Below are 55,029 nucleotides of genomic sequence, written 5' to 3'. Positions count from 1 at the left end.
GGCTCTTCGAACACCGGGTCGCTGAGCAGGTAGTCGTCGCCGTCACGCCCGTAGGCCAGCAGGTTGTGCGCGTTGAAGTGAAAGCGCATTTCCGGCGGGAAGTAGGGCAGCCAGAACACCGAACTCTGCAAGCCTGTCAGGCGACCAGCGCTCAGCGCCTGGTCCAACGCCTCGCGGCCCTGTTCCGGCTGACGGAAAGTGGCCGTCTGCAGGCGTGCGCCGAGGCGCTTGCTCAGCGTCTTGATGATGTGCTTTGGCGGCATCCGATAGGCAATCAGCGGCATGCCACCGAGCTTGACGATGGGCAGGTAGGCGAACGCCAGCCCCGAAGCCAGGCCGAAGGCCATCGGCTCGCTCATGGGCAGGCCGGCGTGGGTCAGCAGGTTGGCCATCACTCCGGTTTCGCAGTGGGCGCTCTGTCGATGCTGAAAGGCGCTCATTGCGGCAGCTCCTGCTGGTATTTGATCAGTTCGGCGACATCCAGACCGAAGGCTTCTGCGTAGCGGGCCAGTTGCCGTGGGGAAAGACGGCGATAGACGGCCGGGCGGAAATGCCGGCGAATGCGCCACTGCCAGAAGCCGGTCACCTGTGCCAGTGCCGGCTCGTCGAGGCGGTAGCGGTACATCAGGCACTTCAGTGGTGAGGCCTGCCCGCTTTGCCAGTCGGCCAGGGCCTGGGCTTCCTGTTCTTCCAGCTCGGCCACGGCGAGCTGGGTGGCATAGGATTCCGGCTCCCAGCCGGCGCTCTGGGCGCCCTGGTAGCGGCCCTTGTCATCGACGGCATAGAGCAATTTGCTGTGGCCGCCATAGCTGCTGTTGGGGTCCTGCGGGACTTCATCAAGCTTCATCCGGCGCCACCACGGTCATATGCAGGAAGGCGCTGGAGAAACGGCCGCTTTCCGGCACATAGCCCAGCAGGCGCTGGCCGGCCTTGAGCTGACCGCTGTGGAAAAGCTCGTCGAGCATGATGAAGAACGAGGCTGCGCCAGTGTTGCCCTTGCGCGTCAGGTTGGTGAACCAGCGCTCCTGGGGGATGTTGAAATCGACCCGCGCCAGGCCTTCGGCCAGACGGTCGCGGAAGAACTCCGAGGAATAGTGCGGCAGGAACCAGTCGATATCCTCGGCGCGCATTTCGCGACGGTGGCGAATGCGTTGCAGCGTCTCTTCGACGGTGATCTTGACGATGTTCTCGTTGAGCAGTTTGACGTTCTGCTTGATAGCCATGACCGAGCGGCGATTACGTTCTTCTGCGCTTATGCGGCTCCAGCCCACCAGCTGTTCGCCCTGCATCTCGGCGCCGCCATACATGCAGGCCGGGAAGCGGTCGGCGAAGGAGAGGATATCGATCCAGTCGATGCGCAGGCTCAGACCCTCAGGATTGGGGCGGTCTTCCAGCCAGACCGCGCCGGCGCCATCGGAGAGCATCCAGCGCAGGAAGTCCTTCTCGAAGGCGAGTTCCGGGCGGCGCTCCAGCTCCTCGTCGATGCCTTCGACCTCGGCGCTGAAATTGCGCGCCTGCATCAGCACCGAGGCGACCTCCGAGCCACAGGCCACGGCGTTGCGGCTTTCACCGCTGGCCACGTTGAGCCAGGCATATTTCAGCGCACTGACGCCGCACAGGCAGATCCCCGCAGTGGTCACTACCTCACAGGGCGGGTTGCCCAGCTCGCCATGCACCATCACCGCGTGGCCCGGTTGGGTCTGATCCGGCGAGGAGGTGGCGGCCACCAGGCATTCGATGCCCTGCAGCTCGACCGGGCTGGCCAGGCCGCGGACGGCCTCGGCGGTCAGCTGTGCATTGGTCATGCTCGGCTCGCCGGTAGCCGGATCGATCACGTAATGGCGCTGGCGGATGCCGTTGCTGCGCAGCACGATCGAGCGCGCCCGCGAGGGCCGCTCGCCGACCTGGCCGAGGCGCGCTTCCATTTCCTCGTTGCTCACCGGCTCGTGAGGCAGGCAAGCGCTGATGCGGTTGATATAGACGGGCTGGGCCACGGATCGGTCCTCGAAAGGTTACTCGCCGGACGGCGCGGCAAAATAGGCTTTTTCCCGCAGAATGCGGTTACGGGTCAGCGGGGCGAGCAGCTTCTTCAGCAACGCGGTGATCGGAACTACGGTAAGGATCAGGCTAAGCAGAAAGGCGATGTAGACGACCAGTCCCACGCGCCGGCGCACGCTGTGCTGCGGTCCCAGGGCTGCCAGTAGCGTGCCCCAGGCCTTGAAACTGCGGGTGCCGACGCGCTCGCTGGCGATCAGCTTTTCATCCACGCGCACCGCGCCCAGGCCGCGCAGCATCGGCTGTTCTATGGGGCCGGCCTGCGCCAGGCGTGCGCCGATGGCTACGCCGAAACGCTGCGCAGCGGCAATCTCGGCTTCGCTGATGCCGGCCTTGGGAATGCAGGTGAACGGCTGCTGGCGCCCGGTGAACATCCACAGCGGGGTCGCCAGGAAGCTTGCCGCCGTGCCGCATTCGTCGGTCAGCACAATGTTGTCCACCAGTCGCGCGCCCAGCGCATCGAGGCGAGCCTTGAGCTTCTCCTGGGCCATCAGCCACATGTTGCGACAGCCGATCAGCGTCACCACGGGCGTGTTGTTCAGGAGCTGCGCCGCTTCTGGCGTGGCAAGAAAGCTGGTGATGGGCCGGGACGGCGAGAGGAACCAAACCTGATAGGCGAGAATCACCAGGTCATAGCGCTTGCCCGGATCCACCTGAAGCGGTTGCAGTGGCTCCGGGCGCATCAGCACGGTTTCGGGGAAAATGCTGAAAAAGGTGAGGAATGGCCAGGGAAAGGGATAGGGTTTGGCAGGCTGCACGGAGAGGAAGTCCACCTGCACGTCGTCACGCGCCAACAGCGGCGTGCAGACAGACTGCACCAGACGGCCGAGCTGCCCTGTTTGCGAATAGTGAACGACCAATACCTGGCGCATGGAAACTTCAGTCACTGAAAATGGTCGCGATTATGCCACAGCAAATAAACCTGAATGTAACGCGTGCCTGGTTGGCTGCCGGGCTTGTGACACTCGGCATGGGGGCCGCTCAGGCGGCGGAGATCCGCTTGCAGGTTGCAGGCCTGTCGGAGGGGATGCTGCATGCGCAGCTGCATGCGGTGGAGGCCGGGGATTGGGACGCGCCTGTGCGCCAGGCCAGCGGCAAGCCGGGGTTGCTCGTCTTCGACGATGTTCCACCAGGGCGCTATGCCATCGAGCTATTCGTCGACCTCAATGGCAATGGCGAGCTGGATGTCAGCCCCAGGGGCATCCCGCGCGAGCCGTTCGGCTTCTCGAACAATCCACGTTTGAAGCGCAGCAAGCCGGCGCTGCAGGACTGCGCCTTTGAGCACGGTGAGGAACCCAGCGAAGTAATCGTCGAGCTGCAAGGGCCGGCGCTGGCGCGTGACGCAGCCCGGACCGTTGACTAGATTTCAGCGCCTTCGCCGCGCCAGATCAGCTCGCTGGTGTCGTAGCCGCGCTTTTCCGCCTCGTCCAGCAGGCGCTGGCGGGTGCTGGCATCAAGCTGAATGTCGCGCGACAACAGCCAGAGAAACTCCCGATCCGGGCTGCCGACCAGGGCGACACTGTATTCCTGGTCAAGATATAGCACCCAGTAATGGCCTTTGGTCATCTCGGGAAAGAGCCTGCTGAACCAGTTGTCGAAGCGTACCCAGAGCCGGTCGGTGCTGCCCGGCTGTTGCGGCTCGGCTTCACCTCTGGCTTCCTTCCACTCGCCATTCTTGGTTTCGCAACGGTTGAGCACCCCGATACTTCCGTTGTCCAGCAAGCTGTAGCGGGCTTCGGAGCGCACGCAGTCGCGCTGAAAAAACATCGGCAGTCTTGCCTGTTCGTACCAGACCCCCTGATAGCGTTGCAGGTCGACATGACCGACGGTGGACGGTGCGTCGTCGACGTTTTTGGATCCGGTACAACCGGCCAGCAGGACGGCGCTCAAAAGAACACTGGCGAAACGCATGTTTCTTCCCTCATCGAAAGGTTCGAACTATTTCAGGCCCTGGCCGGAGAACATCAGTACCTTGTCACCGGCGTACTGGATGCTGATAAAGCGATGCTTGGAGCCCCAGGTACAGCTGGACATGCCCAGCGCCCCGGCGCATTCACCCGGCTTGCCGAGGAGCTCCTCGACCTGCTGGCGTGACATGCCAGCCTCGAGCTTGGCAAAGTTTTCCTGGGTGATCGGATTGCAGCCGGTAAGGATCAGCAGCGCTGCCAATAGTCCGAAATGACGCAACGACATCGTATTTCCCCAAAAGCAGCTGCCGCAGTGCGGGCGGGCCAGTACGTTACCCATGATCAGACCGCGGTCGTTTGGATTTGTCACAGCGGCATCAGCGCCCCGGCTGCGGACGGAAGCCCGGTATGGCGCTGGGGCGCTCCGTACGCGAGGCCGGCATGGTGCAGTTGAGGTCGCGAAAAGGCTGGCCGCTGAGGCGTTCCCAGCCATGCCCTGGGGAGCTCTGGCGGCAAATGATCGTGCCGTCGATCTTGCTTTGCCATTGGTAATAGGGCGCTGGGGCGGCGGCCGCCAACAATGGCAGCGTCAGCCCGAGCGCGAGAAGCAGTACACGCATGGTCGGATTCGCAGGTAATAAGCACTCTACTGTAACGCCATCGGCGGGTTGTACAAGCGCCGCCCGTACCGCCCTCAGTATCGCGAAACGCATGGGCGCATTATTGCCGATGCGTTCTGGCGGATAAGCGGAATCTTGCCGATTGACCTTGCTGTTTATCTCCTGAGTCGCTCTGCAAGGCGGCGTGGGGACCTGGCACGGCTTCTGCTATGGTCTGAGCACTCGATGCGATACAACGACAAGAAGACTGCAGCGATTCAACTGCCCCCACGGGGCCTGCCCGCGTCGTCGCTCTCCTTCCTGTCGCCCCGACCGCTCTTTGCGAGCCAGGGTAATCGTCTATCTTGAGTGCTGCTTCATCCAATAAAAACGAAACGGAGATCCAACATGAGACTGACCAAAAGCTTGGGCCTGCTTGCTGCAGCAGTAGCGTTCACCGCCAGTACGGCGGCTCTCGCCGCGCCGACTTTCATCAACATCCTTACCGGCGGTACCAGCGGCGTGTACTACCCGATCGGCGTGGCCCTGTCGCAGCAGTACAACAAGATTGACGGCGCCCGGACTTCCGTACAGGCCACCAAGGCTTCGGTGGAAAACCTCAACCTGCTGCAGGCCGGCCGCGGCGAACTGGCTTTCTCCCTGGGTGACTCGGTTGCCGACGCCTGGAACGGTGTCGAGGACGCCGGCTTCAAGGCGCCGCTCAAGCGGCTGCGCGCCATCGCCGGCACTTACAACAACTACATCCAGGTCGTGGCCAGTGCCGAGTCGGGCATCAAGACCCTGGAGGACCTCAAGGGCAAGCGCATCTCCGTCGGCGCACCTAAATCCGGCACCGAGCTGAACGCCCGCGCGATCTTCAAGGCCGCCGGCCTGGATTACAAGGACATGGGACGCGTCGAGTTCCTGCCTTACGCCGAGTCGGTCGAGCTGATCAAGAACCGCCAGCTGGACGCCACCCTGCAGTCCTCTGGCTTGGGCATGGCCGCCATCCGCGACCTGGCCAGCACCATGCCGGTGACCTTCGTGGAGATTCCGGCCGCCGTGGTCGAGAAGATCGAGAGCGACGCCTACCAGGCGGGTGTGATTCCGGCTGGCACTTACGATGGTCAGGACGCCGACGTGCCCACCGTGGCCATCACCAACATCCTGGTGACCCACGAGAAGGTCTCTGATGAGGTGGCCTACCAGATGACCAAACTGATGTTCGACAACCTATCCGCGCTGGGTAACGCCCACTCCGCCGCCAAGGACATCAAGTTGGAAAACGCCACCAAGAACCTGCCGATTCCGCTGCATCCGGGCGCTGAGCGCTTCTACAAGGAAGCCGGCGTTCTGCAGTAAACCAGGCGCTGGTTTGGCGGGCTGGAGCAGGCCAGGATGCCTGCTCCAGCCCGCTCCTTGTAGAAGCAGGCTTGCCTGCGTTGCCTCGTCGGCAAGCCTGCTTCTGCAGGCCCCATCTTGCAGTGAGAGAGTGATTCCATGAGCGAAAGCCAAGGGCTGCATGCCAGTCCCAGCGAATGGCCGAAGGCGCTGTTCTACGTCGCCCTGCTGTTCTCCATCTACCAGATCGTTACGGCGGCATTTCACCCGGTCTCCAGCCAGGTGCTGCGCGCCGGTCACGTCGGTTTCCTGTTGCTGTTGGTATTTCTCTGTTATCCGGCACGGGGTAACGGCAAGCCGTTCCAGCCCCTGGCCTGGCTGCTGGGCCTGGCGGGCTTCGCCACCTTCTTCTACCAGTGGTATTTCGAGGCTGACCTGATCCAGCGTTCCGGCGACATGACCACCACCGACATGGTGGTTGGCCTGACGCTTATCGTGTTGGTATTCGAAGCCGCGCGACGCGTCATGGGCATTGCCCTGCCGATCATCTGCGGGCTGTTCCTGGCCTACGGCCTGCTCGGTGAATACCTGCCTGGTGATCTCGCGCACCGCGGTTATTACCTGGACCAGGTCGTCAACCAACTGTCGTTCGGTACCGAAGGCCTGTATGGCACGCCGACCTACGTCTCGGCGACCTACATTTTTCTCTTCATCCTGTTCGGCTCTTTCCTCGAGCAGGCCGGGATGATCAAGCTGTTCACCGACTTCGCCATGGGCCTGTTCGGGCACAAACTCGGCGGCCCGGCCAAGGTATCGGTGGTGTCCTCGGCATTGATGGGCACCATCACCGGTTCTGGCGTGGCCAATGTGGTCACCACCGGCCAGTTCACCATTCCGCTGATGAAACGCTTCGGCTATCGTCCGGCGTTCGCTGGCGGCGTTGAGGCCACCTCCTCCATGGGCAGCCAGATCATGCCGCCGGTGATGGGCGCGGTCGCATTCATCATGGCCGAGACCATCAACGTGCCCTTCGTCGAGATCGCCAAGGCCGCGTTGATCCCGGCACTGCTGTATTTCGGCTCGGTGTTCTGGATGGTTCATCTGGAAGCCAAGCGCGCCGGTCTCAAGGGCTTGCCAAAAGAGGAATGCCCGAGCGCTTGGGCGGCGGTCAGGGACCGCTGGTATCTGCTGATCCCACTGGTAGTGCTGGTCTGGCTGCTGTTCTCCGGGCGCACGCCGATGTTCGCCGGCACCATTGGCCTATCGCTCACGGCCATCGTCATCCTCGGCTCGGCGATCATCCTCAAGGTGTCGTCGTTCGGCCTGCGTATTGCGTTCTGGATCGCGCTGGGCCTGCTCTGTGCGGGGTTCTTCCAGCTCGGTATCGGAGTGATCTTCGGCGTCATTGCCGCGCTGGTGGCCGTGTGCTGGTTCATCAACGGAGGTCGCGACACCCTGGTCATCTGCCTGCACGCGCTGGTGGAAGGCGCCAGGCACGCCATTCCGGTAGGGATCGCCTGTGCCCTGGTGGGGGTGATCATCGGCATCGTCTCGCTGACCGGGGTGGCCTCGACGTTTGCCGGTTACATCTTGGCCATCGGCGAGAACAACCTGTTCCTTTCGCTGGTCCTGACCATGCTGACCTGCCTGGTGCTGGGCATGGGCATCCCGACCATCCCGAATTACATCATCACCAGCTCCATCGCCGCACCGGCGTTGCTGGATCTGGGCGTGCCGCTGATCGTCTCGCACATGTTCGTCTTCTACTTCGGCATCATGGCCGACCTCACCCCGCCGGTGGCGCTGGCCTGTTTCGCTGCTGCACCCATCGCCAAGGAACGTGGACTGAAGATCAGTCTATGGGCGATCCGTATCGCCATAGCAGGCTTCGTGGTGCCCTTCATGGCGGTGTACAACCCGGCACTTATGATGCAGGGCGGTGACTGGGGCGCCACACTTTACATGCTGCTCAAGGCCGCGTTTGCGATCGGTCTCTGGGGTGCAGTGTTCACCGGCTACCTGGAGCGTCCGCTGGGCTGGTGGGAGCGTTTGCTGGCCTTCGCTGCCGGCGCTGCGATGATTCTGGCGATGCCCATCAGCGATGAAATCGGCTTCGCTCTGGGCGTGCTGTTCCTGGCTCAGCATTTCTGGCGTGCTCGTCGCGCTGCACCGGCAGCGGCGTGATCGGCCTCTGCCTGGGGCTGGCAGGCCTGGTGTGGGCGCAGGTGCCCACGCCGGCCTTCACCCTGGCGTGGGACCACACCATCGAGAAGATCCGCTGGGAAGAGGATTACCGCGTTACCCCGCAGGGGCTGCTGCTGGGTGAGGCGCGCGTCCGTGGCTCCGGCGCCGGTATGGAGATTCCCGAAGGTGCCGAGTTGAAGGATGGCAGCTGGCGCTATCACCGCACGCTGCCGCCGCTGCAACCGCTGCGGGTCGGACGAACCCCGGAAGCCGGCGACTACCAGCTGTGCTTCGATGAGCAGTGTCATGTATTGAGCGAATGGCTCGGCCCGCCAACAGCGGAGCAGCCCGCACTGGAGCTGTGGAGCTGCGCCCAGGTGGAATAGGCAACTCGTGCGTAACGGTTGTATTTCCGTAGGAGCGATATGCACGTGGCCATTGTAGGAGCTTGCTCGCGAACGAAGCCCTATCGATGCTCAGGAAGCACTTCGTGGAAGTTCGCTACCCACACCGTAGTCTGGATCAGCCGAAGGCGTAATCCGTGTTTCCGAAGGCGTGACCCGACACGCGCAACTTAATCAAACCGCCAGCTCCATCTCCCGCCTCAGTGCCGCCGCTCTCCTGGCGCGCAGCTTGCGCCACCAGATCACCACGCCGGTCACCGACAGCACCGCAATCGCCACGCCCAGCACCGCGATCAGGATGCGCCCCGGCATGCCGAGGATGCGTCCGCCATGGATCGCCGGCTGCAGCATGTGGAATTGCTGGCCCAGCGTGCCTTGCCCCGGTATTTCCTGGCCCAGCAACCGGGTTCCATCGGTGCCATGGAAGAACAGCCAGGCATTGCCCTGGTTGCTGTCGTGGTCGCCGAAGCCGGCGCCATAGAAGTTGTATTCGAAGCTGTAGTACAGCTCGCCGATGGGCTCGCTCAGACCGAGATCGGCCGCATGCTGCATGGCGTAGTCGTAGGCCTGGTGGAAATCGTAGGCGGTGGTGCCCAACTGCTCGGCCGGCAGCCGGCCACGGGCTTCGTAGACGCTCGGCTCAACCTTGGATACCAGCGACACCACCGGCTTGAACACCTGTTCAGGCAGGTTCATGGCCACGCTGCTCACGGCCACCGGTAGCAGCAGCAGCCAAAGCCACAGGCCGCCCGCGCGGTGCACGTCATGATTCATGCGCTGGCGCTTGATCTTCCACGACGTCCACCACTTGCCGAAGAACGGCCGCCCCCGCGGGAACGTCAGCAGCAGCGAGACGAAGCAGTCGATCACCCAGGCGATCGCCACGATGCCCATCAGCCACAGCCCCCAGTTGCCCGGCAGCGACAGGTTGTAGTGGAACTCGAGCATGAAGGGCACGAAGTTCTTGCGCGAGAAACAGCATTCGCCCCAGTAGCGCGTGCCGACTGGCTCGCCGGTCACCGCGTCGAGGTAATGCACCACGGGCCTGATATCGAAAGGCTTGCCGGTCGCGGGGTCCTTGCGTGGCACCAGCGCCATCAACGCGGCATGGCCCGGCTCGTCGGGGAACTCCATGTACCAGACCTGCATGCGCGGATTGGCCGCCTCGATCCGCTCGACCAGATCGCCCGGCGCCAGCACCGGCCCCTCGCTGGTGGTGTGGTAGAACTCTGGATTCAGCCACTCGTCCAGCTCGTGATGGAAGGCCAGGATGCTGCCGGTGATGCCCGCCAGGAACAGGAACAACGCCGTGGCCAGGCCGATGTAGCGGTGCAGGAGCACGAGGATAGAGCGCATCGTCGGTTATCCGTATTGCAGAAAGTACGAAGCCGCCGGCCCGTGAAGGCCGGCGGCTGGTTTGCCGATCAGAAGTCGTAGCTGATCGTCGCGGTGACGTTTCGCTCGGCGCCGTAGTAGCAGAAGTTCAGGCTCCCACAGGAGGCGACGTAGTTCTCGTCAGTCAAGTTATTGACATTCAGCCGCACACGGGTGCCCTCCAGGCCAACCTGCGTCAGGTCGTAACTGAGCGAGGCGTCGTACAGCGTATACGACGGTACATGCGCGGTGTTTTCCGCATCGGCCCAGCTCTCGCCCATATAGCGAACGCCCAGCCCTGCACTCAGCCCGGTGAGCATGCCGTGGTTGAACCGATAATCAGCCCAGAGGCTGGCCATATGCTCTGGCGTCTGTGCCGGCATGTTGCCTTCGACGTTGCGGGTCAGCCCATCCGCCGCCCGGTTGAAATAAGGTTTGGTGTATTCGACTTCAGTGAATGTATAGCTGCCCAGCAAGCGCAGGCTGTCGGTCAGTTGAAACCGCGCCTCCAGTTCCAGGCCGTGGGATTCGACTTCGCCGGCATTGCGGTAGAAGTCCTCGCTGGCCTGCTTGGTTGCGACGTTTTCCTGAGTGATGTGGAACAGCGAGGCGGTGTAAAGATCGTCCGTGCCGGTCGGCTGGTATTTCACGCCCAACTCCCACTGGGTGCCTTCCGAGGGTTCGATCAAGCTGCCGGCTGCATCGCTGTAGGTCGACGGGTTGAACGACTCCGAATAGCTGACGAAGGGTGCAATACCGTTATCGAACTGGTAGAGCACGCCGGCACGCCCGGTCAGCTTGCTGTCATTCAGCTTGTTTTCAGTCCCTGCCGGTCGAGTGACGGCAACGGTCACGGGGTCGTGTTCGTCCAGCCGGTTGGTTTCCGACACCTCGAACCAGTCCTTGCGCAGGCCAAGCGACAGGTTCCAGCGGCCGACTTCGATCAGGTCCTGGATGTACGCGCCGGTCTGCTCCTTTCGCCGCAGGTAGCTGTAACGATCAAACGGGGAGACATAGGTGATCTCGTCGTTGCCGTAGACCGGGTTGAAAGGGTCGATATTGCTTGGGTACCCGTATGTCCAATCCACCACGTTCTTGATTCGCTGGTAATCGATACCCATCACCAGCGTGTGCATGGCTGAGCCAGTCATGAACTCGGCTTGCACCATGTTATCGATGATCCAGGAGTGCAGAGCCTCTTCGGCTCCTGTGTACTGGCGATAGAGTTCATTGGGCCGCGGCACATAGCCGGGGCTCGGAGCGAAATTGTCGTACCCCCAGGCGTACACCTGTTCCTGCGTATGCTCGGAGTCTAGATAGCGAAAATTCTGCCGCACGCTCCAGATATCGTTCAGCCGATGCTGAAATTCATAGCCGAACATCTGCTGCTCGCGCTTGGCGGTATCCAGGCCCGGCTCACCTTCGAAGAAGTTTTCCGATATTCGCTGGCCGTTGGTATGCGGATACAGTGTGCCGGACGCCGGTAAGCCGCCGTGATAGCCGCTTTGCGGATCGCTCTGCAGATAGGCGTACAGGTTCAGCGAGGTATTTTCACTGAAGTTGATCGCCAGACTCGGCATCAGGGTGTAACGCGTTTCTTCGACGTGGTCGAACTGCGTATCGCCATCCCTCGCGAGTCCGACGAGACGGTAAGCAATATTGTGGGTCAACGGCCCGGTGAAATCGAAGCCTATGCTCTTGTAGTCGTTGCTGCCCGCAGCAAGCTCAACCGAGCGCCGTGCTTCGAACTGAGGACGTTTGGTGGTCAAGGCAACCAAACCACCAGGGTTGCTACGACCATAAAGAACCGAGGATGGCCCTTTCAGAACGTCGATACGCTCGATGAAATACGGATCGACCTGCAGGCTGCTGAAGGTACCTGCGTCGCTCATCGACTTGAGCCCGTCGACAATGATGTTATCCACCGAGCCGTCGTTGAAGCCTCGCATGGCGACGTAGTCGTAACGTCTTGTCGCGCCGTAGGGATTGGTTACCACGCCGGGAGCATAACGAATCGCCTCGGAGACGGTTTGCGAACCTTGATCGTCAATCTGCTGCCGCGTCACCACAGACACACTCTGCGATGTTCGCACCAACGGCATGCTGGTCTTGGTCGCCACGCTGCTGTGGGTGGCGTTGTAGCCTTCCATCTCGCCCAGCGCGTTACCCAGGGCGAAGCCTTCGACCACCATCGGCTTGAGCTCGACCTTGCTGGCCTGTTCGGCACGCGGCGCCAGCGAATAGGTGCCCTGCGCGTTGCGTACCGCCTGCAGGCCGCTGCTCTGCAGCAGCGCATCGAAACCTTCGTCCACACCGTACTGCCCGCTGAGGCCGCCCGACTGGCGACCCTCGAGCAGGCTGCCATCCACTGAGAGCATGACGCCCGCCTTACCGGCGAAGCGGCTGAGGGCGCTGGATAGCGGGCCTGCGGGAATTTCATAACTGCGAACCGATTGCTCGCTGGCGGCGGACTGCGCCAACGCGGCAGGTGCAGCGACGAGGGTCGCCAGTGGCAGGCAGAAAAGCGCGGCGCGAATGGCCTGCACCAGGGGACGCGAACGGTGATACGGACGATCTTGGAAGGGCATGAGTGATCCTTTTTGCGGAGGGCAAATTCACGGTCAGTGACCCTATGCCCGCCCAGCTCGCAAAAAGGGAACTCGAATAGGAATCTTTGTTATTCGCGTTAATGGTGAGCTCAGGCGTCGCCTGTTTCCCCCGAGGGTTCGAGGCTGATCCACCAGGGCAGGCGCCGGTTGATGCGCAGCGGCAAGGTGCTTGCCAGCGCATCCAGCACCCGTTCGGTATCCGCCAGCGGAAAGGCGCCCACCACCCGCAAGTCGGCGATGTGCGGATCGCAGCCGATGTAGCCGCGACGATAACGGGCCAGTTCGGCCACGAAGTCTTCGAGGCGCTGGTTGTCGGCCAGCAGCACGCCGTCGGCCCAGGCCTGGCTGGCCGCCTGAGCGGGTTGTGCCGTTTGGATAAAGTCGCGGCCAAAGATGGCCCGCTGCCCCGTGGCGAGGGTTTGCGGCGCCCCGATGTGCGCCGGCTGGATTCGCAGCGTCCCGGCGAAGACATCGATCCGGGTCGTCTCGGAGTGTTGTCGCACCGCAAAGCGTGCCCGCTGATGCGCCTGCAACTGGCCCTGCGCCGTGCGCAGCAGCAAGGGGCGCGGTTCATCGGGCGTATCCAGCAATAGCTCGCCCCGGTACAGGGCGAGTTGCCGCACCGGACCGTCGAAGGCCACATCCACCGCGCTGTCGGTGTTCAGCCACAGCTGCGAGCCGTCCGCCAGGCGCAGGTCGCGGACCTCGCCGACGGCGGTGCGCTGGTCGGCCGACCAGTCCTGCCAGCCGCCCACGCCCTTGGCCAGCAGCAGCGCGCCGCCGCCAGCCAGCGAGAGCACCTTCAGCGCATGCCGCCGACTGGGTTGGCGCTGCTGCAACAGGCGGCTGGCCGAGCGTGCGATCCGGTCATCCGCCAGCGGCTGGAACTGCCCGCTGATCCGCTCGACCCGCTGCCAGGCGGCCGCGTGCTCCGGCTCCCGCAACCAGCTGCGCCAGGCCAGGCGGTCCGCCTCGCTGGCAGAACCCGACTGCAACACGGCAAACCATTGCGCCGCGTCCTGCAGCACCCGGTAATCGGCGTTCATGGCTCTTCAACCAGCAACAGGCAATGCAGCATCGCCTGCGCCATGTATTTCTTGATCATGCGTTCGGAAACGCCCAGCTCCGCCGCAATTGCCGCATAGGTCATCCCGTGCAGCTGGGACATGAGAAATGCCGCGCTCACCTTCGCGGGCAGCCGGGCCAGCATCGAGTCGATGCGCAGCAAGGTTTCAACGATCAGCGCCTGGGATTCGGGCGAAGAGGCTACTGCTTCCGGCTGCAACGCCAGGGCATCAAGATAGGCCTGCTCCACCTGACGGCGACGCCAGTGATTGATCAGCAGCCCTTTGGCAATGGTGTGCAAATAGGCCCGCGGCTCGCGGATGGCGGCCATGTCCTGATCCTTGCCCAGCAGCCGGACGAAGGTGTCCTGCGCCAGGTCGGCAGCGTTCTGGCTGCAGCCCAGCTGGCGCCGTAACCAGCCATTCAGCCAGCCCTGATGCTCGACGTAGAGCCGCTGTATGTATTGTTGTCGGATAAGTCCGTCGGCTGCCATGGAGCCTCCCGCAGATAAGCGAGATGAATGATAACGCTTCTCAATAGCGTATTTCTACCGGGATCCGAGTCGGTTTCCAGAAATGGTCCATGGCCTGGTCGGATGGTTTTCTCTGGGCGAAAAAAAACCTCGAACCTCATTGGGGGAGGGGGAAGTTCGAGGTTGAATTCGGACCGCTAGGGCGGGGTCCGAAGATCTGCCAACACTTAACACAACAAGGAGCATCGAAGAGCTTTCACGCCCTTCGCAAGCTAGGACTCGGTTCTTTGTGCTGAAGTTCAATGCACTCTGCAAAATATTCTGGGTTTCGCCGGCAGCGTCAACCGCGAAAGCCCGCCAGCCCGGGGTCGGCCTGATGCATCGCGGATGCACCCGCAACCGATGCCGCCGGCCAAAAGCTCCGCGCGGAGGGCGGCGCTCCTACAAGTCGCGGCAGCGTTGCACCGCTCCTGTAGGAGATTCTATGGTGCAGCGCAACACTTAACCGGCATTTTTGGTCGATACATTGATTGGTTTTTCATCAAGGCGAAGGCGATACGGGCCAGCTTTCGGCCGAGCTTTACTAGAGCCTGAGTCGTCTTCAGTCCCTGGCTAAGATAGGTTTCATATAGGCCGGACCAGGCTTTTGTCCGGCGGGCAGACATGGCCGCGTTATACAAAAGGCGTCGCAGCTCCGGATCACCTTTCTTGGTCAGTTTACGGCGACCCACCTGCTTGCCTGAGTCCCGAACTCTGACGTCCATGCCCAGGTAGGCAACGAAGGCATCGCTGTTCTTGAATTCGCCTCGGTGGAAAGTATTGGCCAGCGCTACCGAGGTGAGATCGCCGATGCCCTCTATAGCCTTACAGCGCTGGGCATCCGACTGCCAGCCCACCTCAGCCATGGCCTCTTTGAGGCGGCGTTCGATCAATCTTTCGATGTCCTTGATGTTGTTGCTCAGGCGTTTGGATGCGCTCTTGAGGTCGGGCATATCGTCCAGGCTCTGGGTCAGGGCGATGCGGGTATGCACAAGCGAAGCCCGGCGTCGCAGCAGGCTCTGGATGCGGTAAAACGCATCGTGAGGCGGCACCCAGGGTTTGAGGTCGCTCAGTTCCTTGCTCAGGTAGCGCAGAATCAACCGAGCATCAGCCGGGTCGGTCTTGGCGCGACTGCCAACGCCATCGCGATACCGGTTGAGTCGATAACCATCGAGCAAATAAAGCTCAACGCCCGCCTGATGCGCCAGCGTTGCCAAGGTGCGGTGATAGGTACCAGTAGCCTCGAGTGCGATTTTGGTTCGGCCCGCAAGCGTCTTCAGCCAGCCGCCGATGGCTTGGGCTGTGTTGGCAATCCTCTTAAGATCCTTCGAATCACTGCGGGCAATGACCAGCTCGGCCTTGCTGACATCGACACCCACCATGACTGGCGTAATGGGCTTTGCCATGCTTTACCCTCCAAGCTAAGGTGATTTTACTTGTCAGGGCTCATCGAACGCTGGCTTGCAACATTTCGTCGGTCATGAGCGGCAAGGCTCCGCCGATGGATTCTCTATCGGCGTTTTGATGAGAAGGGCGGGGGCTAAATCTCCCACAGTCCGTGCCGAAAGGCCGGAAGGCGCGCTTGCCCCCTCCACCCTGACAAGTCCAGTTTGGACCTGCAGGAAAACCATACAAGGCGCGCCCCCGTGCCGAATGTGGCCCAGCGATGCAGTAATGGCTGGAATACGCTTCACCGACCATCATGCGCAGGGTTGCCTGGTTTCCCGACGTCAGTGCGCCTCGTCCCAATTATTGCCTACACCGGCTTCCACCAGCAGTGGCACATCCAGTTCAGCGGCCTGGCTCATCAGCGGACACAGCACTTCGCGCACCTGTTCGACCAGCTCTTCACGCACCTCCAGTACCAGTTCGTCGTGCACCTGCAGGATGATCCGCGCATCCAGGCCGCTTTCCTGTAACCAGGTATCCACGGCAATCATGGCGCGCTTGATGATATCGGCTGCGGTACCTTGCATTGGCGCGTTGATCGCGGTGCGTTCGGCGCCCTTGCGCATGGCGCCATTCTTTGAATTGATCTCCGGCAGGTACAGGCGTCGACCAAACAGCGTTTCCACGTAGCCCTGCTCGGCTGCCTGGGTGCGGGTGCGTTCCATGTAGGCCAGCACGCCGGGGTAGCGGGCGAAGTAGCGGTCGATGTATTCCTGCGCTTCCTTGCGGCCGACGTCGATCTGCTTGGCCAGGCCAAAGGCGCTCATGCCGTAGATCAGACCGAAGTTGATCGCTTTGGCGCTGCGTCGCATGTCACTGGTGACTTCATCCAGCGGCACGCCAAAAACTTCGGCGGCAGTGGCGCGGTGCACGTCCACGTTGTTCTGGAAGGCGTGCAGCAGCCCTTCGTCCTGAGCTAGATGGGCCATGATGCGCAACTCGATCTGCGAGTAGTCGGCGGCCAGCAGCTTGTAACCCGGTGCGGCGACGAACGCCTGGCGGATGCGACGGCCCTCGGCGGTGCGGATCGGGATGTTCTGCAGGTTCGGGTCGCTGGAGGAAAGGCGTCCGGTGGCGGTGACCGCTTGGTGATAGCTGGTGTGGATGCGCCCGGTGCGCGGGTTGATCTGCTGTGGCAGTTTGTCGGTGTAGGTGCCCTTGAGCTTGCTCAGGGAGCGGTGCTGCATGATCACCTTGGGCAGCGGGTAGTCGCGCTCGGCCAGCTCGGCCAGCACGCTTTCGGCGGTTGAGGGCTGGCCACCGGCGGTTTTCGACAGCACCGGGCAACCGAGCTTGTCGTAGAGAATGGCGCAGAGTTGCTTGGGCGAGCCGAGGTTGAATTCCTCGCCGGCGATTTCATAGGCTTCGCGCTCCAGGGCGACCAGTTTCTCGCCCAGCTCGACGCTCTGCTGGCCAAGCAACTTGGCATCCACCAGCGCGCCATTGCGTTCGATACGCGCCAATACCGGCACCAGCGGCATCTCGATCTCGTCCAGCACCTTGCGCAGCGACGGCGTGGCAGAGAGCTTGTCCAGCAATGTCTGGTGCAGGCGCAGGGTGATGTCGGCGTCCTCGGCGGCATATGGCCCGGCCTGCTCGATGGCGATCTGGTCGAAGCTCAGCTGTTTGGCACCCTTGCCGGCAATATCCTCGAAGCGGATGGTGCCGCGGCCGAGGTATTTCAGCGCCAGGCTGTCCATGTCGTGACGGGTGGCGGTGGCATCCAGCACGTAGGATTCGAGCATGGTGTCGTACTGCATGCCGCGCATTTCGATGCCGTAGTGCATCAGCACGTTCATGTCGTACTTGCCGTGTTGGCAGATCTTTGCGCGTTTTTCGTCCTCCAGCAGCGGCTTGAACGCGGACAGTACGCTGTCGCGGTCGAGCTGCTGCGGCACGCCCATATAGCTGTGGCCCAGCGGCACGTAGGCAGCCTTGCCCGTCTCGACGGCGAACGACAGGCCTACCAGCTGCGCTTTCTGCGCGTCGATGCTGGTGGTTTCGGTGTCGAAGGCGAAGCAGTCGGCGCCTTGCAGCTGCGCCAGCCAGCGGTCCAGGTCGGCCTGTTCGAGAATCGTCTCGTACTCGGCTTCGGCCTGGATCGAAGCGCCTTCGGCGGAGGCTTCATCGCGTTCTGCGGCTTTCGCTTCGCGCAGCAGTTCGTCGAGCCACTGCTTGAATTCCAGTTCGCGGTAAAGCGCGATCAGCGCTTCGCGATGGGGCTCGCCGGGCATCAGGTCGGCTACCTGAACATCCAGCGGCACGTCGATCTTTATCGTCGCCAGCTCATAGGACATGAAGGCCGCCTCGCGGTGCTCTTCGAGCTTGGCACCCAGTGACTTGGCGCCGCGAATCGGCAGCGCCGCGACCTGATCCAGGTTGTCGTAGAGGCCCTTGAGCCCGCCGGGAATGCCATTGAGCAGGCCGCAGGCGGTCTTCTCGCCAACGCCGGGCACGCCGGGGATGTTGTCCACCTTGTCGCCCATCAGTGCGAGGAAATCGATGATCAGCTCGGGGCCGACGCCGAACTTGGTGCGTACGCCTTCGATGTCATAGACGCTGCCGGTCATGGTGTTGACCAGGGTGACGTGGGGGCAGACCAGCTGCGCCATGTCCTTGTCGCCAGTGGATATGACCACATCACGTCCCAGCGCCGCGCATTGGCGCGCCAGGGTGCCGATCACGTCGTCGGCCTCGACGCCTTCAACGCACAGCAGCGGCAGGCCGAGCGCACGCACGCTGGCATGCAGGGGTTCGATCTGGCCGCGCAGGTCGTCCGGCATCGGCGGTCGATGGGACTTGTATTCGGCGAACAGCTCGTCGCGGAAGGTCGGGCCCTTGGCATCGAAGACCACCGCAAACGGGCTTTCCGGATATTGCCGGCGCAGCGACAGCAGCATGTTCAGCACACCCTTCACGGCGCCGGTCGGCTTGCCGGTGGACGTGGTCAGCGGCGGCAGGGCATGGAAAGCGCGGTACAGGTAGGACGAACCGTCCACCAGAACGAGGGGCGTTTGACTCATGAGCGCGATCAACCTTTTCGACGGCCCGAGCGCTAGAATGCCCCGGACCAATCATTGGAAAAGGGGCTAGGTTATCATGCGCGCTATCAAACACCTGATGCTGGCCGCTGTGCTAGCTAGCGCTCCGCTGGCCGGTTTTGCCCAGGAGTCAGTGGACGGTGAGCCGGACGTGACCATCCGTCAGGAAGGCGATCGCACGGTGGAGGAGTACCGCGTAAACGGTTTTCTCTACGCCGTGAAAGTTACCCCCAAGCACGGCAAGCCGTATTTCCTGGTGCGGGCCGATGGCGATAGCAATTTCGTCCGTGCCGACCAGCCGGACATGCTGATCCCCGCTTGGGAAATCTTCCGCTGGTAAGCATCGGCGATCATCGAGGGACGAACCCCCATGTCTGTATTCACGCCACTTGAGCAGCACGAACTGGAAGCCTTCCTGGCGCCTTTCCGGTTGGGGCGCCTGCGTGACTTCCAGGGTATCGTCGCTGGCACCGAGAACAGCAATTTCTTCGTCAGCCTGGAGCAGGGCGAATATGTCCTGACCCTGATCGAGCGCGGCCCGACCCAGGACCTGCCGTTCGTCATCGAGCTGCTGGACGTGCTGCATCAGGCGCGCATTCCCGTGCCCCATGCCGTGCGCACCGCCGAAGGCGTGGCCTTGGGCACCTTGGCGGAAAAACCCGCACTGCTGCAGCCACGTCTGCCGGGTCGGCATGTCAGCGTTCCCAATGCAGCTCACTGCAGCGAAGTGGGGCGCCTGCTGGCGCGCATACATCTGGCGACCCGCGAGCGGATTCTGGAGCGACCCAGCGACCGTGGCCCTGACTGGATGCAGCGCGAAGGACCGAGCCTGGCGCTGAATCTGCCGGACAAGCAATTGCCGCTGCTGCGCGATGGCCTGGCGGAAATCGCCGAGTTGAAGCAAAAATTCCGCGAACTGCCCAGGGCCAACCTGCATGCCGATCTGTTTCGCGACAACGTCTTGTTCGAAGGCAGCCACCTGACCGGGGTGATCGATTTCTACAATGCCTGCTCCGGGCCCATGCTCTATGACGTGGCGATTGCGGTGAACGACTGGTGCTCGCACCCCAACGGCGAAATCGACGAAGAGCGCAGTCGGCCGCTGTTGGCTGCCTATTCCGCCCTGCGCCGCTTCACCCCGGCCGAGGCCGAGCTGTGGCAGCCGATGCTGCGCATGGCCTGCGTGCGCTTCTGGCTGTCGCGGCTGATCGCCGCCCAGAACGTCGTTGGCCAGCAGGTGCAGGTCAAGGACCCCGACGAGTTCTATCGTCTGCTGCGTGCGCGCCAGCATTTTCACAGTGCGCTGCCATTCGCCTTCTGAGGCGGAACATTCACCCGGCGCGCGTTTTCTCAACAGCGCCGCTCTGCAGTTTTTCCACGGTGCACTCCACACCTGGAGTTAAGATGCTGCATCGCGGCGATCTTCCGCCCGCCGGCCGCTCATCAGCAGTTGCCGCATGCCACGCGGCCTGGCGGCATCGTTTTCTCATGGAATGACCAATGACTTCACGCTATGTAATCAATGCCTCGGTACATCCCAAAGGCAGCCTGGAAACGCTGTCGCAACGGGAAGTCCAGCAACTGAGCGAGGCCGGCTCCGGCAGCACCTACGCCCTGTTCCGCCAGTGTGCCCTGGCGATTCTCAATACCGGCACGCAGATCGACAACGCCAAGACCATCCTCGAAGCCTATGAAGACTTCGAAGTACGCATCCACCAGCAGGATAGGGGCGTACGCCTGGAACTGATCAATGCGCCCGCCGATGCCTTCGTCGACGGCCACATGATTTCCAGCACTCGGGAGATGCTCTTCAGTGCCCTGCGCGACATCGTCTACACCGAGAACGAGCTGAGCAGCACCCGCATCGACCTGAGCAGCTCCGAGGGCATCACCGACTACGTGTTCCACCTGCTGCGCAACGCTCGCATCCTGCACGCCGGCGCCGAGCCGAACATGGTGGTGTGCTGGGGCGGGCACTCGATCAATTCCGAGGAATATCAGTACAGCAAGCGCGTAGGCCACGAGCTGGGCCTGCGTAATCTGAATATCTGCACCGGTTGCGGCCCGGGGGTAATGAAGGGGCCGATGAAGGGCGCCACCATCGCCCACGCCAAGCAGCGTCTGGTGGGCGGGCGTTACCTGGGCCTGACCGAGCCGGGCATCATCGCCGCCGAAGCGCCGAACCCCATTGTCAACGAGCTGGTGATCCTGCCGGATATCGAGAAGCGTCTGGAAGCCTTCGTGCGGGTTGGCCACGGCATCATTATCTTCCCTGGCGGAGTCGGCACGGCGGAGGAGTTCCTCTATCTGCTGGGTATCCTGCTGCATCCGGACAATGCCGATATCCCGCTGCCGGTGATACTTACCGGGCCGAGCGATTCGGCGCCCTACCTGCAACAACTGCATGAATTTGTCGGCGCCACCCTGGGCGAGACGGCCCAACAGCGCTATCGGATCATCATCGACGACCCGGCTGCAGTGGCGCGGGAGATGGTCAAGGGCTTGAAAGAAGTGAAGGATTTCCGCTGCGAGCGCAACGATGCCTTTCATTTCAACTGGCTGCTGAAGATCGAGGAAGGCTTCCAGCACCCCTTCGATCCCACCCACGAAAACATGGCAAGCCTGCAGCTGACCCGCGATGTACCACCCCATGAGCTGGCGGCCAACCTGCGTCGGGCGTTCTCGGGGATTGTCGCCGGTAACGTCAAGGACAAGGGAATTCGTCGTATCGAGCAGTTCGGCCGCTACGAAATCCACGGCGCGCCGGAGATCATGAAGCCGCTGGATGCACTGCTGCAGGCCTTCGTCGCCCAGCACCGGATGAAACTGCCGGGCGGAAGACCCTATGAGCCCTGCTACCGCGTGGTGAGCTGAGCAGGCCAGCTAGGGCAGAAACGCATCGCGGCTGACCTGCCCCTGCCGATTCATGAGTCCGGCAGGAGCAGCGTCAGCCGCGAGTGGTTGAATCTACCGGCAGGCGTTTAGCCGCACTTGGAGTTGCCGCAGTTCAGGCAGGTGGCACAGCCGTCCATCTGCACCACGGCCTGGGTGTTGCACTTGTTGCACAGCTGCGCACCCGCCGGGAAGCCGTCGCCCGGCTCCACCGCCACGGCGCCCTGGCTGGCTTCGTAGGCGGCACGCTTTTCGGCCAGATACTTGAGCTGGTGCTCGTCCAGCTCATGTCCTTCCATCATGCCGATGGCGATCAAGTGACGCTCCAGCACGCCGCCGATCTCGGCGACGATGGACGGCATGTAGACGCCGCCCTTCTTCAGGTAGCCGCCGCGTGGGTCGAATACCGCCTTCAGCTCTTCCACCAGGAAGGTGCAGTCGCCGCCCTTGCGGAACACGGCGGACATGATGCGGGTCAGCGCCACGATCCACTGGAAATGGTCCATGTTCTTCGAGTTGATGAAGATCTCGAAGGGGCGGCGCTGCTCGTGGGGCGTGCCGGCGTTGAGGACGATGTCGTTGACGGTGACGTAGAGCGCGTGCTCGAACAGCGGCGACTTGATCTTGTAGGTCATGCCGATCAGGGATTCGGGACGCTGCAGGCTCTCGTCCATCTCCACTACGGTGGTGGGCTTGCCAGTGGCTTGCTGCTCGACGGTCGCAAGGGGGCGCTCGAGGGTCTCATCGACGACCTTGAAGCCCTTGATGCGCTGAGTGATCTTTACTGTCATTGGGTGTTCTCCATCCGGGCGGCGGGCCGCCCGGCTTGCGGTCAGGTGGGCCGGCTCAGTATTTGCCGTAATAGCCTTCTTTGAGGGCGTCGAAGAGGTTGGCGGCGGTGTTCACTTCGCCGTCGTATTCCACTTCCTGGTTGCCCTTGAGCTCGACCACGCTGCCGTCTTCGAGAGTGAAGCGGTAGAGGGTCTTCTCCAGATCCGCTTCCTTGACCAGCACACCCTGGAAGGCGGCCGGGTTGAAGCGGAAGGTGGTGCAGCCCTTGAGTCCCTGGCGCCAGGCGTAGCGGTAGATGTCCTTGAACGCCTCGAAGGGATAGTCGGTGGGCACGTTGGCGGTTTTGGAGATCGACGAGTCGACCCATTTCTGCGCCGCGGCCTGGATATCCACGTGTTGCGTCGGGGTGATGTCGTCCGCCGTGATGAAGTAATCCGGCAGCTTCTCGCCCGGCTCGGTGGAGCCCGGCTTGGCGCGCTCGTTGACCAGGGTGCGGTAGGCCAGCAGCTCGTAGCTGTAGACTTCGATCTTTTCCTTGGCCTTGCGCCCGGCGCGGATCAGGTTGCGCGAGTAGTGGTGAGCAAAGCTCGGCTCGATGCCGTTGGAAGCGTTGTTGGCCAGGCTCAGGCTGATGGTGCCGGTGGGCGCGATGGAGCTGTGGTGGGTAAAGCGCGCACCTTCCTCGGCCAGGGCTTCGATCAGCTCGGGAGCGTATTCGGCGATCTTCTGCATGTAGCGCGAATACTTGGCGTGTAGCACGCGGCCCGGCACCTGGTCGCCGACCTTGTAGCCGTCCTTCTTCATCTCCGGGCGCTTGCGCAGCATTTCGGCGGTGACTTCGAAGGTTTCGGCGAGCAGCGGCGCAGGGCCTTTTTCGCGGGACAGTTCGAGCGCCACCTGCCAGCCGACCAGAGCCATTTCACGGGCGACTTCTTCGGTGAACACGCAGGCTTCCGGGCTGCCGTAGCGCAGCTTGAGCAGGGTCAGGGCCGAGCCCAGGCCGAGGAAGCCCATGCCGTGCCGGCGCTTGTGTTCGATCTCGTGACGCTGCCTTTCCAGCGGCAGGCCGTTGATCTCCACCACGTTGTCCAGCATGCGGGTGAACAGGCGCACCACTTCGCGGTATTTGTCCCAGTCGAAGCGCGCGTTCTCGCCGAAGGGGTCGATAACGAAGCGGGTCAGGTTAATCGAGCCCAGCAGGCAGGAGCCGTAGGGCGGCAGTGGCTGCTCGCCGCAGGGGTTGGTGGCGCGGATCGCCTCGCACCACCAGTTGTTGTTCAACTGGTTGACGCGGTCGATGAGGATAAAGCCCGGCTCGGCGTAATCGTAGGTGGAGACCATGATCATGTCCCACAGATGCCGCGCCTTGACCCTGCCGTAGATCTTGCAGGCCACCAGGCCGTCTTCGCGAACGATATAGCCCTCGTGGGTTGGCCACTCGCGCCAGACCACCTGCTCGGGATCGTCCAGGCTCACCTCGGCCTTTTCCTTGAGGTGCAAGGGGAAGATCAGCGGCCACTCGCCATCGTTCTCCACCGTCTGCATGAACTCGTCGGTGATCAGCAGGCTGAGGTTGAACTGGCGCAGGCGCCCGTCTTCACGCTTGGCACGGATGAACTCGCGGACATCTGGATGGCCGACGTCGAAAGTGCCCATCTGCGCACCGCGGCGACCGCCGGCCGAGCTGACGGTGAAGCACATCTTGTCGAAGATATCCATGAACGACAGCGGGCCGCTGGTATGCGCGCCGGCACCCGAAACGAAAGAGCCGCGCGGGCGTAGGGTGCTGAATTCGTAGCCGATGCCACAGCCGGCCTTGAGTGTCAGTCCGGCCTCGTGGACCTTGCCGAGGATCTCGTCCATCGAGTCGTTGATGGTGCCAGAGACAGTGCAGTTGATGGTCGAGGTGGCGGGTTTGTAGTCCTGCGCGCCGGCGTTGGAAATGATTCGCCCGGCGGGGATCGCGCCGTTACGCAGCGCCCAGAGAAATTGCTGGTACCAGAGTTCACGTGTATCAGGCGACTCGACTTCGGCCAGGGCCCGGGCGACACGCTGCCAGGTGGCGTCCACGTCGGCGTCGACTGCGGCGCCATCCTTGCTGGTCAGGCGGTATTTCTGCGCCCAGATATCCTCGGAAGCCACCTGCAGTGGAATGCTGGAAGTGGTTGTTTCCTCTGCCGTGGCCGGCCCGCCTGTCTTCGCCATGCGCTGCGCATCCTCGTTCGTATGGGGAAAATTTAAAGCGCGAAGCTTATGCTATGCAGGCGAGAATGGCACCTGACAGTTATCGATCCAGCTTACTTGCGCACATGAAAATGATGCATTCCGAATCGCTGATGACAGGTGACAATCCTGCCAAGTCGACTTCTCCAACCGCCCGTCAGAGCGACTCCAGACAGCTTGCCAGAGTCGATCCCAACTCTTCGATCAGCCGTTCGTAGCCTTGAGCGTCTACCTTTTGCTCAACCCCGAGCACATCCAGCTCGGCCATCGTCGCCGGCAAGCCACTGGTCAGGGTTTCTGCAAGGCGCGGACGCATCGGCGGTTCGCTGAATACGCAGCTGGGGCCGGCTTGCTGCAGGCGCTCGCGCATGGCGGCAACGTGACGCGCCCCCGGCTGCACTTCGCTGCCGGCAGTGAAAACACCGCTATGGCTGAGGCCGTAGGCAGCCTCGAAGTAGTCGTAGGCCTGGTGGAAGACGAAGAAGGGTTTGTTCTGCACATTGGCAAGACGCTGGCGGAGGCGCTGGTCCAACGCCTCGATACGCTCGGAGAAAGCCCTGCCGTTGGCTTGATAGCGTTCGGCGTTGGTCGGGTCGGCGGCAGCGAAGTCGGCGGCCATGCGTTCGGCGATCACCCGCGCATTGGCCGGCAGCAGCCAGAGATGGGCATCAAGGCTGCCGGGTCGATGGTCGTGATCATGATCGTCATGCTCATGCTCATGCTCATGCTCATGTTCGTGATCGTGGGCATGAGCCTCGCCGAAATGTCGCAGCGTCAGCCCTGGCAATTCCTGCACGGCCACGCTCGGGCCCTGGCGCCCATTCAGCGCGCGTGGAAGGAAATTCTCCAGATCGGGGCCGACCCAGTAAAACAGCGTCGCCTCCTGCAGGCGCCGTACGTCGGAGGGGCGCAATGCGTAGTGGTGTGCCGAAGCGCTGGCCGGCAGCAGAACATCGGCCTCGCCGACACCGTCCTGCACGGCCGCGGCAATCAGTTGCAGCGGTTTGATGCTGGTCAGTACCTTGATCTCGGCCTGGGCAGATGTGGTGCCGATCAGCAGGGCAATAATCAGCGGGATGGACAAAAGACGGATCACGGGCAGCACTCGGCGGGTGGAAATGGTACATAATAACGTCTCTTCATCATGACGTCGCTGCCCATGCCCAAGACTCCGCTGGCCTGCAGGCCACATGACCACGATCATTGCGTCAGCCATGCGCTGGCCGAAGCCGATACGCTCTGCGCGCGCCAGGGTGTGCGCCTGACCGCCCTGCGCAAGCGTGTGCTGGAGTTGGTCTGGCAGAGCCATAAGCCGCTGGGCGCCTACGACATTCTCGCCGTGCTCAGTGAGCAGGATGGCCGCCGTGCCGCGCCGCCAACGGTCTACCGGGCGCTGGATTTCCTTCTGGAAAACGGCCTGGTGCATCGCATCGCGTCGCTCAATGCCTTTATCGGCTGCAACCGGCCCGAGCATCCGCACCAGGGGCAGTTCCTGATCTGCCGTGGCTGCCAGACGGCCATCGAGCTGGAGCAGCCGGCGATTGCCGAAGCCATCGTCAGCGCAGCGCGTACCGTGGATTTCAGCGTCGAAGGCCAGACCGTGGAAGTGGTCGGCCTCTGCGCACCCTGCCGGCGTGCAGCATGAGTGAGGCGCTGCTGAGACTGGAGGACATCCACGTGCGCTTCGCCAGCCAGGACGTCCTGGAAGGCGCGCACCTGCAGGTCAACCGTGGTGAGATCGTCACCCTGATCGGCCCCAACGGCGCCGGCAAGACGACTCTGGTGCGGGTGGTGCTGGGCCTGCTCAAGCCTGATCGCGGCAAGGTCTGGCGCCAGCCCAAGCTGCGCGTCGGCTATATGCCGCAGAAGCTCCACGTCGATGCCACCCTGCCGCTGTCGGTGCTGCGTTTCCTGCGTCTGGTACCTGGCGTGGATCGCGAGCGGGCACAAGCTGCACTGGCCGAAGTGGGCGCGGCGCATGTCATCGATAGCCCGCTGCAGCGGATTTCCGGCGGCGAGATGCAGCGTGTGCTGTTGGCCCGCGCGCTGCTGCGCAAGCCGCAGTTGCTGGTGCTGGACGAGCCGGTGCAGGGCGTTGACGTTGCCGGCCAGGCCGAGCTGTACCGGTTGATCGGCGTACTGCGCGAGCGTCATGGCTGCGGCGTGCTGATGGTTTCCCATGATCTGCATCTGGTGATGAGCGCCACCGACCAGGTGGTCTGCCTCAATCGCCACGTCTGCTGTTCCGGGCACCCCGAGCAGGTCAGCAGCGACCCGGCCTTCGTCGAGCTGTTCGGCCAGGATGCCAAAAGCCTGGCCATCTACCACCACCATCACGACCACGCCCACGATCTGGATGGCGGCGTGGTCAAGGCGGGCCTGACCATCCATGGCCCGGTCCATGTTCACGGCCCTGGTTGCAAGCACTAAATGCCCGATTTTCTACTCAATGCCCTGCTCGCCGGCCTCGCCCTGGCACTGGTGGCCGGCCCGCTCGGCAGCTTCGTCGTCTGGCGGCGTATGGCCTATTTCGGCGACACCCTGTCCCACGCCGCACTATTCGGCGTCGCCCTGGGGCTGATGCTCGATATCAACCTGACCCTGGCAGTGACGGTCGGCTGTGTGCTGCTGGCGCTGCTGCTGGTGACTCTGCAACAGCGTCAGCCGCTGGCTTCCGACACTCTGCTGGGCATACTCGCCCATAGCACGCTGTCTTTAGGCCTGGTTTCGCTGAGCTTCATGTCGGATGTGCGCATCGATCTGATGGGCTACCTGTTCGGCGATCTGCTGGCTGTAGGCCCCACCGATCTGGCCTGGATCATCGGCGGTAGCGCTCTGGTGCTGCTGATGTTGATTCCGCTGTGGCGGCCGCTGCTGGCGATCACCGTGCATGAGGAATTGGCCCGCGTCGAAGGCCTGCCGGTGGCGGGGATCCGCTTGGCGCTGATGCTGCTGATTGCCGTGGTGATCGCGGTGGCGATGAAGATCGTCGGCGTGTTGCTGATCACCTCCCTGCTGATCATTCCCGCCGCTGCGGCGCAGCGCCACGCACGCACGCCGGAGCAGATGGCGTTGGGGGCGAGCCTGTTGGGCCTTGTCGCAGTGTGCCTGGGGCTGGCGCTGTCCTGGTACGAGGACACCCCGGCAGGGCCGTCCATCGTGGTCAGCGCCGCCACGCTGTTCCTGCTCAGTTTTGCCTGGCCGAAGCGGGCTTGAGGCCATGACCGACCTCAAGTACCTGCGCGGCTATCCCGAGTCGCTGCTACAGCAAGTGCGTCAGCTGATTGCCGAGGATCGCCTGGGTGACTACCTTGCGCGGCGCTATCCCGGCCGCCACGAGGTACAGAGCGACAAGGCGCTGTACGGCTATGTGCAGGGGCTCAAGCAGGACTATCTGAAAAGCGCACCGCCCATCGATAAGGTGCTCTACGACAACCGTCTGGACCTGACCCATCGCGCGCTTGGCCTGCATACAGCGGTGTCGCGGGTGCAGGGCGGCAAGCTCAAGGCGAAGAAGGAGATTCGCGTGGCGGCACTGTTCCGCGAGGCCGCGCCGGAGTTTCTCAAGATGATCGTGGTGCACGAGCTGGCGCACCTGAGGGAAAGCGAGCACAACCGCGCCTTCTACAAGCTCTGCGAGCATATGCTGCCGGGTTACGGGCAGATCGAGTTCGACCTGCGGCTGTTTCTGCACTGGCGCGAGCTGAGCGACCGCTGAAGCGATTTCGGGCCTCCCACCAGGCTAGTGAAAGTCGCGAGCGTGCGATGGACGTAGGGTGGAAAACTCGCGAAGCAGATTTTCCACGCGCTGCGTGCGCAAAAGCCTTCAGTGGGGCTGACGCTGCCGACGCGTGGATGGCTTCGGCCATCCACCCTACGATTACGCTTTGGCCCGGGGGCGGGCCTCCCACCAGGCTGGCGAGAGTCGCAAGGGCGAGAAGGATGTAGGGTGGAAAACTCGCGAAGCGGATTTTCCACGCGCTGCGTGCGCAAAAGCCTTCAGTGGGGCTGACGCTGCCGACGCGTGGATGGCTTCGGCCATCCACCCTACGATCACGCTTCGGCTCGGGGGCGGGCCTCCCACCACAGGTCTGCGGTGTGCAGCGGAGCGGTGGGCGCGCCCTGGCGGCGAAAGCGGGTCGCAGGTTGCCGGACAGGCGTCTACGCCGGCACCGCCTTGGCAGCTGCCTCTCGTGCCCAAACGCGATGCTGGCCGAGCGCCTGGACGAAGGCATCGAACACCGCGTCCACCCCAACGCCCTCAATCAGCCCAGCATCCGTTACCAGGTTCAGCGATGTCAGCAATGACCGCGCCTCGCCGACTACCACTACCGGCTTGAGGTGCTTGTAGGCTTCCAGCAGGTAATGCTTGGCCTCGCCGGACTGAGCCATGGCGGCCACCGCATCGGCGCCGCCCGGCACGAAGACCGCATCGAACATCACTGACGGCATGCCGTCCATGGCCGCATCGGTGACCAGCAGTTGCCCGTCGGCAGTCTTCACCGGCGCCGGCGAAGGGCCGATCAGCTTGGCAAACGCACACTCCTTGGCCAGACGAGCCCTGAAGGCGTCGATGGCGGCGCTGTCCACGCCATCGGCAACCAGGATCGCCACCTTGCGCGACTTGATATTGCCCGGCACGTGGTTCATCAGACTCAGCGCCGGCGAGCTCTGCGGCGTCGGCGTCTTCGGCGTGACCGTCGGTGCGCTCGGGGCCGGCAAGCCGAGGTTCTCGGCCACGCGACGGGCCAGTTCCAGATCGATATTGGCGAGGATTTCATTGACCTGGCGCTCGCGGATGTAGACCCGCTCGACCTTGCCCAGCTCGAAGGTATAGGCGCCGATGATGTGCTCCTTCTCCGGCTCGCTCATGCTGTTCCAGAACAGCGTGGCCTGGGAGAAGTGGTCGCCGAAGGACTCGCTGCGGTTGCGGATCTTGTGGCCTTCCACTCGCTCGGGGTAGCTCTCGAACCCGCCGCCCTGCGCAGCCGGCGGCGTTTCCTTCGGCCAGCCCCCATCGATGGAGTTGGGCTCGTAGTTGGCGCGCCCCTTGTGGATGGTCTGGCGGTGGAAGGCATCGCGCTGGTTGTTGTGGAACGGGCAGACCGGGCGGTTGATCGGGATTTCGTGGAAGTTCGGGCCGCCCAGGCGCAGCAGCTGGGTGTCGGTGTAGGAGAACAGCCGGCCCTGCAGCAAGGGATCGTTGGTGAAGTCGATGCCCGGCACGATATGGCCGATATGAAAGGCCGCCTGCTCGGTCTCGGCGAAGAAGTTGTCCGGGTTGCGGTTGAGGGTCATCTTGCCGAGCTTCTGTACCGGCACCAGCTCTTCGGGGATGATCTTGGTCGGGTCCAGCAGGTCGAAGTCGAACTTGTGCTCGTCGGCCTCTTCGACCACCTGCACGCCCAGCTCCCATTCGAAATAGTCGCCCATTTCGATGGACTCCCACATGTCGCGCCGGTTGAAGTCAGGGTCCTTGCCGGCGATCTTCAGCGTCTCGTCCCACACCAGCGAGAAGGCCCCGGCCACCGGCTTCCAGTGGAACTTGACGAAGCGGCTGACGCCCTCGGCGTTGATCATGCGGAAGGTGTGCACGCCGAAGCCCTCCATGGCCCGGTAGCTGCGCGGCAGGGCGCGGTCGGACATGGTCCAGAGCACCATGTGCGCCGATTCCGGCGTCAGCGAGACGAAGTCCCAGAAGGTGTCGTGGGCCGACTGCGCCTGGGGGATCTCGTTGTGCGGCTCGGGTTTCACTGCATGCACGAAGTCGGGAAACTTGATCGCGTCCTGGATGAAGAACACCGGCATATTGTTGCCGACCAGGTCGAAGTTGCCCTCATCGGTATAGAACTTGGTGGCGAAGCCGCGCACGTCGCGCACGGTGTCGGCCGAGCCGCGCGAACCCTGAACGGTGGAGAATCGCACGAAAACCGGCGTTTCTTTGCCCGCGGCGGCGAGAAACGACGCCTTGGTCAGCCAGCTGTGGTCGCCATAGCTGACGAACACGCCGTGGGCGGCCGAGCCGCGCGCATGCACGATGCGCTCGGGGATGCGCTCATGATCGAAGTGGGTGAGCTTCTCGCGCATGATGAAATCTTCCAGCAGCGAGGGGCCCCGGCCGCCGGCCTTGAGGGTGTTCTGGTTGTCGGCGATCTTCACGCCCTGGTTGGTGCGCAGCGCCTGGTCGGTGGCATCGGAGCGGAAGGCTTCGAGCTGATCGAGCTTGGCATTGCTGTTGGCGCGATCAACGGTGTCGGTGCCGGCGATCGTATTGCGCGGCGGGCGGGTATCGGTCATGGCGGTGATCTCATGCGGGTGGAGTTTCCGTAGATCGCTTGACGCAGCGATTCCACGAGGATCTGCACAACTGACCCGCACGCCGCTGACAAGGTCGCCGTCTCGCCAATTTAGATTGGCTATGGCGACGATTGGTAAAGTCGATAACCTGGCCTGGCAGCCCGATGGCAGCTGAGGACGAAGGCCAAATGGGTTAGAATGCCGATCTTTTGCCGGCCAGATGGCCGCAGATGTCCGGATCTACAGGCCCGCCCGTGATCGAATTTCACAATGTTCAAAAAACCTATCGTGTTGCCCGCCGTGACGTGATGGCGCTGCAGCCGACCGACTTGCGTATCGAGTCGGGTGAGGTGTTCGGCCTGATCGGTCACTCCGGCGCTGGCAAGAGCACCCTGCTGCGCCTGATCAACCGCCTGGAGGAACCCTCCGGCGGGCGCATCCTGGTCAACGGCGAGGACGTCACCGCCCTGGACGCAGACGGACTGCGGCGCTTCCGCCAGCGCGTGGGAATGATCTTCCAGCACTTCAACCTGCTGATGTCCAAAACGGTTGCCGACAACGTCGCCATGCCGCTGCGCCTGGCTGGCAGTTACTCGAAAAGCGAGATCGAGCGCCGTGTCGCCGCGTTACTCCAGCGCGTTGGCCTTGAGGACCACGCCCGCAAATACCCGGCGCAGCTGTCCGGCGGGCAAAAGCAGCGGGTCGGTATTGCCCGGGCGCTGGCCACCGAACCGGACATCCTGCTGTGCGACGAAGCTACCAGCGCCCTGGATCCGCAGACCACCGCTCAGGTGCTGCAGCTGCTGGCGGAGATCAACCGCGAGCTGAATCTGACCATCGTGCTGATCACCCATGAGATGGACGTGATCCGCCGGGTTTGTGATCGCGTGGCGGTGATGGATGGCGGCGTGATTGTCGAACAGGGCGCGGTGACGGACGTCTTCCTGCATCCGCAGCACCCCACCACTCAACGCTTCGTTCTCGAAGACGAGGCAGTGGATGAAAGCGAGCAGCGCGACGACTTTGCCCACGTACCCGGACGCATTCTGCGCCTGACGTTTCAGGGCGATTCCACCTACCAGCCGTTGCTGGGCAGCGTCGCGCGCGAGACGGGGGTGGATTTCTCGATCCTCTCCGGGCGTATCGATCGCATCAAGGACACTCCCTACGGCCAGCTGACCCTGGCGCTGGTGGGCGGCGATGTCGAGGCGGCACTGACGCGCTTCGATGAGGCCGACGTACATGTGGAGGTCCTGCGCTGATGGATGCCCTTTTTAGCTCTTTGTTAGGCAATGTCGACTGGTACGAAATCTGGCTGGCGACCCTGGACACCCTGCTGATGCTCGGCGGCTCGCTGCTATTCACCATCCTGCTGGGCCTGCCGCTGGGCGTGCTGCTATTCCTCAGCGGACCGCGCCAGCTATTTGAAAACGCCCCGCTGTATGCGGCGCTGTCATTCGTGGTGAATGTGCTGCGTTCGCTGCCGTTCATCATCCTGCTGATCGTGATGATCCCGTTCACGGTGCTATTGACCGGCACCTCGCTGGGCGTGGCCGGTGCCATTCCGCCGCTGGTGGTGGGTGCCGCACCGTTCTTTGCTCGGCTGGTGGAAACCGCCCTGCGCGAGGTGGACCGCGGCATCATCGAGGCGACCCAGGCCATGGGGGCGACGACCCGGCAGATCATCTTCAACGCATTGCTGCCGGAAGCGCGACCGGGCATTATCGCTGCAATCACCGTCACTGCCATTACCCTGGTCTCCTACACGGCGATGGCCGGTGTGGTTGGCGCAGGCGGCCTTGGTGACCTGGCGATCCGCTTTGGCTACCAGCGCTTCCAGACCGATGTAATGGTAGTTACCGTGGTCCTGCTGCTGGTGCTGGTGCAGGTATTGCAAAGCATCGGCGACCGGTTAGTTACGCATTTTTCGCGTAAATAAACAATCAGCCAGCAGGCTGTAGAAAAACGTAGGCGAGGCAGGCAAGACAAGGCAAAAACAGGCGAGGACGCGGAGTTTAGTAGTCTAAATGAGCAGTACTCACTTCGTTCGCCCTTCGGGCCGCGCTAAAGCGCGTTAGCCGCAAGCGGCTTTCCGAGCCTGTTTTTAACGCAGTATTGCCAACGCAGCTAGTTTTTGACGGCCTGCTAGGGCGAGCGAACTTCGCACCCGATATACCTTCGAAGGAACCGTACGATGAAAAAACTGATTGCCGCCCTGGCCACCGTCGCGGCCTTTTCCGCCCAGGCTGCCGAGCTCAACGTAGCGGCCACCGCCGTGCCCCATGCCGAGCTGCTGGAGTTCGTCAAACCCAAGCTGGCCGAGCAGGGCGTTACGCTGAACGTGAAAGTCTTTACCGACTACGTGCAGCCCAATATCCAGGTTGCCGAAAAGCGTCTGGACGCCAACTTCTTCCAGCACCAGCCGTACCTGGATGAGTTCAACAAGGGCAAGGGCACCGAGCTGGTCAGCGTTGCCGGCGTGCACGTCGAGCCTTTTGGTGCCTACTCTAGCAAGCTCAAGTCGCTGGACGAGCTGCCCAAGGGCGCCAACGTGGTAATCCCCAACGATGCCACCAACGGTGGTCGCGCCCTGCTGCTGCTGGACAAGGCCGGCGTGATCAGCCTCAAGGAAGGCGCCGGCATCACCGCCACGCTTAAGGACATTGCCGACAATCCCAAAGGCATCAAGGTACGTGAGCTGGAAGCGGCCACCCTGCCGCGCGTACTGACCCAGGTCGACCTGGCGCTGATCAACACCAACTACGCGCTGGAAGCCAAGCTCAACCCGACCGAAGACGCGCTGGTGATCGAAGGCAGCGATTCGCCCTACGTGAACATCCTCGTTGCCCGCCCGGACAACAAGGACAGCGAGGCCATGCAGAAACTGGCTGCCGCGCTGCACAGCGAAGAGGTTCGCCAGTTCATCACTGAGAAGTATCAGGGTGCAGTGGTTCCGGCTTTCTGATTCACTTCCATGCGTGATCCGGAACCCCGCCTTGTGCGGGGTTCTTTGTTCTTGAGGGCGGCGTAGGGTGGATCACGCTTCATCGATCCACGGGGTGGCCATCCACCGAGCACAGGGGCGGTGGATGTAAAAAGCGACATCCACCCTACGTCTGCATTCGCCGCGAGGGCGACTCCCACAAAAAATGGCCCGGCGCGCAATCTCTCTTGGAAGCGGCGCCCTCGCCGCGAAGCTTTCTGCTTAAGCTGGGCCTATTCAGCCCCCAACGCCGTACAGGGGTGGTGGATGTAAAAAGCGACATCCACCCTACGTCTGCATTCGTCGCGAGAGCGACTTCCACAAAAAATGGCCCGGCGCGCACTCTCGCGTGGAGGCGGCGCCCTCGCCGCGAAGCTTTTTGCTTCAGGTGGCGGGGGGATTACTCCGCGTCCAGCTCCAGTCGCAGCACCTCGGCGGTGGCACTCAGTGAGGCGAAGTCCCGCCCGCGCAGCGAGTCGCCGCCTGGCTCCAGCACCAGGGCCTGGATGCTGAAACCGTCCTGCAGGTCTTCCTCGACCAGCATCACCAGGCCCTGGCGTATCTGCGCGCGTTCAAGGTCGTTGCCAGCCAGGTCGAGCAGATGGCCCCAGACTTGCGGACCGGCACCGATAAACAGGTTCGGCCCCTGCAAGCCCAGCTGCTGAGCCACATGGAAGCCCGCGGCGTTGCTCACGCTGTTCACGAACTCGAAGGGCTTGGGCAGCTTTTGCTGGGCGCAGACGCTTTCCAGCAGGGCGAACATGTTCTGTCGCGCCGGCCAGGTGGCGGCGAGGTAGAGCCCGCTGTCTGCCTGCATATGCGCCTTGAGCGGCGCGGCGGCGAGCAGCGCCAGCAGGGTCAGGCGGTCGGTGCGTCGGGGCGGATTGTCCAGATGCTCGCTCAGCGCGGCCTTGAGCTGGCTATCGCTACGATTGCGACCACGCACTTCACAGGCGGCGATCACTTTCATGATGCGACTCCTTGCAGTACCAGGCTGGCATTGTTGCCGCCGAAACCGAAATAGTTGGCCAGCAGCAGGCTCTCGGCGGGTACTGCCAGCGGCGCGGCGGACAGTGGCAGCAGCGCTTGCGCGGCATAGTCGCAGCCGGGCAGCGCGCCCTGGCGCAGGGTTTCCAGCAGCAACAGGGTTTCGCTAAGGCCGCATGCGCCCAGGGTGTGGCCCAGATAAGGCTTGAGTGCGCACATCGGCGGCATGGCCTGGCCGAAGGTGCGGCGCATGCCGTTGCTTTCGGCCTCATCGTTGGCGCTGGTGGCGGTACCGTGTAGCTTGACCAGACCAATTTTGGCCGCCCGGCTCTTGGCGCTGTGCAGCGCGCGGCGCATTACCCAGTCGATATGGCTACCGTCTTCGGCGGTATTGGTCAGGCTGCTGGTGTCACAGGCGCTGAAGCCCCCCAGCAGGCGTGCCAGCGGATCGGGGCCGGGTTCGCCACTGAGCATGACGCTGGCATAGGCCTCGCCGAGAATCAGCCCGTCGCGTTCGGCATGGAAGGGACGATAGGCGGCGCTGGGGCTGGTCAACTCCAGTACGCCGAAGCCCTGGCGGGTGACTTCGCTGGGCGTTTCGAAGGCCAGTATCAGCGCCCGCCGGTAGTGGTTGCGTGCTACCAGTCGTGCACCGTAAAGCAGTGCATTGGCCGCACTGGTACAGGCGGTGTTGAGGGTGAAGGCGCCGGCAAATCCCCACTCCTGGCGCAGCTCCTCGGCGAGAGCATCAAGCACCGGGGCCAGCTGGTTGCCGGGTGCTTCGCCGGCCTTTACCCGCGCTTCGATGGCGGTGATATCCAGGGTGGTGGATGCCAGGATCAGCAGGCAGTCGTCCAGCGTGCCCGCCTCGGAGCGGGCGACCAGCTGATGCAGACGTTGGCGCAGCTCCAGCGGGGCACCGGCGACGCCCAGGTAGGGGCGCTGTTCATGGCGCTCATGCAGTTCGAACCATTCCGGTTGTGGCAGGCGGCCATGATGGCAGGCGCTGGCGGCATCCTGCAGGGTTTCGCCCAGCGTGCTGCACAGCTGCGCGCGTTGCAGATAGACCGGCTTCACGAGTGCTGCCTGATAAATGCAGCGATGCTGTCGATGCTGTTGAGAATGCGCCGGCCATCCTTGGCGCCTTCGATACGTACACCGTAATGCTGCTGCAGGGCCAGCGACACCTGCAGTGCATCGAGGCTGTCCATCTGGATGCGGCTCTGTTGGCCGAACAGCGGCTCGGCATCGTCGATGCTCTGCCAGTCGATGTCGTCCTGCTTGTCGCATTCACGGATCAGCAGCTGCTTGAGCGCCTGTTTTAGTTGTGTGTCGTCCATTGCGTATCGTTCAGTCGTTTGAGAAACAGGAACAGCGCCGCTGCGCCGACCACTGCTGCGAACAACAGCAGGCGGGCGCACCAGGGCGCAATATCAGCCAGCGAGCCCTGGCCGACCAGCAGAACCAGAAAAGCATCCAAGCCCCAGCTCATGGGTGAGATCTCGGCCAATCGGGCCATGGCCTCCGGCATCACGCTCTTGGGCACCATGACGCCGCCGATCGCCGCGAGGATCAGGTTGAGGCCGCCACTGAGCGTGAGCGCCTGCTCGCTGCTGCGTGCCAGGCAGGCAATGGCCAGGCCCAGGCTGCAGGCAGCCAGCGACAGACAGACGGCCAGCAGCACATAGGCAAGCGGGCTGCCGGGCAGATGCAGACCTGGCAGCCCCAGCAGCGGCAGCAGCCAGACGCCGATAGCCAGCAGCAGGGCGAACTGGATGACGTTGATGCCCAGGTACGGCAGCAACTTGCTCAACACCAGTGTGCCCATGTTGAGCCTCAGGCAGCGCAGCCGCAGCAGGGTACCGCTCTGTTGCTCGCGCTGAAGGCTGTTGGCCATGGGCAGCATGACAAAGAACATGCCGAAGATCAGCCAGGCCGGCACGCTGTGCTGGCTGGCGTTGGCGCGCTGTTCGAGCGCGCCGCTGGCCAGGCGCTCCTGCTCGTCCATGCGTACCTGGGTGCGCTCCCGGACCAGTGTCATCCGCTCATCCAGGGAGGATTTCTCGTCCAGCTCGCCGGTGTCCAGCAAAAAGGTCATCAGCCGGGTCTGTGCCAGTGCCACCTGGGCGGCGTTACGCAGGCGCTGGCGCGTCAGGGCATCGGTGGTGGCGGGGAAGATCAGGCCGAGGCTGGTGTATTCGGTATCCAGCAGCTGCTCGGAAAAGTCGGGCGCCAGATGAATCCGTGGGACGGCCTGGTCGCTGGCGGTGGTGATCGTACTGTCAGGCAGTTGCTGCTGCAGTGCCGCGCTGAAGAAGGCGCTCTGCTCGCTGGCCGTGGGGATTTCCAGTTCCAGATTCAGTGCCGGCAGGCGCTCCTGGTTGACCTCGGCCAGGGCGAAGGCCATCAGCAGCACGAACAGCGCCGGCATCACGAACAGCACCGTCAGCGCCTGGGGATCGCGTATCAGCAACAGCCATTCCTTGCGGATCAGAGCGCGCAATCTCACAGGGCACCTCCGCTCAGATGCAGATAGAGCTGTTCCAGAGACGGACGGCCAAAGCGCAGCAGATCGGGCAGCGGCTGTTGCTGGCCAATGAACTGACACAGTTGCGCGAGCTGGGCGCCATCAAGGCGATCAATACGATAACCGCGCTCGGTCGGCAGTGCCTCCAGGCGCAGTTCGGTGATCAGCGCGGCAAAGCCGGGCGGTGGCGCGGCAGGCCATTCCAGGAGCAGGCCGTGGTCGTCACCTAGCAGCTGGCGCTTGTCCAGGTCGAGGCGCACCTGACCATCGGCCAGCAGGATGATCCGCTGCGCCAGGCGTTCGATCTCTTCCAGATAGTGGCTGGTATAGATCACCGCACAGCCTTCGGCCGTAAGGGCCTTCACGGCATCGAGCAGCAACTGCCGCGAATGTGCATCGACGCCCACGGTGGCCTCGTCGAACAGATATAGCGAAGCGGGCTGAAGCAGGCCGATGGCAAAGTTGAGGCGGCGTTGCTGCCCGCCGGAAAGCCCCGCCGCGCGCTGTTTGAGCAGTGCCTGCAGCGAGGTGGCTGCGATGCAGCGCTCAAGGCGGCTGTTGCGCTCGGCGCCGCGCAATCGGTAGAGGTCGGCGAACAGCTGCAGGTTTTCCGCCACGCTCAGCCCAGCGTGGAACGCCGATTGTTGCGGTATCAGGCCGATGCTGCGCTGGTCCTGCCAGTGGATTTCGCCCTGCTGCGGCTGGCGCAGGCCGGCAATCAGAGACAGCAGCGTGGTCTTGCCGGCGCCATTGCTGCCCAGAAGGCCCAGGCACTGACCGGCTTCCAGGCGCAGGTCGATGCCTTCGAGCGCCGCACGTTCGGCACCGGGATAGCGGAAACTCAGGTTGCGCAGTTCAAGCATGGACAAGGACCAGCAGCAGGCGGCCATCGAGCAGCAGGCGTTCTTCATGATGGATGCTGAACGTGTAAAGCGCTCCGGCCGGGCTGAGCGCTTCCTGAGTCGCACTGATCAGCAGGGGGCCGCTGCGCTCGGCCGGCTGGTGATGCAGTTGCAGCGTGCTCAGCTTGCCTACCAGTGCCATCTCGATGGATTTTCCGTTGTCGTATAGGGCACCATGCGCGCCGCATAATTGTGCCGCCGCCTCGAATAGCAGGCAGGGCGATGCATCGGAACCGAACTGTTGCAGATACGACCAGGCGCTCAGGCCCCTGATGCTGCTGGCATCGTGCTGGAGCACGGAATCCAGCCAGAGCGCGGTTCCCTGATGCGGCAGCAGGCTGAGCAGTTGGGATCGATCCATCGTGACGACTGCGTGAATATTGGCGGGCCGGGAGTGTAGCAGATGGCTTCCCGGCGTTGCCGTCTACCCGGGCGTAGACAGACTCGTAAGGAGATGATTGATGCTGCAGGCTGTGTTCTTCCTGCTGGGTACGCTGGTGCTGGCCTGGCTGTCCCGGGCTTCGTTGCGCCAGCCCCGCTCCCACGGCTTTCCGCGCTTTCTCGCCTGGGTGGCGATTCTCGCGCTGCTCTCGCTCAACGCGCCGGTCTGGTTCGAAGATCGCTACAGCGCGACTCAGCTGGTGTCCTGGGTGCTACTGCAGACTTCCATCGCCGTGCTGGTCGCCGGGCTGTATATGCTGCGGCGCGTTGGCAAGACTGACCGGGCTCGGGAAGAGGAGGAGCTGTTCGCCTTCGAAAAGACTTCGCAGCTGGTGACTGTGGGGATCTTCCGCTACATCCGCCACCCGATGTACTGCTCTCTGCTGTTGCTGGCCTGGGGCATCTTCTTCAAGCAACCCGGGCTGCTCGGCCTGCTGCTGGCACTGACCGCCTCGCTGTGCCTCTGGCTGACGGCCTTGCGCGATGAGCAAGAGTGCCTGGTCTACTTCGGCGAGGACTACCGACGCTATATGCTGCGCAGCAAGCGCTTTATTCCCTTTGTTGTGTAGCGGGCATCGCAGCGGACGGCTGCAGTGATGATGTCGGGTTTCCAGACGGTTATGCCGAACCCCGAGAACCTCGTTATGATGCCTGGACCCCGCAGCACAGAACCTGGAGTGTGCCATGCAGACCTTGCACCCGGAGATCAAACCCTACGCGCGGCATGAGCTGGCGGTCGAAGCGCCGCATGTGCTTTATGTCGACGAAAGCGGTTCGCCGGGAGGTCTGCCAGTGCTGTTCGTGCACGGTGGCCCAGGTGGCGGCTGTGATGCGCTGAGTCGGCGCTTCTTCGATCCCAATCTGTACCGCATCATCACCTTCGACCAGCGCGGCTGCGGACGCTCGACGCCCCATGCCAGCCTGGAGAACAACACCACCGCACACCTGATCGCCGACATGCAGCGCATCCGCGAATATCTCGGGATCGACAAATGGGTGCTGTTCGGCGGTTCATGGGGTTCGACGCTGTCGCTGGCGTATGCCCAGGCATATCCGGAAAATGTCCATGCGCTGATCCTGCGCGGCATCTTTCTCTGTCGGCCCCAGGAGCTCTCCTGGTTCTACCAGGAAGGCGCCAGCCGTCTGTTTCCGGATTACTGGCAGGATTTCATCGCACCGATCCCTCCGGAAGAGCGCGGTGATCTGATGCAGGCGTACTACAAGCGCCTGACCGGTACCGACCAGATTGCCCAGATGTATGCGGCCAAGGCCTGGTCCTGCTGGGAAGGACGCACTGCCACGCTGCGCCCCAGCCATGATGTGGTGGAACATTTCGCTGATATCCACCGGGCCCTGGCCATGGCCCGGATCGAGTGTCACTACTTCGTCAATCAGAGCTTTCTAGAACCCAATCAGCTGCTGCGGGACGTTCACAAGATCGCGCATCTGCCGGGGATCATCGTGCACGGTCGCTACGACGTCATCTGCCCGCTGGAAAACGCCTGGCAGCTGCACGAAGCCTGGCCCGGCAGCGAACTGCAGATCATCCGTGAAGCCGGCCATTCGGCGACCGAACCGGGTATTTGCGATGCGCTGGTGCGTGCCGCCAACGATATTGCGCACCGGCTGCTCGACCTGTCTCCCGAGGACGCCTGATGAGGGCACTGATTCAGCGGGTCCGTCAGGCGCGGGTCGAGGTGGACGGCGAGATCGTCGGGGCCATCGACCAGGGATTGCTGGCCTTGATTGGAGTCGAGCGTGAGGATGACCGGGCGCGTGCGGACAAGCTGTTGCACAAGCTGCTGCGCTATCGGGTATTCGCCGACGAAGCGGGGCGGATGAATCGCTCCCTTGCCGATATCGGCGGTGGCCTGCTGCTTGTTTCCCAGTTCACTCTGGTTGCCGATACCCGCAGCGGCTTGCGCCCGAGCTTCTCCAGCGCGGCGTCGCCGGCCATGGGTGAGGAGCTTTACGAATACCTGCTGGCCCAGGCGCGCCAGCAGCATCCCCAGGTTGCCTGCGGTCGCTTTGGCGCCGATATGCAGGTGTTCCTGCAAAACGATGGCCCGGTGACCTTTCTGCTGGAGAGTTGAGGGTTGTGGCTGGGCGGTGAGGACTGAGCGTGCGCTGCTCCTAGGTCCGTCCCCTCACCCCGGCCCTCTCCCGTAGGGAGAGGGAGTTAGCCGGGTAAAACCTTCCTGATAGAGAAAGGTGAGCCCTGCACTTGGCTTGCTCCCAATGCTGCAGCAGTCCCCTTTCCCCTTGGGAGAGGGCTAGGGTGAGGGAGCAGGCCGTACTCATCACCTACCGCCCCGATGGCTCCAATCCATTCTCATGCAGCCAGTTGATGGCATATTCCCGCAGCTGAGCGGTCTGGTAGTCCAGCCAGGCCTGGCGTACCGCCGGAAACTCTTCCAGCTTGAAATCGAAGGTGCGCAGCGGCTTCCGGCCCCGTAACGCAGTGTTCAATACGGCATATGCACTGGGGTTGTGCTGGGTGAGCAGAAAGTCTTCGCGCATGGCGATCGACTGCTGAAGGTCGAGAGGTTCGATGTGCAGATAGCGGCCGGGCTGGACGTCGTATTTCTCGTTGGCGCTGGGCGGTGCTTCCCCGGGGAAGACGGCGCGGATATCCCCGCTCTCCAGATCCAGATAATGGGTGCAGGCGTCACGGGCATCCAGTGCATATTCGAGACGGTGCAGATCAATGGTCATCGGGCGCATGGCAGGCTCTGCTTATTAGGACTCAGTGGCTCTGACCCAATTGCATGCATTGCGTGCATTACATTCATCGATACTGGTTGGCATTCTGACGAGATGACTGCGGCGCCGCTCGTAAAGCCTTTTAGAACAGACGTGCCAGCAGCGCACTGACGGCGGTCTCCACTCGCAGGATGCGCTCGCCCAACTGCACCGGCTGCAACCCGGCCTCGGCCAGCTTCTGCACTTCATAGGGAATCCAGCCGCCTTCCGGGCCGATGGCCAGGGTTACCGGCTGGTCGAGGGGCAGGCCGCGCGGGCAGGGCGGAAAGTCACCAGGGTGGCCGACCAGTCCCAGGCTGCCGGCGGCGAGCAGTGGCAGGCGATCCTCGACGAAGGGCTTGAAGCGTTTTTCGATGATGACCTCGGGCAGCACGGTGTCGCGTGCCTGCTCAAGGCCGAGTATCAGCTGCTCGCGAATGGCTGGCTGCTCCAGGAAGGGCGTCTGCCAGAAGCTCTTCTCCACCCGGTAGCTGTTGAGCAGTACCAGTCGCGGAACGCCCATGGTGGCCACCGTCTGCAGTACGCGGCGCAGCATTTTCGGTCGCGGCAGCGCCAGCAGCAGAGTAATTGGCAGCTTGACCGGAGGTGGCTGATCGAAACTCACTTGAAGTTCGGCTGAGCCGGCGTCCAGCCGCAGCAGTCGGCCTTCGCCCATATCGCCGCCGATCAGGCCAACCCGCAGAGATTCACCGGCCTCGGCGCGGTGAACCTCCTGCAGGTGCTTCAGCCTGCGGCCATCCAGCAGTACACGGTCGGCAGCAACAAAATCCGCCGGCTCCAGCAACAGCAGGTTCACGGGCGGGAAACGGGCGGTTGGTCGCGCTCGGGCTTGTCTTCCTCGGCGTCGCCGCGGAAGGCCGGCTCGCGCTTGCTGATCATGCTGCCGCAGATCACCCCGGCCTCGAACAGTAGCCACATGGGTACGGCGAGCAGGGTTTGCGAGAAGATGTCGGGCGGCGTCAGCACCATGCCGATCACGAAGCAGCCGACCACGACGTAGGGGCGGCTCTTGCGCAGCGTAGCGACATCGACGATGCCGACCCAGATCAGCAGGAAGGTCGCCACGGGAATCTCGAAGGCCACGCCGAAAGCGAAGAACAGCGTGAGCACGAAATCCAGGTACTGGCCGATATCGGTCATCATCGCCACGCCTTCGGGCGTTACGCTGGCGAAGAAGCCGAACATGATCGGAAACACCACGAAATAGGCGAAGGCCATGCCGGCGTAGAACAGGACGATGCTGGAAATCAGCAGCGGCACGGCGATGCGCTTTTCATGCTTGTACAGGCCGGGCGCGATAAAGCCCCAGATCTGGTGCAGGATGATCGGCATCGCCAGGAACAGCGAGACCATCAGGGTCAGCTTGAACGGCGTCAGGAACGGCGATGCGACGCCCGTGGCGATCATGGTCGCCCCTTCCGGCAGGTACGAGCGCAACGGCGCGGCCACCAGTGCGTAGATCTGCTGCGAGAAGTAGAACAGACCGGCAAACAGCAGGAAGATCGCTATCACGCAGCGCATCAGCCGCTTGCGCAGCTCGGTCAGATGAGCGATCAGGGGCATTTCCTGATCGGTGCCAGTATCGTGACTCATGGTTCTTGGGATCTGTCCGGGCGAGGAGCGGGAGGCGGTTCGACAGCCTTCACAGGCTCGGTCGGCTGGGCTGGTTCGGTTGGCTCAGGCGGAGCCGGTTTGGTCGGTTCGCTGGAGTTCTGGGTGATGCTGGTTACCGGAGCGGTGAGGTTCTGCTTCATCGCCTGCATTTCTTTTTCCAGGTCGAGAATGCGCTCATTGTGCAGCTGGCGGCGGATTTCATCGGCGCCGATCTCGCGCTCCACCTCGGCCTTGATGTTGCTGAAGCTGCGCTTGAGGCGACCGATCCACAAACCGGCGGTGCGCACGGCGCCGGGCAGACGCTCGGGGCCGAGGACGACCAGCGCCACCAGCCCCACCAGGAGCATCTCCATGAAGCCGATATCGAACATGCCTCAGTTCTTCTTGTTCGGTTCTTCGACCTTACGGGCCTCGGCGTCGATGGTGTGGCTCTGCTTTTCCTCGACGCTGGGCTTTTCTTCATCGGTGCCCATGGATTTGCGGAAGCCCTTGATCGCATCGCCCAGGTCAGAACCCAGGCCCTTGAGGCGCTTGGTGCCGAACAGCATGATCACGATCAGCAGGATAATCAGGAGTTGCCAGACGCTAATTCCACCGAAACCCATGATGCTATCTCCGAAAATAAATCAGTTATGCGGGCGCGCGGCTTTTTCCGCGTGTCCGGAAAGGCCGAAGCGGCGGTCCAGCTCGTCCAGTACCGCTTGGGGGTGCTGGTCGAGAGCGGCCAGCATGACCAGACTGTGAAACCACAGGTCGGCAGTCTCGCCGATCAGCTCGCGGGCGTCGCCGCTGGTGGCAGCATCCTTGGCGGCAAGGATGGTTTCCACCGATTCCTCGCCAACCTTTTCCAGAATCTTGTTCAGGCCCTTGTGATACAGGCTGGCCACGTAGGAGCTGTCCGGTGCGGCGCTCTTGCGCGCTTCCAGTACCTCGGCCAGACGGGCGAATGTGTCACTCATGCTTGCGCTCCGCATAGATGGCGTGCGGGTCCTTGAGGACCGGTTCGACGGTTTTCCACTCGCCGTTTTCGAATACCCGATAGAAGCAGCTGTGCCGCCCGGTGTGGCAGGCAATGCCGCCCAGCTGTTCGACCATCAGCACGACCACATCGGCATCACAGTCCAGGCGCAGTTCGTGCAGCTTCTGAATATGACCGGACTCCTCGCCCTTGCGCCACAGCTTGCCGCGTGAACGCGACCAGTAAATGGCGCGGTTTTCCTGCGCGGTCAGCGCCAGTGCTTCACGGTTCATCCAGGCCATCATCAGGATACGCCCGGTCTGGTAATCCTGCGCGATGGCAGGAACCAGGCCATCGGCGTTCCACTTGATCTCGTCCAGCCAGTTCATCGAATTCTCCGCTGATGTTGCCAAGTGTGCCAGCCCGAATCGGTCGTGGCTATCGGCGCACAACGATGTACGCCCCGGCCCCGAGCATCACCCACGCCGGCCAGCTGTCAACGGCAACCAATGCCTCGCTGCCAGCCGCCAGAACGGCGCCGCCGGCGAGCAATGCTGCGCCAATCAGCCGCAGCAGCCAGCCACGGCGATGTTCGCGCCAGGGCGGGGCCGGGTTGTCGGCATGGGGTTGGGACATGTGTTCGAGCAGCTCCCGGGCCATGCTGGCCAGATGCGGGATCTGCTCGATCTGGCCCTGCACGTTCTTCAGGATCTGCTTGGGGCTCATGCGCTCGCGCATCCAGCGCTCCAGGTAGGGTTGGCCGGTGCTCCACAGGTCCAGGTCGGGATACAGCTCGCGGCCCAGGCCTTCGATGTTGAGCAGGGTCTTCTGCAGCAGCACCAGCTGCGGCTGCACCTCCATGTTGAAGCGCCGGGCCACCTGGAACAGGCGTACCAGAAGCTGGCCGAAGGAGATGTCCTTGAGCGGCTTCTCGAAGATGGGCTCGCAGACGGTACGGATCGCCGCCTCGAACTCGTTGACCTTGGTTTCCGCTGGCACCCAGCCCGAATCGATGTGCAGTTGCGCGACCTTGCGGTAGTCGCGCTTGAAGAAGGCCATCAGGTTGCGCGCCAGGTAATCCTGATCCTCGGGGGTGAGGCTGCCGACGATGCCGAAGTCCACGGCGATGTACTGCGGGTTCCACGGCTGCTGGGTGCTGACGAAGATGTTGCCGGGGTGCATGTCGGCGTGGAAGAAGCTGTCGCGGAACACCTGGGTGAAGAAGATCTCCACGCCGCGCTCGGCCAGCTGCTTCATGTCGGTGCGCTGTTGGGCCAGCTGTTTCATGTCGGTGACCGGCACGCCGTAGATGCGCTCCGTCACCAGCACCTGCGGACGGCAGTAATCCCAGTAGACCTGAGGCACATAAAGCAGCGGCGAGTTCTGGAAGTTGCGCCTCAGCTGGCTGGCATTGGCGGCCTCGCGCAGCAGGTCGAGCTCGTCATGGATGGTCTTGGCGTAATCCTCGACCACCTCCACCAGATGCAGGCGGCGGGCGTCGACCGAGGCGCGTTCGGCGCCTCTGGCGAGCATGAACAGCCAGGCCAGATCCTGGTTGATGATCGGCTTGAGATTGGGCCGTACCACCTTGACCACCACCTCTTCGCCGCTGCGCAGGCGTGCCGCGTGCACCTGCGCCACCGAAGCCGAGGCCAACGGCGTGCTCTCGAAGTGCGCGAACACCTCGTCCACCGGTGCGCCCAACTGGCGTTCGATCAGGCTGATGGCGGTGGCCGAGTCGAATGGCGGGACGCGGTCCTGCAGCAACGCCAGCTCTTCGGCAATATCCAGCGGCAGCAGATCGCGACGGGTCGAGAGAATCTGCCCGAACTTGATAAAGATCGGCCCGAGGCCTTCCAGCGCCAGGCGCAGGCGTGCGCCACGGGACAGCTCGCTGCGCCGGCGTGGCAGCCAGCGCCAGGGCAGCAGATAGCCGCTGGTGCGCAGCCACCAGGGCATCGGCAGATCGAGGATGAGATCATCCAGGCGGTAACGAATCACCACCAGCAGGATGCGGAACAGGCGGCGGGTGGCGGCAAACAGCTTCATTCGGCTTGATCTGGCTGCAGAGAGTGAGTGAGGCGCTCGACCCGGGCTTCGAGGCGGTCGAGTGCCAGCTTGAGCCGGTCGATCTCGTCAAAGCGGGCTTGCGCTTCGTTGTTGCCGACCAGGGTGCGGGATTCTTCGGCGAGGTAGTCGGCCAGGCTCAGGCGCAGGCTGCTGCCGCTCTGTCGGGCCCAGGCCAGAGGCCTGCGCAGGCTGCTACCGAGCATCTGGCTGGCGACCGGGCCGAGCCAGCGCGATACCTCGTATTCCCAGTCCAGCTCCAGGTCCTGCAGCACTTCGGCAAGCTGCATCAGCAGCGCGCTGTCGCCGTCGATCTCGACTTCCGGACCGTGCAGCACGGCGGTCTTGTTGCGGCTCAGGGCCAGCTGCGCCAGGCTCGAAGCCGGCGCACGCAGGCGACAGTCGGGCTCGCTGCCCCAGTCCGTCGCCAGCCGCAGGCCTTCGCCGTCGGCAAGCACGAACAGGCGCCAGGCCGGCGCCGTGCAGTCGATCTCAATGACGCGCCCGCTCAGTCGAGCCAACCGCGGCAGGGCAGTCGGGTCGAGGCTGAGCACGCGATTGATGCCGCGTTCGGCTGCGGCCAGCACGGCAAGCTGCAGCATCAGGGTTTGATGCCGCGGTGCAGGGCGACGATGCCGCCGGTCATGTTGTGGTAGGTCACGCGCTCGAAACCGGCGGCGGCCATCATGCCCTTGAGGGTTTCCTGGTCCGGGTGCATGCGGATCGACTCGGCCAGGTAGCGGTAGCTGTCGGCATCGTTGGTGATCAGCTTGCCCATCATCGGCAGCAGGCTGAACGAATAGGCGTCGTAGGCCTTGGAGAACAGTTGATTGGTGGGCTTGGAGAACTCCAGCACCAACAGGCGCCCGCCCGGCTTGAGCACGCGCAGCATGGAGGCGATGGCGTCTTCCTTGTGGGTGACGTTGCGCAGGCCGAAGGCAATGGTGACCACATCGAAGTGGTTGTCCGGGAAGGGCAGCTTCTCGGCGTCGGCCTGAACGAAGCTGATATTGCCGGCCACGCCCTTGTCCAGCAGCTTGTCACGGCCAACCCTGAGCATCGAAGCGTTGATGTCGGCCAGCACCACTTCGCCGGTGGGGCCGACGATGCGCGAGAACTGCCGCGCCAGATCGCCCGTGCCGCCGGCGATATCCAGTACGCGATTGCCGTGGCGCACCCCGGACAACTCGATGGTAAAGCGCTTCCAGAGCCGGTGTACGCCGCCGGACATCAGGTCGTTCATCAGGTCGTACTTGGCGGCTACCGAGTGGAAGACTTCGGCTACCTTGTGGGCTTTTTCGCTCTCCGGCACGTTCTTGTAGCCGAAGTGGGTGATGGGTTCTGCGTCATGCTCTTTGCGAGGATCGGTCATGTCACTGTCACCGGAAGAATGTGCCGAGCATTCTAAACCGAAAAGGGCGCGACAAGCTTCAAAGCACGGGCTCCACGGGCCGGACCTGCCGCGGCTGGCAGGTCCGGTGCAGTTATGAATCAGAGACGGAAGCGCCCAATCTGCTGCTGCAGAGCATTACCCAGCTGAGCCAGCTCGGTACTGGCCCGCGCTGTTTCGTCGCTGGCGGTGGCGGTCTGCATGGAAATGTCGCGCACGCTGATGACGCTGCGGTTGATTTCCTCCGCCACTGCGCTCTGCTGCTCGGCTGCCGCTGCGATCTGCTGGTTCATGCCCTGAATTGAGGAGACGGTGCGCGCGATCTGTTCCAGGGCCTGGCCGGCGCTGCGGGTCAGCTCCACGGTGCTGGCGCTCAGCTGCTGGTTGTCCTGCATAAGCCGGCTGGCGTTTTCGGAGCTGACATGCAGGGTGCCGATGAGCTTCTCGATCTCCTCGGTGGAGCTGCGGGTGCGTTGGGCGAGGCCGCGCACTTCATCGGCGACCACTGCAAAACCGCGCCCGGCTTCGCCCGCGCGGGCGGCTTCGATGGCCGCGTTAAGGGCTAGCAGGTTGGTTTGCTCGGCGACCTCCTTGATCACATCCAGCACGCTGCCGATGGCGTCGCTGTCACGGCGCAGATGCGACATGGCTTCGCTGGTGCGGTCCACCTGTGCTGCCATCTGTTCGATCTGTGTCAGTGCTTCGCCGACCACCCGCTCACCTTCGTTGGCTTGCTGATCCGCGACGGAAGTAGCCTGGGCGGCTTCGACCGCATTGCGCGCGACGTCTTGTACGGTTGCGGCCATTTCGTTCACCGCTGTGGCCACCTGATCGGTCTCCTGACGCTGGTCGTTGACCCCGGCGCTGGTTTGCTCGGTTACCGCGGACAGCTCTTCGGCCGCGGCGGCGATCTGTGTCGCGCTGCTGTCGATGTTGCCGATCAGGCTGCGCAGACTGCGGCGCATGTCCTGCATGGCGTATTCCATCTGGCCCAGCTCGTCGCGGGCGTAGTCAGCATCTTCCCCGCCGAGGTCGCCGTCAGCGATGCGTTGCGCCATGCCCAGCGTATGACGCAGTGGCATGACGATCTGGCGGGCGATAAACCAGGCTGTCACCACACCCAGCAGAATGCTGGCCAGGGCAGTCAGCAGCGTCTGGGTGCGTGCCTGCTGCGAGTCGGCAAGCATCTTGCGCTGCTGATTCAGGTACATGCGGTTGCTGGTCTCCAGTAGCCCGGTGATGCCCGCCTGCAGCTCACCGCGCGCGGCGAGGGTGGTTTCCATGCCCACCTTGAAGGCGTCGATGGCTTCACGATAGTGATCCAGGCTGGCGGCCATCCGCAGCAGCTGGGTCTGCTGGTCGACGGGGAGCAGGCTGCGCAGCTGGGCGGCTTGCTGGTGCGCCCGGTCGAGACCGGCGAAAGCGATCTGCGCAGCTTCTTCGGTTAGCTGAAAGACGTATCCACGCACCATGTAGCGGGTTTCCAGCACGCGTCGAGTCAGTTCGGCCAGCGCGCGGGCCTGCTGGACCACAGCGTAATCCTCGGGCGTGCGCTCAAGCGCGTCGAAGATTTGCTCTTCCAGCTCGCCCAGCGCCGTCAATGCCTGCCCGGCACTGCTGACCATTACGGCACGGCTCTGCTCGCGATTTTCGCGGGCTTGCTGTAGCGCCTGAAAGGCCTGCTCTATGGCGGAGATATTTTCCAGTAGGGCGGCGACGTCGCGTTGATCATCGGCGGAAGTCAGCGTGGTGCTGATGGCCTCCACATGCCGGCGGATCTCGTCTGCACGGCTGCGTACTGCTTCGGCGTGGCTTTCGCTGGCGTTCTGCTCGAACTGGGCACGGGCGGCGTTCAGGGTGTGAGACAGCTCCTGGATATCAGCCAGGGTCGTCTGCTTCTGGTTGCGCTCCAGCAAATTGCCCATGCTGGTGAAGGCGATGACTGACACCAGCAGTGTCAGCGCGATCATGAAACAGAAACCCAGCCCCAGCTTGCGCGTGATGGGCAGATTGTCGAAAAAACGGGACATGGCGAATGGCTCCGAGAGCAAGGACGCAGGCTAGTTGCCACTTTGTGGGGCGTGAATGCCCCTCAATGGTGCAGGCGGTTACCGGCTATAGCGGCCAGAAACACTGGTTTCTTTAGCTAATAGTCGGATAGCTCGTCGAAATTTGACCGGGCGGGCACGGTTTGACCGTGTGATAACAAGGCGGGCTGTCTGTCGTGCAGGCGAATCCGCCGCAAGGCGGCGGATTCGGCATTGACGGGTGTTCGTTAGAGCATGATCTTTACCGGAGAAATATCCGGATCACGGGATTTGCCGGCCTTGGCCAATTCATCGAGGTAGTCATCCCAGAGCTGTTGCTGGTTGCGCGACAGTTGGTCCAGGTAGTCCCAGCTGTACAGGCCGCTGTCGTGGCCATCGCTGAAAGTCAGTTTCAGTGCGTACTGTCCGGCCGGCTCCACGCCTTCGATGGCGACGTTGATCTTGCCGGTCTGCAACACCGGATTGCCGTGGCCTTGAACTTCGGCGGAGGGCGAAAGTACCCGCAGAAATTCGGCCGGCAGGCTGTAGCGCTCGTTGGGGCCGTATTCCAGCTCTAGTGTTTTCGAGGCCTTGCGGAGTTTGATTTGTGTGGGGATGCGCATGAGAAAAAACCGATGAGAGGCTGGAAGCTGGAGGCTGAACTTTCGCCCAACCGTAGCCTGGATTAGCCGTAGGCGTAATCCGGGGGCGAAGCGTCATCCGACGTGCAAGCCAGTAGCATCTTACACGCCGGAATCTACGATCGGCGGATCGGTTAAGCATTGATCCGCCCTACGCCTGGTCCTGCTTAAAGAATGTAACGCGACAGGTCTTCGTCTTCGGCCAGCTCGCCCAGGTGTTCGTTGACGTAGGCGGTGTCGATGCGGATCGGCTCGCCGTTCTGCTGGCCGGCCAGGTCACCGGCGCTGAAGGAGACTTCTTCAAGCAGGCGCTCAAGCAGAGTATGCAGGCGGCGAGCGCCGATGTTCTCGGTCTTCTCGTTGACCTGCCAGGCGATCTCGGCGATGCGCTTGATGCCGTCGGGCATGAATTCAATGCCCAGACCCTCGGTCTTGAGCAGCGCACTGTACTGCTCGGTGAGGGAGGCGTGCGGTTCGGTAAGGATGCGCTCGAAGTCTTCCGGCGACAGCGGCTTGAGTTCCACGCGGATCGGCAGGCGACCTTGCAGCTCAGGCACCAGATCGCTGGGCTTGGACAGGTGGAATGCACCGCTGGCGATGAACAGGATGTGATCGGTTTTGACCATGCCCAGCTTGGTGTTGACCGTGCTGCCCTCGATCAGCGGCAGCAGATCGCGCTGCACGCCCTCACGGGAAACGTCGGCGCCGCTGGTGTTGCCGCGCTTGGCCACCTTGTCGATTTCGTCGATGAAGACGATGCCATTCTGCTCCACCGCCTCCAGCGCACGGGCCTTGAGCTCTTCCTCGTTGACCAGGCGCGCGGCTTCCTCGTCGCGGACCAGCTTGAAGGCTTCCTTGATCTTCAGCTTGCGGCTCTTCTTCTTGCCCTTGCCCATGTTGGCGAAGAGGTTCTGCAGCTGGCTGGTCATTTCCTCCATGCCGGGAGGGGCCATGATCTCGACGCCGGCCGGGCTTTCCGCCACTTCGATTTCGATTTCCTTGTCGTCCAGCTGACCTTCGCGCAGGCGCTTGCGGAACAGCTGGCGAGTGTTGGAATCGGTGCTCGGCGCCGGGTCTTCGTTGAAGCCAGGGCGGGCCGGCGGCAGCAACGCGTCGAGAATACGGTCCTCAGCGGCGTCCTCCGCGCGGTGACGCATCTTCTGCACTTCCTGCTCGCGCAGCATCTTCAGCGCAGCATCGGCCAGATCGCGGATGATGGACTCGACATCGCGTCCGACATAGCCGACTTCGGTGAACTTGGTCGCTTCCACCTTGATAAAGGGCGCGTTGGCCAGCTTGGCCAGGCGACGGGCGATTTCGGTCTTGCCGACACCGGTGGGGCCGATCATCAGGATGTTCTTTGGTGTGACTTCAGGGCGCAGCTCGGCAGGCAACTGCATACGGCGCCAGCGGTTGCGCAAGGCGATGGCGACGGCACGCTTGGCGTCGTCCTGGCCGATGATATGGCGGTTGAGTTCGTGGACGATCTCGCGGGGCGTCATGGACATGGTGCGGTACTCCGGGAAGCTGGCAGCTGGTAAGCAGGCCGTTGATCAACCTAGGCCAGGCGGGCAGGACGAGGCGTCGTATGTCCGCGCAGGCAGTTTTTCATCGGTCTGTCAGACGGCGCTGTCCAGCTCCTCAATGGTCAGATTCTGATTGGTAAAGACGCAGATGCTGCCGGCGATGTTCAGCGCAGTCTCGGCGATTTCCTGGGCGGACATTTCTTCGCCACCCTTGCGCAGCAGAGCCATGGCTGCAGCCTGGGCAAAGCCGCCACCGGAGCCCATGGCGATCAGGTCATCCTCGGGCTGCACCACGTCGCCGTTGCCGGTGATGATCAGCGAAGCGTCCTTGTTGGCCACGGCGAGCATGGCTTCCAGGCGGCTCAGGGAGCGGTCGGTACGCCAGTCCTTGGCCAGCTCGACGGCGGCGCGCACCAGATGGCCCTGGTGCTTTTCCAGCTGGCCCTCGAAGCGTTCGAACAGGGTGAAGGCGTCGGCGGTGGCGCCAGCGAAGCCGGCCAGCACCTGGCCGTGATAGAGGCGGCGAACCTTTTTGGCGTTGCCTTTCATCACGGTATTGCCGAGGGAAACCTGGCCGTCGCCGCCCATGACGACTTTGCCGTTGCGGCGCACTGAAACGATGGTGGTCAAAGGAAAATCTCCACGCAGCGGGGCGATAAATGCCCGAATGCGGTTGATATGGGGGAGGCCTGCGGGCTTTTCAACCGATCGAGGCGGCAATACATGCCATCAGACGCAGGCACGATCCGTAGGGCCGAATTTATTCGGCCCCAGAGTGCGAGGCGGGGCAGGTATCAAGCCGTACCGGCACTGTTCGGCGGAGCCGGATCAACCGGCGCGGCTCGTGCGCTGGCCATGGCGATGACCTTGCGCAACCGCACCGGAATCGATTTCGCCGCCGGCACCTTGCTGCGTTTGGCGTGGTGCCAGACCGGCAGCAGCACGTTGCACTCGGGGTAGTAGCCGGCGCAGCAGCCTTCGGGAATGTCATAGGGCGTCACGCGCAGCGGGCCGACCGAGCGGTGCACGCCGTCGTCGACCTCGGTCACCGCTTCGATCTGATCACCCTCGACCAGGCCCAGGCGCACGATGTCGTTGCGGTTCATCAGGATCACCATGCGCGAGCCATGAATGCCGCGGAAGCGATCGTTGTAGCCGTACACGGTAGTGTTGAACTGGTCGTTGCTGCGTATCGTCATCAGCTGCAGCACATCGTGCTGTTCATGGCCGCCGCGCTCGGTGTCGGGGTCTGCCGCCAGCTCTGGCGGCGTGATGAAGTTGGCCTTGCCGGTGTCGGTGTCCCATTTGCGCTGGCTGGCGCCGAGCGGGCGATGGAAGCCGCCGGGCTCCATCATGCGCACGTTGAAATCATGGAAGATTTCCGGGTAACTCTCGGCGATGGCGTCGCGGACCAGATCGTAGTTGCCGACCCAGGCGTCCCAGTTGAGTAGCGGATTGGGTTGCAGCGTGGTCTTGGCCAGCCGCGCGACGATATCCGGCTCGGACAATAGCAACTCGCCCGCCGGCTCGGCCGCGCCACGCCAGGCACGGATGCAGCCGGTGCTGTCTTCGGTGGTGTGGCGCTGTTCACCGCTGGCCTGGTGGTCGATTTCGGTGCGGCCCAGGCACGGCAGGATATAGGACACCTCGCCGGTAATCAGGTGGTTGCGGTTGAGCTTGGTGGATACCTGCACGGAGAGCCGAAGTTTGCGCCAGGCCGGCTCGATCTGCGAAGTATCCGGCACCGCGCGGGTGAAGTTGCCACCCATGGCGATAAAGCCCCTGATGCGGCCGGCGATGATCCCCTCGCAGGCTTCCACTGTGTTCACGCCGTCCTCGCTGGGCGGCTCGAAACCGAACTGCCGGCGCAGATTATCCGCCGGCACCTTTTCGGCCTTCTCGGTGATGCCGACGGTGCGCTGGCCTTGCACGTTGGAGTGCCCGCGTACCGGAAGGATGCCCGCGCCTTCCTTGCCCATATTGCCGCGCAACAGCAACAGGTTGACCAGCATCTGAATCGCTTCCACGCCATGGCGGTGCTGGGTAATGCCCATGCCGTAGGCCACGATCACCCGCTGGCAGCGCGCATAGGCGGTGGCGGCCGCTTCCATGGCGGTTCGGCTGAGGCCCGAGCGGCGCTCCAAGACCGGCCAGCGATGGTTGCGTACCCACTGCGCGAAGGCCTCGAAACCCTGGGTGTGCTGGGCGATGAAGTCCAGGTCCAGCACCCGCGCCTGGCCGTTCTGCTGGGCGGCATCGTCCATCGCCAGCAGCGCCTTGCAGATGCCGGTAACGGCGGCAATGTCGCCGCCGATAGCCAGCTGGTGATACTGGGTGCTGATCACCGTGCTGTCTGGTGAGAGCATTTCGCGCGGCGATTGCGGGTCGACGAAGCGCTCCAGCCCGCGTTCGCGAATGGGGTTGAAGGTCACGATCTCGGCGCCGCGCTTGCGGGCATCCTGCAGCTCATGAAGCATGCGCGGGCTGCTGGTGCCGGTATTCTGGCCAAAGAAGAACAGCCCGTCGGTCCGCTCCATATCGTTCAGGGTGACGGTCGCCACCGGCACGCCAATGCTTTCCGGCAGCGCCACCGAGGAGCTTTCGTGGCACATGTTGGAGCTGTCCGGCAGATTGTTGGTGCCGTACATCCGCGCCAGCAGCGCATACATGTAGGCGGTCTCCAGCGAGGCGCGCCCGGACATGTAGAACACCACCTGATTCGGGTCAGACATGGCCTTGAGTTCGTCACCGATCTCGGCGAACGCCTGCTCCCATGTGACTTCCCGATACCGGTCGCTGGCGGCGTCGTAGCGCATTGGATGGGTCAGGCGGCCCTGATTTTCCAGGTCGAAGTCCGTCCAGTTGAGCAGCTCGGTGACGGTATGCGCGGCAAAGAACTCGGGGCCGCAGCGGCGCGTGGTGTTTTCCCAGGCAGTGGCCTTGGCGCCGTTCTCGCAGAACGACAGCGGCCGTGTCGGATGCGGTTTTGCCCAGGCGCAGCTGACGCAGGCGAAGCCGTCGATGGGCTTGTTCTGCTTGAGCAGCAGCGAGGCGCCGGATAGCGGAATCTTTTCGCGGATCAGGATGTTGGCGACCGAATAGGCCGAACCCCAGCCACCGGCGGGCGCGTGGTAGGGCTTGAAGGTTGGCTGGCTCACGTCGTTCTCCTGGGTGTTGCGGGAGTTCAAGTTACGACGTGGTGCGGCACGGAACGTTCAGCCCTGAAACGTGTGCGTATCTTTCCGGCTCAGTCCATGGCGAAGTCGAGCTGGCGCCAGGCTTCATAGACGGCCACGGCAACGGTATTGGAGAGGTTGAGGCTGCGGCAGTCGGGGCGCATCGGCAGGCGCAGGCGGCGATCCTCCGGCAGCGCGTCGCGAATCTCGGCGGGAAGGCCGCGGCTTTCCGGGCCGAAGAGGAAGGCATCGCCGCGCTCGAACTTCACTTCATGAAAAGGCTG

General features: G+C 63.0%; 56 protein-coding genes and 1 pseudogene (2 of these 57 cut by a window edge). 17 read left to right on the top strand and 40 right to left on the bottom strand.

What is annotated here, in order from left to right; all coding sequences use genetic code 11:
- The 4 genes in view from darH to BN1079_RS12250 are tightly spaced (at most 18 nt apart) and all read right to left on the bottom strand, a layout consistent with a single transcriptional unit that may run on beyond the window.
- Window positions 1–440 carry the start of a BtrH-related acyltransferase DarH gene (gene darH / locus BN1079_RS12265; RefSeq protein ID WP_037024741.1) on the bottom strand. It extends 556 nt beyond the left edge of the window, so the window shows 440 of its 996 coding nt (coding positions 1–440); it begins with the start codon at window positions 438–440; the stop codon falls past the left edge of the window.
- Window positions 437–847, bottom strand: a complete 411-nt coding sequence (locus tag BN1079_RS12260) for a DarG family dialkylresorcinol biosynthesis protein (protein WP_037024739.1) — start codon at window positions 845–847, stop codon at window positions 437–439. Before BN1079_RS12260 ends, darH begins: the two co-directional genes overlap by 4 nt.
- Window positions 837–1,994 (bottom strand): beta-ketoacyl-ACP synthase III, encoded by a 1,158-nt coding sequence (locus tag BN1079_RS12255; protein ID WP_037024736.1) that lies wholly within the window; start codon window positions 1,992–1,994, stop codon window positions 837–839. The genes BN1079_RS12260 and BN1079_RS12255 overlap by 11 nt, the downstream gene beginning before the upstream one ends.
- A gap of 18 nt (window positions 1,995–2,012) precedes the next feature.
- On the bottom strand, window positions 2,013–2,927 hold the full coding sequence (locus BN1079_RS12250; protein ID WP_037024733.1) for a hypothetical protein: 915 nt from the start codon (window positions 2,925–2,927) through the stop codon (window positions 2,013–2,015).
- 32 nt (window positions 2,928–2,959) lie between these two features.
- Here BN1079_RS12250 and BN1079_RS12245 point away from each other — a divergent pair, with 32 nt between their 5' ends.
- Window positions 2,960–3,418 (top strand): DUF2141 domain-containing protein, encoded by a 459-nt coding sequence (locus tag BN1079_RS12245; protein ID WP_231850784.1) that lies wholly within the window; start codon window positions 2,960–2,962, stop codon window positions 3,416–3,418.
- Here BN1079_RS12245 and BN1079_RS12240 read toward each other — a convergent pair.
- The 3 genes from BN1079_RS12240 to BN1079_RS12230 all read right to left on the bottom strand — a co-directional run bounded on the left by BN1079_RS12240 (window position 3,415) and on the right by BN1079_RS12230 (window position 4,582).
- A complete protein-coding gene (locus tag BN1079_RS12240; RefSeq protein WP_037024731.1) occupies window positions 3,415–3,966 on the bottom strand; it encodes a lipocalin family protein in 552 nt (183 codons plus the stop codon). The two genes, BN1079_RS12245 and BN1079_RS12240, sit on opposite strands and share 4 nt — an antisense overlap.
- Before the next feature lie 27 nt (window positions 3,967–3,993).
- Window positions 3,994–4,248, bottom strand: coding sequence for an outer membrane protein assembly factor BamE domain-containing protein (bamE, locus tag BN1079_RS12235; protein WP_037024728.1), 255 nt, complete (start codon window positions 4,246–4,248; stop codon window positions 3,994–3,996).
- 91 nt (window positions 4,249–4,339) lie between these two features.
- Complete coding sequence (locus BN1079_RS12230) at window positions 4,340–4,582, bottom strand: hypothetical protein (protein ID WP_037024727.1); 243 nt, start codon at window positions 4,580–4,582, stop codon at window positions 4,340–4,342.
- Window positions 4,583–4,969: 387 nt separating this feature from the next.
- On the opposite strand from BN1079_RS12230, the gene BN1079_RS12225 reads away from it, so the two are divergent.
- From BN1079_RS12225 to BN1079_RS12215, 3 genes are all read left to right on the top strand, one after another.
- Window positions 4,970–5,923 (top strand): TAXI family TRAP transporter solute-binding subunit, encoded by a 954-nt coding sequence (locus BN1079_RS12225; RefSeq protein ID WP_037024725.1) that lies wholly within the window; start codon window positions 4,970–4,972, stop codon window positions 5,921–5,923.
- 138 nt (window positions 5,924–6,061) lie between these two features.
- Complete coding sequence (locus tag BN1079_RS12220) at window positions 6,062–8,086, top strand: TRAP transporter permease (protein WP_037024724.1); 2,025 nt, start codon at window positions 6,062–6,064, stop codon at window positions 8,084–8,086.
- Window positions 8,083–8,472 carry a DUF1850 domain-containing protein gene (locus BN1079_RS12215; RefSeq protein WP_037024722.1) on the top strand — a complete coding sequence of 130 codons (390 nt, stop codon included), beginning with the start codon at window positions 8,083–8,085 and terminating at the stop codon, window positions 8,470–8,472. The genes BN1079_RS12220 and BN1079_RS12215 overlap by 4 nt, the downstream gene beginning before the upstream one ends.
- Before the next feature lie 192 nt (window positions 8,473–8,664).
- On the opposite strand, the gene BN1079_RS12210 is transcribed toward BN1079_RS12215, so the two are convergent.
- The 6 genes from BN1079_RS12210 to polA all read right to left on the bottom strand — a co-directional run bounded on the left by BN1079_RS12210 (window position 8,665) and on the right by polA (window position 18,521).
- Window positions 8,665–9,846, bottom strand: coding sequence for a PepSY-associated TM helix domain-containing protein (locus BN1079_RS12210; protein ID WP_037024720.1), 1,182 nt, complete (start codon window positions 9,844–9,846; stop codon window positions 8,665–8,667).
- Between the two features lie 68 nt (window positions 9,847–9,914).
- A complete protein-coding gene (locus BN1079_RS12205; RefSeq protein ID WP_037024717.1) occupies window positions 9,915–12,452 on the bottom strand; it encodes a TonB-dependent siderophore receptor in 2,538 nt (845 codons plus the stop codon).
- Between the two features lie 110 nt (window positions 12,453–12,562).
- The gene (locus tag BN1079_RS12200; protein WP_037024716.1) at window positions 12,563–13,519 is read right to left on the bottom strand and encodes a FecR domain-containing protein; all 957 of its coding nucleotides are present in this window, start codon (window positions 13,517–13,519) and stop codon (window positions 12,563–12,565) included.
- Window positions 13,516–14,031 carry a sigma-70 family RNA polymerase sigma factor gene (locus BN1079_RS12195; RefSeq protein WP_037024714.1) on the bottom strand — a complete coding sequence of 172 codons (516 nt, stop codon included), beginning with the start codon at window positions 14,029–14,031 and terminating at the stop codon, window positions 13,516–13,518. The genes BN1079_RS12200 and BN1079_RS12195 overlap by 4 nt, the downstream gene beginning before the upstream one ends.
- A 461-nt stretch (window positions 14,032–14,492) precedes the next feature.
- Window positions 14,493–15,455: an IS110 family transposase gene (locus BN1079_RS12190; RefSeq protein ID WP_037023196.1), complete on the bottom strand. Its 963-nt coding sequence runs from the start codon at window positions 15,453–15,455 to the stop codon at window positions 14,493–14,495.
- A gap of 324 nt (window positions 15,456–15,779) precedes the next feature.
- Window positions 15,780–18,521 carry a DNA polymerase I gene (polA, locus tag BN1079_RS12185; RefSeq protein WP_037024713.1) on the bottom strand — a complete coding sequence of 914 codons (2,742 nt, stop codon included), beginning with the start codon at window positions 18,519–18,521 and terminating at the stop codon, window positions 15,780–15,782.
- A gap of 76 nt (window positions 18,522–18,597) precedes the next feature.
- Between polA and BN1079_RS12180 the strand changes: the two genes are divergently transcribed.
- The 3 genes from BN1079_RS12180 to ppnN all read left to right on the top strand — a co-directional run bounded on the left by BN1079_RS12180 (window position 18,598) and on the right by ppnN (window position 21,413).
- A complete protein-coding gene (locus BN1079_RS12180) occupies window positions 18,598–18,879 on the top strand; it encodes a DUF2782 domain-containing protein (protein WP_037024711.1) in 282 nt (93 codons plus the stop codon).
- A gap of 30 nt (window positions 18,880–18,909) precedes the next feature.
- Window positions 18,910–19,860 carry a homoserine kinase gene (locus BN1079_RS12175; protein ID WP_037024709.1) on the top strand — a complete coding sequence of 317 codons (951 nt, stop codon included), beginning with the start codon at window positions 18,910–18,912 and terminating at the stop codon, window positions 19,858–19,860.
- A 179-nt stretch (window positions 19,861–20,039) separates the two neighbouring features.
- Window positions 20,040–21,413 (top strand): nucleotide 5'-monophosphate nucleosidase PpnN, encoded by a 1,374-nt coding sequence (ppnN, locus tag BN1079_RS12170; RefSeq protein ID WP_037024708.1) that lies wholly within the window; start codon window positions 20,040–20,042, stop codon window positions 21,411–21,413.
- A 107-nt stretch (window positions 21,414–21,520) separates the two neighbouring features.
- Here the strand turns inward: ppnN and BN1079_RS12165 are convergent, their stop codons facing one another.
- The 3 genes from BN1079_RS12165 to znuA form a co-directional block, all read right to left on the bottom strand.
- Window positions 21,521–22,222, bottom strand: coding sequence for a TSCPD domain-containing protein (locus tag BN1079_RS12165; RefSeq protein WP_037024707.1), 702 nt, complete (start codon window positions 22,220–22,222; stop codon window positions 21,521–21,523).
- A gap of 55 nt (window positions 22,223–22,277) precedes the next feature.
- Window positions 22,278–24,428: an adenosylcobalamin-dependent ribonucleoside-diphosphate reductase gene (locus BN1079_RS12160; protein ID WP_037024706.1), complete on the bottom strand. Its 2,151-nt coding sequence runs from the start codon at window positions 24,426–24,428 to the stop codon at window positions 22,278–22,280.
- A gap of 175 nt (window positions 24,429–24,603) precedes the next feature.
- Entirely contained in the window at window positions 24,604–25,542 is a 939-nt protein-coding gene (gene znuA / locus BN1079_RS12155; RefSeq protein ID WP_037026897.1) for a zinc ABC transporter substrate-binding protein ZnuA, read from the bottom strand.
- A 63-nt stretch (window positions 25,543–25,605) separates the two neighbouring features.
- Between znuA and zur the strand changes: the two genes are divergently transcribed.
- The 4 genes from zur to BN1079_RS12135 are packed head-to-tail and all read left to right on the top strand — an operon-like array spanning window position 25,606 to window position 28,164.
- A complete protein-coding gene (gene zur, locus BN1079_RS12150) occupies window positions 25,606–26,091 on the top strand; it encodes a zinc uptake transcriptional repressor Zur (RefSeq protein ID WP_037026893.1) in 486 nt (161 codons plus the stop codon).
- The gene (znuC, locus tag BN1079_RS12145) at window positions 26,088–26,876 is read left to right on the top strand and encodes a zinc ABC transporter ATP-binding protein ZnuC (RefSeq protein WP_037024704.1); all 789 of its coding nucleotides are present in this window, start codon (window positions 26,088–26,090) and stop codon (window positions 26,874–26,876) included. Before zur ends, znuC begins: the two co-directional genes overlap by 4 nt.
- Window positions 26,877–27,662 (top strand): zinc ABC transporter permease subunit ZnuB, encoded by a 786-nt coding sequence (znuB, locus tag BN1079_RS12140; protein WP_037024703.1) that lies wholly within the window; start codon window positions 26,877–26,879, stop codon window positions 27,660–27,662.
- A gap of 4 nt (window positions 27,663–27,666) precedes the next feature.
- Window positions 27,667–28,164, top strand: a complete 498-nt coding sequence (locus BN1079_RS12135; protein WP_037024702.1) for a YgjP-like metallopeptidase domain-containing protein — start codon at window positions 27,667–27,669, stop codon at window positions 28,162–28,164.
- Between the two features lie 443 nt (window positions 28,165–28,607).
- Here the strand turns inward: BN1079_RS12135 and katE are convergent, their stop codons facing one another.
- Entirely contained in the window at window positions 28,608–30,743 is a 2,136-nt protein-coding gene (gene katE, locus BN1079_RS12130) for a catalase HPII (RefSeq protein ID WP_037024699.1), read from the bottom strand.
- Window positions 30,744–30,997: 254 nt separating this feature from the next.
- Here katE and BN1079_RS12125 point away from each other — a divergent pair, with 254 nt between their 5' ends.
- The 3 genes from BN1079_RS12125 (at window position 30,998) to BN1079_RS12115 (ending at window position 33,708) form a co-directional block, all read left to right on the top strand.
- On the top strand, window positions 30,998–32,005 hold the full coding sequence (locus tag BN1079_RS12125) for a methionine ABC transporter ATP-binding protein (protein WP_037024698.1): 1,008 nt from the start codon (window positions 30,998–31,000) through the stop codon (window positions 32,003–32,005).
- Complete coding sequence (locus tag BN1079_RS12120) at window positions 32,005–32,682, top strand: methionine ABC transporter permease (RefSeq protein ID WP_037024697.1); 678 nt, start codon at window positions 32,005–32,007, stop codon at window positions 32,680–32,682. The genes BN1079_RS12125 and BN1079_RS12120 overlap by 1 nt, the downstream gene beginning before the upstream one ends.
- Window positions 32,683–32,937: 255 nt before the next feature.
- The gene (locus BN1079_RS12115) at window positions 32,938–33,708 is read left to right on the top strand and encodes a MetQ/NlpA family ABC transporter substrate-binding protein (RefSeq protein WP_037024695.1); all 771 of its coding nucleotides are present in this window, start codon (window positions 32,938–32,940) and stop codon (window positions 33,706–33,708) included.
- A gap of 418 nt (window positions 33,709–34,126) precedes the next feature.
- Here BN1079_RS12115 and BN1079_RS12110 read toward each other — a convergent pair whose 3' ends face one another.
- From BN1079_RS12110 to BN1079_RS12085, 6 genes are read right to left on the bottom strand one after another with little or no spacing between them, the layout of a single operon-like run.
- A complete protein-coding gene (locus BN1079_RS12110; RefSeq protein WP_037024694.1) occupies window positions 34,127–34,696 on the bottom strand; it encodes a hypothetical protein in 570 nt (189 codons plus the stop codon).
- Complete coding sequence (locus BN1079_RS12105) at window positions 34,693–35,790, bottom strand: beta-ketoacyl synthase N-terminal-like domain-containing protein (protein ID WP_037024692.1); 1,098 nt, start codon at window positions 35,788–35,790, stop codon at window positions 34,693–34,695. Before BN1079_RS12105 ends, BN1079_RS12110 begins: the two co-directional genes overlap by 4 nt.
- Window positions 35,787–36,053: an acyl carrier protein gene (locus BN1079_RS12100; protein ID WP_037024691.1), complete on the bottom strand. Its 267-nt coding sequence runs from the start codon at window positions 36,051–36,053 to the stop codon at window positions 35,787–35,789. Before BN1079_RS12100 ends, BN1079_RS12105 begins: the two co-directional genes overlap by 4 nt.
- Window positions 36,035–37,222: an ABC transporter permease gene (locus BN1079_RS12095; protein WP_037024690.1), complete on the bottom strand. Its 1,188-nt coding sequence runs from the start codon at window positions 37,220–37,222 to the stop codon at window positions 36,035–36,037. The genes BN1079_RS12100 and BN1079_RS12095 overlap by 19 nt, the downstream gene beginning before the upstream one ends.
- Entirely contained in the window at window positions 37,219–38,103 is an 885-nt protein-coding gene (locus BN1079_RS12090; protein ID WP_037026890.1) for an ABC transporter ATP-binding protein, read from the bottom strand. Before BN1079_RS12090 ends, BN1079_RS12095 begins: the two co-directional genes overlap by 4 nt.
- A complete protein-coding gene (locus tag BN1079_RS12085; RefSeq protein ID WP_037024689.1) occupies window positions 38,096–38,503 on the bottom strand; it encodes a hotdog family protein in 408 nt (135 codons plus the stop codon). Before BN1079_RS12085 ends, BN1079_RS12090 begins: the two co-directional genes overlap by 8 nt.
- A gap of 100 nt (window positions 38,504–38,603) precedes the next feature.
- On the opposite strand from BN1079_RS12085, the gene BN1079_RS12080 reads away from it, so the two are divergent.
- The 3 genes from BN1079_RS12080 to dtd all read left to right on the top strand — a co-directional run bounded on the left by BN1079_RS12080 (window position 38,604) and on the right by dtd (window position 40,676).
- Complete coding sequence (locus tag BN1079_RS12080; protein ID WP_037024688.1) at window positions 38,604–39,152, top strand: methyltransferase family protein; 549 nt, start codon at window positions 38,604–38,606, stop codon at window positions 39,150–39,152.
- A gap of 115 nt (window positions 39,153–39,267) precedes the next feature.
- Complete coding sequence (gene pip / locus BN1079_RS12075; RefSeq protein WP_037024686.1) at window positions 39,268–40,239, top strand: prolyl aminopeptidase; 972 nt, start codon at window positions 39,268–39,270, stop codon at window positions 40,237–40,239.
- Complete coding sequence (dtd, locus tag BN1079_RS12070; protein WP_037024685.1) at window positions 40,239–40,676, top strand: D-aminoacyl-tRNA deacylase; 438 nt, start codon at window positions 40,239–40,241, stop codon at window positions 40,674–40,676. The genes pip and dtd overlap by 1 nt, the downstream gene beginning before the upstream one ends.
- Before the next feature lie 211 nt (window positions 40,677–40,887).
- Here the strand turns inward: dtd and BN1079_RS12065 are convergent, their stop codons facing one another.
- The 17 genes and pseudogenes from BN1079_RS12065 to trmL all read right to left on the bottom strand — a co-directional run.
- Window positions 40,888–41,307, bottom strand: a complete 420-nt coding sequence (locus BN1079_RS12065; protein WP_037024682.1) for a UPF0158 family protein — start codon at window positions 41,305–41,307, stop codon at window positions 40,888–40,890.
- 121 nt (window positions 41,308–41,428) lie between these two features.
- On the bottom strand, window positions 41,429–42,142 hold the full coding sequence (locus BN1079_RS12060) for a 16S rRNA (uracil(1498)-N(3))-methyltransferase (protein ID WP_037024681.1): 714 nt from the start codon (window positions 42,140–42,142) through the stop codon (window positions 41,429–41,431).
- Complete coding sequence (tatC, locus tag BN1079_RS12055; protein WP_037024679.1) at window positions 42,139–42,939, bottom strand: twin-arginine translocase subunit TatC; 801 nt, start codon at window positions 42,937–42,939, stop codon at window positions 42,139–42,141. Before tatC ends, BN1079_RS12060 begins: the two co-directional genes overlap by 4 nt.
- Complete coding sequence (gene tatB / locus BN1079_RS12050) at window positions 42,936–43,331, bottom strand: Sec-independent protein translocase protein TatB (RefSeq protein ID WP_037024677.1); 396 nt, start codon at window positions 43,329–43,331, stop codon at window positions 42,936–42,938. Before tatB ends, tatC begins: the two co-directional genes overlap by 4 nt.
- A 3-nt stretch (window positions 43,332–43,334) precedes the next feature.
- Window positions 43,335–43,565 (bottom strand): twin-arginine translocase TatA/TatE family subunit, encoded by a 231-nt coding sequence (gene tatA / locus BN1079_RS12045; RefSeq protein WP_037024676.1) that lies wholly within the window; start codon window positions 43,563–43,565, stop codon window positions 43,335–43,337.
- Between the two features lie 21 nt (window positions 43,566–43,586).
- Window positions 43,587–43,919 carry a phosphoribosyl-ATP diphosphatase gene (locus BN1079_RS12040; RefSeq protein ID WP_037024674.1) on the bottom strand — a complete coding sequence of 111 codons (333 nt, stop codon included), beginning with the start codon at window positions 43,917–43,919 and terminating at the stop codon, window positions 43,587–43,589.
- Window positions 43,912–44,331 carry a phosphoribosyl-AMP cyclohydrolase gene (gene hisI, locus BN1079_RS12035; RefSeq protein ID WP_265332968.1) on the bottom strand — a complete coding sequence of 140 codons (420 nt, stop codon included), beginning with the start codon at window positions 44,329–44,331 and terminating at the stop codon, window positions 43,912–43,914. The genes BN1079_RS12040 and hisI overlap by 8 nt, the downstream gene beginning before the upstream one ends.
- Before the next feature lie 25 nt (window positions 44,332–44,356).
- Window positions 44,357–45,967: a ubiquinone biosynthesis regulatory protein kinase UbiB gene (gene ubiB / locus BN1079_RS12030; RefSeq protein ID WP_037024671.1), complete on the bottom strand. Its 1,611-nt coding sequence runs from the start codon at window positions 45,965–45,967 to the stop codon at window positions 44,357–44,359.
- Window positions 45,964–46,587 carry a ubiquinone biosynthesis accessory factor UbiJ gene (locus BN1079_RS12025; protein ID WP_037024669.1) on the bottom strand — a complete coding sequence of 208 codons (624 nt, stop codon included), beginning with the start codon at window positions 46,585–46,587 and terminating at the stop codon, window positions 45,964–45,966. Before BN1079_RS12025 ends, ubiB begins: the two co-directional genes overlap by 4 nt.
- Window positions 46,587–47,357, bottom strand: coding sequence for a bifunctional demethylmenaquinone methyltransferase/2-methoxy-6-polyprenyl-1,4-benzoquinol methylase UbiE (ubiE, locus tag BN1079_RS12020; protein WP_037024667.1), 771 nt, complete (start codon window positions 47,355–47,357; stop codon window positions 46,587–46,589). The genes BN1079_RS12025 and ubiE overlap by 1 nt, the downstream gene beginning before the upstream one ends.
- 119 nt (window positions 47,358–47,476) lie before the next feature.
- Window positions 47,477–48,181: a methyl-accepting chemotaxis protein gene (locus BN1079_RS18040; RefSeq protein ID WP_414860265.1), complete on the bottom strand. Its 705-nt coding sequence runs from the start codon at window positions 48,179–48,181 to the stop codon at window positions 47,477–47,479.
- A gap of 153 nt (window positions 48,182–48,334) precedes the next feature.
- A pseudogene (locus BN1079_RS18035) lies at window positions 48,335–49,300 on the bottom strand (methyl-accepting chemotaxis protein); the annotation flags it as partial.
- Window positions 49,301–49,650: 350 nt separating this feature from the next.
- Complete coding sequence (locus BN1079_RS12010; RefSeq protein ID WP_037024663.1) at window positions 49,651–50,025, bottom strand: gamma-butyrobetaine hydroxylase family protein; 375 nt, start codon at window positions 50,023–50,025, stop codon at window positions 49,651–49,653.
- 185 nt (window positions 50,026–50,210) lie between these two features.
- The gene (hslU, locus tag BN1079_RS12005; RefSeq protein WP_037024662.1) at window positions 50,211–51,551 is read right to left on the bottom strand and encodes an ATP-dependent protease ATPase subunit HslU; all 1,341 of its coding nucleotides are present in this window, start codon (window positions 51,549–51,551) and stop codon (window positions 50,211–50,213) included.
- A gap of 111 nt (window positions 51,552–51,662) precedes the next feature.
- Window positions 51,663–52,199 carry an ATP-dependent protease subunit HslV gene (hslV, locus tag BN1079_RS12000; protein ID WP_037024660.1) on the bottom strand — a complete coding sequence of 179 codons (537 nt, stop codon included), beginning with the start codon at window positions 52,197–52,199 and terminating at the stop codon, window positions 51,663–51,665.
- A gap of 164 nt (window positions 52,200–52,363) precedes the next feature.
- The gene (locus tag BN1079_RS11995) at window positions 52,364–54,727 is read right to left on the bottom strand and encodes an FdhF/YdeP family oxidoreductase (RefSeq protein ID WP_037024659.1); all 2,364 of its coding nucleotides are present in this window, start codon (window positions 54,725–54,727) and stop codon (window positions 52,364–52,366) included.
- Window positions 54,728–54,816: 89 nt separating this feature from the next.
- A protein-coding gene (gene trmL, locus BN1079_RS11990; RefSeq protein WP_037024658.1) for a tRNA (uridine(34)/cytosine(34)/5-carboxymethylaminomethyluridine(34)-2'-O)-methyltransferase TrmL crosses the window boundary here: on the bottom strand, window positions 54,817–55,029 show its 3' portion. 249 nt of this gene lie beyond the right edge of the window; only the last 213 of its 462 coding nucleotides appear in the window; its start codon lies off the right edge, out of view; it ends in the stop codon at window positions 54,817–54,819.

Source organism: Pseudomonas saudiphocaensis, assembly GCF_000756775.1.
Classification (GTDB): Bacteria; Pseudomonadota; Gammaproteobacteria; order Pseudomonadales; family Pseudomonadaceae; genus Stutzerimonas; species Stutzerimonas saudiphocaensis.
The sequence above is the reverse complement of the archived record's forward strand: the minus strand, read 5'-3'. Positions and strand labels throughout refer to the sequence as shown.

Coding starts and splice junctions, on each gene's coding strand:
- BN1079_RS12025 (WP_037024669.1), bottom strand. CDS start 46,587: ATGCTGCAGCTTGCCGTGCTGGCCGCAGCCGAACGCGGCATCAATCGC.
- BN1079_RS12135 (WP_037024702.1), top strand. CDS start 27,667: ATGACCGACCTCAAGTACCTGCGCGGCTATCCCGAGTCGCTGCTACAG.
- katE (WP_037024699.1), bottom strand. CDS start 30,743: ATGACCGATACCCGCCCGCCGCGCAATACGATCGCCGGCACCGACACC.
- ubiE (WP_037024667.1), bottom strand. CDS start 47,357: ATGACCGATCCTCGCAAAGAGCATGACGCAGAACCCATCACCCACTTC.
- BN1079_RS12230 (WP_037024727.1), bottom strand. CDS start 4,582: ATGCGTGTACTGCTTCTCGCGCTCGGGCTGACGCTGCCATTGTTGGCG.
- znuC (WP_037024704.1), top strand. CDS start 26,088: ATGAGTGAGGCGCTGCTGAGACTGGAGGACATCCACGTGCGCTTCGCC.
- BN1079_RS12080 (WP_037024688.1), top strand. CDS start 38,604: ATGCTGCAGGCTGTGTTCTTCCTGCTGGGTACGCTGGTGCTGGCCTGG.
- BN1079_RS12010 (WP_037024663.1), bottom strand. CDS start 50,025: ATGCGCATCCCCACACAAATCAAACTCCGCAAGGCCTCGAAAACACTA.
- BN1079_RS12120 (WP_037024697.1), top strand. CDS start 32,005: ATGGATGCCCTTTTTAGCTCTTTGTTAGGCAATGTCGACTGGTACGAA.
- BN1079_RS12100 (WP_037024691.1), bottom strand. CDS start 36,053: ATGGACGACACACAACTAAAACAGGCGCTCAAGCAGCTGCTGATCCGT.
- BN1079_RS12090 (WP_037026890.1), bottom strand. CDS start 38,103: ATGCTTGAACTGCGCAACCTGAGTTTCCGCTATCCCGGTGCCGAACGT.
- BN1079_RS12210 (WP_037024720.1), bottom strand. CDS start 9,846: ATGCGCTCTATCCTCGTGCTCCTGCACCGCTACATCGGCCTGGCCACG.
- BN1079_RS12115 (WP_037024695.1), top strand. CDS start 32,938: ATGAAAAAACTGATTGCCGCCCTGGCCACCGTCGCGGCCTTTTCCGCC.
- BN1079_RS12180 (WP_037024711.1), top strand. CDS start 18,598: ATGCGCGCTATCAAACACCTGATGCTGGCCGCTGTGCTAGCTAGCGCT.
- dtd (WP_037024685.1), top strand. CDS start 40,239: ATGAGGGCACTGATTCAGCGGGTCCGTCAGGCGCGGGTCGAGGTGGAC.
- BN1079_RS12195 (WP_037024714.1), bottom strand. CDS start 14,031: ATGGCAGCCGACGGACTTATCCGACAACAATACATACAGCGGCTCTAC.
- BN1079_RS12085 (WP_037024689.1), bottom strand. CDS start 38,503: ATGGATCGATCCCAACTGCTCAGCCTGCTGCCGCATCAGGGAACCGCG.
- ppnN (WP_037024708.1), top strand. CDS start 20,040: ATGACTTCACGCTATGTAATCAATGCCTCGGTACATCCCAAAGGCAGC.
- polA (WP_037024713.1), bottom strand. CDS start 18,521: ATGAGTCAAACGCCCCTCGTTCTGGTGGACGGTTCGTCCTACCTGTAC.
- BN1079_RS12205 (WP_037024717.1), bottom strand. CDS start 12,452: ATGCCCTTCCAAGATCGTCCGTATCACCGTTCGCGTCCCCTGGTGCAG.
- zur (WP_037026893.1), top strand. CDS start 25,606: ATGCCCAAGACTCCGCTGGCCTGCAGGCCACATGACCACGATCATTGC.
- BN1079_RS12160 (WP_037024706.1), bottom strand. CDS start 24,428: ATGGCGAAGACAGGCGGGCCGGCCACGGCAGAGGAAACAACCACTTCC.
- bamE (WP_037024728.1), bottom strand. CDS start 4,248: ATGTCGTTGCGTCATTTCGGACTATTGGCAGCGCTGCTGATCCTTACC.
- BN1079_RS12040 (WP_037024674.1), bottom strand. CDS start 43,919: ATGAGTGACACATTCGCCCGTCTGGCCGAGGTACTGGAAGCGCGCAAG.
- tatA (WP_037024676.1), bottom strand. CDS start 43,565: ATGGGTTTCGGTGGAATTAGCGTCTGGCAACTCCTGATTATCCTGCTG.
- BN1079_RS12190 (WP_037023196.1), bottom strand. CDS start 15,455: ATGGCAAAGCCCATTACGCCAGTCATGGTGGGTGTCGATGTCAGCAAG.
- BN1079_RS12250 (WP_037024733.1), bottom strand. CDS start 2,927: ATGCGCCAGGTATTGGTCGTTCACTATTCGCAAACAGGGCAGCTCGGC.
- pip (WP_037024686.1), top strand. CDS start 39,268: ATGCAGACCTTGCACCCGGAGATCAAACCCTACGCGCGGCATGAGCTG.
- BN1079_RS12220 (WP_037024724.1), top strand. CDS start 6,062: ATGAGCGAAAGCCAAGGGCTGCATGCCAGTCCCAGCGAATGGCCGAAG.
- BN1079_RS12260 (WP_037024739.1), bottom strand. CDS start 847: ATGAAGCTTGATGAAGTCCCGCAGGACCCCAACAGCAGCTATGGCGGC.
- BN1079_RS12245 (WP_231850784.1), top strand. CDS start 2,960: ATGCCACAGCAAATAAACCTGAATGTAACGCGTGCCTGGTTGGCTGCC.
- BN1079_RS12165 (WP_037024707.1), bottom strand. CDS start 22,222: ATGACAGTAAAGATCACTCAGCGCATCAAGGGCTTCAAGGTCGTCGAT.
- tatB (WP_037024677.1), bottom strand. CDS start 43,331: ATGTTCGATATCGGCTTCATGGAGATGCTCCTGGTGGGGCTGGTGGCG.
- ubiB (WP_037024671.1), bottom strand. CDS start 45,967: ATGAAGCTGTTTGCCGCCACCCGCCGCCTGTTCCGCATCCTGCTGGTG.
- tatC (WP_037024679.1), bottom strand. CDS start 42,939: ATGAGTCACGATACTGGCACCGATCAGGAAATGCCCCTGATCGCTCAT.
- znuB (WP_037024703.1), top strand. CDS start 26,877: ATGCCCGATTTTCTACTCAATGCCCTGCTCGCCGGCCTCGCCCTGGCA.
- BN1079_RS12175 (WP_037024709.1), top strand. CDS start 18,910: ATGTCTGTATTCACGCCACTTGAGCAGCACGAACTGGAAGCCTTCCTG.
- hslU (WP_037024662.1), bottom strand. CDS start 51,551: ATGTCCATGACGCCCCGCGAGATCGTCCACGAACTCAACCGCCATATC.
- BN1079_RS18040 (WP_414860265.1), bottom strand. CDS start 48,181: ATGGCCGCAACCGTACAAGACGTCGCGCGCAATGCGGTCGAAGCCGCC.
- BN1079_RS12240 (WP_037024731.1), bottom strand. CDS start 3,966: ATGCGTTTCGCCAGTGTTCTTTTGAGCGCCGTCCTGCTGGCCGGTTGT.
- BN1079_RS12225 (WP_037024725.1), top strand. CDS start 4,970: ATGAGACTGACCAAAAGCTTGGGCCTGCTTGCTGCAGCAGTAGCGTTC.
- BN1079_RS12200 (WP_037024716.1), bottom strand. CDS start 13,519: ATGAACGCCGATTACCGGGTGCTGCAGGACGCGGCGCAATGGTTTGCC.
- BN1079_RS12110 (WP_037024694.1), bottom strand. CDS start 34,696: ATGAAAGTGATCGCCGCCTGTGAAGTGCGTGGTCGCAATCGTAGCGAT.
- BN1079_RS12065 (WP_037024682.1), bottom strand. CDS start 41,307: ATGCGCCCGATGACCATTGATCTGCACCGTCTCGAATATGCACTGGAT.